Annotated in this window: 49 protein-coding genes; 22 read left to right on the top strand and 27 right to left on the bottom strand. The window is 69.7% G+C overall.

The genetic code is table 11. The features are described from left to right. Positions 1-662 precede the first annotated feature (662 nt). Positions 663-1055 carry a hypothetical protein gene (locus WBA97_RS35875; protein WP_424235462.1) on the bottom strand — a complete coding sequence of 131 codons (393 nt, stop codon included), beginning with the start codon at positions 1053-1055 and terminating at the stop codon, positions 663-665. A gap of 111 nt (positions 1056-1166) precedes the next feature. Here WBA97_RS35875 and WBA97_RS35870 point away from each other — a divergent pair, with 111 nt between their 5' ends. Continuing rightward, positions 1167-2198: an alpha/beta hydrolase gene (locus WBA97_RS35870; protein WP_424235461.1), complete on the top strand. Its 1032-nt coding sequence runs from the start codon at positions 1167-1169 to the stop codon at positions 2196-2198. 7 nt (positions 2199-2205) lie between these two features. Here WBA97_RS35870 and WBA97_RS35865 read toward each other — a convergent pair whose 3' ends face one another. Together WBA97_RS35865 and WBA97_RS35860 are read right to left on the bottom strand one after the other, a co-directional pair. Further along, the gene (locus WBA97_RS35865; RefSeq protein WP_424235460.1) at positions 2206-4164 is read right to left on the bottom strand and encodes a Xaa-Pro dipeptidyl-peptidase; all 1959 of its coding nucleotides are present in this window, start codon (positions 4162-4164) and stop codon (positions 2206-2208) included. Between the two features lie 74 nt (positions 4165-4238). Next, positions 4239-5192, bottom strand: a complete 954-nt coding sequence (locus WBA97_RS35860) for an NAD-dependent epimerase/dehydratase family protein (protein ID WP_424235459.1) — start codon at positions 5190-5192, stop codon at positions 4239-4241. Positions 5193-5279: 87 nt separating this feature from the next. On the opposite strand from WBA97_RS35860, the gene WBA97_RS35855 reads away from it, so the two are divergent. Further along, complete coding sequence (locus tag WBA97_RS35855) at positions 5280-6224, top strand: alpha/beta hydrolase (protein WP_424235458.1); 945 nt, start codon at positions 5280-5282, stop codon at positions 6222-6224. A 92-nt stretch (positions 6225-6316) separates the two neighbouring features. Here WBA97_RS35855 and WBA97_RS35850 read toward each other — a convergent pair whose 3' ends face one another. Then, positions 6317-6868 carry a sigma-70 family RNA polymerase sigma factor gene (locus WBA97_RS35850; protein ID WP_424235464.1) on the bottom strand — a complete coding sequence of 184 codons (552 nt, stop codon included), beginning with the start codon at positions 6866-6868 and terminating at the stop codon, positions 6317-6319. A 199-nt stretch (positions 6869-7067) separates the two neighbouring features. Here WBA97_RS35850 and WBA97_RS35845 point away from each other — a divergent pair, with 199 nt between their 5' ends. The 5 genes from WBA97_RS35845 to WBA97_RS35825 all read left to right on the top strand — a co-directional run bounded on the left by WBA97_RS35845 (position 7068) and on the right by WBA97_RS35825 (position 11416). Next, complete coding sequence (locus WBA97_RS35845; protein ID WP_424235457.1) at positions 7068-7907, top strand: DUF4142 domain-containing protein; 840 nt, start codon at positions 7068-7070, stop codon at positions 7905-7907. Between the two features lie 97 nt (positions 7908-8004). Continuing rightward, entirely contained in the window at positions 8005-9387 is a 1383-nt protein-coding gene (locus tag WBA97_RS35840) for a DUF1996 domain-containing protein (RefSeq protein WP_424235456.1), read from the top strand. Further along, entirely contained in the window at positions 9381-9953 is a 573-nt protein-coding gene (locus WBA97_RS35835) for a ferric reductase-like transmembrane domain-containing protein (RefSeq protein ID WP_424235455.1), read from the top strand. Before WBA97_RS35840 ends, WBA97_RS35835 begins: the two co-directional genes overlap by 7 nt. Then, a complete protein-coding gene (locus tag WBA97_RS35830; protein WP_424235454.1) occupies positions 9950-10156 on the top strand; it encodes a ferredoxin in 207 nt (68 codons plus the stop codon). Before WBA97_RS35835 ends, WBA97_RS35830 begins: the two co-directional genes overlap by 4 nt. Further along, on the top strand, positions 10157-11416 hold the full coding sequence (locus WBA97_RS35825; protein WP_424235453.1) for an NAD(P)/FAD-dependent oxidoreductase: 1260 nt from the start codon (positions 10157-10159) through the stop codon (positions 11414-11416). It abuts the gene before it with no gap. Positions 11417-11615: 199 nt separating this feature from the next. On the opposite strand, the gene WBA97_RS35820 is transcribed toward WBA97_RS35825, so the two are convergent. From WBA97_RS35820 to WBA97_RS35800, 5 genes are all read right to left on the bottom strand, one after another. Then, positions 11616-12599 carry a pentapeptide repeat-containing protein gene (locus WBA97_RS35820; RefSeq protein ID WP_424235452.1) on the bottom strand — a complete coding sequence of 328 codons (984 nt, stop codon included), beginning with the start codon at positions 12597-12599 and terminating at the stop codon, positions 11616-11618. A gap of 4 nt (positions 12600-12603) precedes the next feature. Next, positions 12604-12735, bottom strand: coding sequence for a hypothetical protein (locus WBA97_RS35815; protein ID WP_424235451.1), 132 nt, complete (start codon positions 12733-12735; stop codon positions 12604-12606). Next, positions 12720-13691, bottom strand: a complete 972-nt coding sequence (locus WBA97_RS35810) for a hypothetical protein (protein ID WP_424235450.1) — start codon at positions 13689-13691, stop codon at positions 12720-12722. The genes WBA97_RS35815 and WBA97_RS35810 overlap by 16 nt, the downstream gene beginning before the upstream one ends. Before the next feature lie 134 nt (positions 13692-13825). Continuing rightward, the gene (locus WBA97_RS35805) at positions 13826-14959 is read right to left on the bottom strand and encodes a MalY/PatB family protein (RefSeq protein ID WP_424235449.1); all 1134 of its coding nucleotides are present in this window, start codon (positions 14957-14959) and stop codon (positions 13826-13828) included. Between the two features lie 97 nt (positions 14960-15056). After that, positions 15057-15737, bottom strand: a complete 681-nt coding sequence (locus WBA97_RS35800) for a maleylpyruvate isomerase family mycothiol-dependent enzyme (protein WP_424235448.1) — start codon at positions 15735-15737, stop codon at positions 15057-15059. A 100-nt stretch (positions 15738-15837) separates the two neighbouring features. Here WBA97_RS35800 and WBA97_RS35795 point away from each other — a divergent pair, with 100 nt between their 5' ends. Then, positions 15838-17271: a gamma-aminobutyraldehyde dehydrogenase gene (locus WBA97_RS35795; protein ID WP_424235447.1), complete on the top strand. Its 1434-nt coding sequence runs from the start codon at positions 15838-15840 to the stop codon at positions 17269-17271. Positions 17272-17296: 25 nt separating this feature from the next. Then, positions 17297-17938: a hypothetical protein gene (locus WBA97_RS35790; protein WP_424235446.1), complete on the top strand. Its 642-nt coding sequence runs from the start codon at positions 17297-17299 to the stop codon at positions 17936-17938. A gap of 3 nt (positions 17939-17941) precedes the next feature. Here the strand turns inward: WBA97_RS35790 and WBA97_RS35785 are convergent, their stop codons facing one another. From WBA97_RS35785 to WBA97_RS35765, 5 genes are read right to left on the bottom strand one after another with little or no spacing between them, the layout of a single operon-like run. Further along, a complete protein-coding gene (locus WBA97_RS35785; protein WP_424235445.1) occupies positions 17942-19138 on the bottom strand; it encodes a saccharopine dehydrogenase family protein in 1197 nt (398 codons plus the stop codon). Beyond that, entirely contained in the window at positions 19135-19935 is an 801-nt protein-coding gene (locus WBA97_RS35780) for an ABC transporter permease (RefSeq protein WP_424235444.1), read from the bottom strand. The genes WBA97_RS35785 and WBA97_RS35780 overlap by 4 nt, the downstream gene beginning before the upstream one ends. Continuing rightward, complete coding sequence (locus WBA97_RS35775) at positions 19936-20844, bottom strand: ABC transporter permease (protein ID WP_424235443.1); 909 nt, start codon at positions 20842-20844, stop codon at positions 19936-19938. Continuing rightward, positions 20841-21977 carry an ABC transporter ATP-binding protein gene (locus WBA97_RS35770; RefSeq protein ID WP_424235442.1) on the bottom strand — a complete coding sequence of 379 codons (1137 nt, stop codon included), beginning with the start codon at positions 21975-21977 and terminating at the stop codon, positions 20841-20843. Before WBA97_RS35770 ends, WBA97_RS35775 begins: the two co-directional genes overlap by 4 nt. A 2-nt stretch (positions 21978-21979) precedes the next feature. Next, on the bottom strand, positions 21980-23194 hold the full coding sequence (locus WBA97_RS35765; protein ID WP_424235441.1) for a polyamine ABC transporter substrate-binding protein: 1215 nt from the start codon (positions 23192-23194) through the stop codon (positions 21980-21982). 247 nt (positions 23195-23441) lie between these two features. Here WBA97_RS35765 and WBA97_RS35760 point away from each other — a divergent pair, with 247 nt between their 5' ends. Together WBA97_RS35760 and WBA97_RS35755 are read left to right on the top strand one after the other, a co-directional pair. After that, positions 23442-23888, top strand: a complete 447-nt coding sequence (locus WBA97_RS35760) for an Lrp/AsnC family transcriptional regulator (RefSeq protein ID WP_424235440.1) — start codon at positions 23442-23444, stop codon at positions 23886-23888. Between the two features lie 79 nt (positions 23889-23967). Then, a complete protein-coding gene (locus tag WBA97_RS35755; protein WP_424235439.1) occupies positions 23968-25320 on the top strand; it encodes an aspartate aminotransferase family protein in 1353 nt (450 codons plus the stop codon). Between the two features lie 12 nt (positions 25321-25332). Here the strand turns inward: WBA97_RS35755 and WBA97_RS35750 are convergent, their stop codons facing one another. Further along, on the bottom strand, positions 25333-26196 hold the full coding sequence (locus WBA97_RS35750) for a serine/threonine-protein kinase (protein WP_424235438.1): 864 nt from the start codon (positions 26194-26196) through the stop codon (positions 25333-25335). 82 nt (positions 26197-26278) lie between these two features. Here WBA97_RS35750 and WBA97_RS35745 point away from each other — a divergent pair, with 82 nt between their 5' ends. Then, complete coding sequence (locus WBA97_RS35745; protein ID WP_424235437.1) at positions 26279-27853, top strand: phytoene desaturase family protein; 1575 nt, start codon at positions 26279-26281, stop codon at positions 27851-27853. On the opposite strand, the gene WBA97_RS35740 is transcribed toward WBA97_RS35745, so the two are convergent. Genes WBA97_RS35740 through WBA97_RS35720 form a run of 5 tightly spaced genes read right to left on the bottom strand, consistent with a single transcriptional unit; the run spans position 27850 to position 31936 of the window. Further along, complete coding sequence (locus WBA97_RS35740) at positions 27850-28296, bottom strand: SRPBCC family protein (RefSeq protein WP_424235436.1); 447 nt, start codon at positions 28294-28296, stop codon at positions 27850-27852. The two genes, WBA97_RS35745 and WBA97_RS35740, sit on opposite strands and share 4 nt — an antisense overlap. A gap of 36 nt (positions 28297-28332) precedes the next feature. After that, positions 28333-28758, bottom strand: a complete 426-nt coding sequence (locus WBA97_RS35735; protein WP_424235435.1) for a hydrolase — start codon at positions 28756-28758, stop codon at positions 28333-28335. After that, positions 28755-29198, bottom strand: a complete 444-nt coding sequence (locus WBA97_RS35730) for a response regulator (RefSeq protein ID WP_424235434.1) — start codon at positions 29196-29198, stop codon at positions 28755-28757. The genes WBA97_RS35735 and WBA97_RS35730 overlap by 4 nt, the downstream gene beginning before the upstream one ends. After that, positions 29191-30768: a sensor histidine kinase gene (locus WBA97_RS35725; protein WP_424235433.1), complete on the bottom strand. Its 1578-nt coding sequence runs from the start codon at positions 30766-30768 to the stop codon at positions 29191-29193. Before WBA97_RS35725 ends, WBA97_RS35730 begins: the two co-directional genes overlap by 8 nt. Continuing rightward, complete coding sequence (locus WBA97_RS35720; RefSeq protein WP_424235432.1) at positions 30761-31936, bottom strand: PP2C family protein-serine/threonine phosphatase; 1176 nt, start codon at positions 31934-31936, stop codon at positions 30761-30763. The genes WBA97_RS35725 and WBA97_RS35720 overlap by 8 nt, the downstream gene beginning before the upstream one ends. A gap of 416 nt (positions 31937-32352) precedes the next feature. Between WBA97_RS35720 and WBA97_RS35715 the strand changes: the two genes are divergently transcribed. From WBA97_RS35715 to WBA97_RS35705, 3 genes are all read left to right on the top strand, one after another. Beyond that, positions 32353-33189, top strand: coding sequence for a radical SAM protein (locus WBA97_RS35715; protein ID WP_424235431.1), 837 nt, complete (start codon positions 32353-32355; stop codon positions 33187-33189). Further along, entirely contained in the window at positions 33182-34132 is a 951-nt protein-coding gene (locus tag WBA97_RS35710; protein ID WP_424235430.1) for a hypothetical protein, read from the top strand. The genes WBA97_RS35715 and WBA97_RS35710 overlap by 8 nt, the downstream gene beginning before the upstream one ends. 177 nt (positions 34133-34309) lie before the next feature. Beyond that, entirely contained in the window at positions 34310-36496 is a 2187-nt protein-coding gene (locus tag WBA97_RS35705; RefSeq protein WP_424235429.1) for an ATP-binding protein, read from the top strand. A 102-nt stretch (positions 36497-36598) separates the two neighbouring features. On the opposite strand, the gene WBA97_RS35700 is transcribed toward WBA97_RS35705, so the two are convergent. Next, positions 36599-37378 (bottom strand): alpha/beta fold hydrolase, encoded by a 780-nt coding sequence (locus tag WBA97_RS35700; RefSeq protein ID WP_424235428.1) that lies wholly within the window; start codon positions 37376-37378, stop codon positions 36599-36601. A gap of 84 nt (positions 37379-37462) precedes the next feature. Here WBA97_RS35700 and WBA97_RS35695 point away from each other — a divergent pair, with 84 nt between their 5' ends. Next, positions 37463-37819 (top strand): VOC family protein, encoded by a 357-nt coding sequence (locus WBA97_RS35695; protein WP_424235427.1) that lies wholly within the window; start codon positions 37463-37465, stop codon positions 37817-37819. A gap of 209 nt (positions 37820-38028) precedes the next feature. Here WBA97_RS35695 and WBA97_RS35690 read toward each other — a convergent pair whose 3' ends face one another. Further along, complete coding sequence (locus WBA97_RS35690) at positions 38029-39192, bottom strand: ThuA domain-containing protein (protein WP_424235426.1); 1164 nt, start codon at positions 39190-39192, stop codon at positions 38029-38031. Positions 39193-39607: 415 nt separating this feature from the next. Between WBA97_RS35690 and WBA97_RS35685 the strand changes: the two genes are divergently transcribed. The 5 genes from WBA97_RS35685 to WBA97_RS35665 all read left to right on the top strand — a co-directional run bounded on the left by WBA97_RS35685 (position 39608) and on the right by WBA97_RS35665 (position 48017). Next, complete coding sequence (locus WBA97_RS35685) at positions 39608-43960, top strand: ExeM/NucH family extracellular endonuclease (RefSeq protein WP_424235425.1); 4353 nt, start codon at positions 39608-39610, stop codon at positions 43958-43960. Positions 43961-44064: 104 nt separating this feature from the next. Beyond that, positions 44065-44946: a TIGR03619 family F420-dependent LLM class oxidoreductase gene (locus WBA97_RS35680; protein WP_424235424.1), complete on the top strand. Its 882-nt coding sequence runs from the start codon at positions 44065-44067 to the stop codon at positions 44944-44946. A gap of 58 nt (positions 44947-45004) precedes the next feature. Then, positions 45005-46057: an alpha/beta hydrolase gene (locus tag WBA97_RS35675; RefSeq protein WP_424235423.1), complete on the top strand. Its 1053-nt coding sequence runs from the start codon at positions 45005-45007 to the stop codon at positions 46055-46057. Next, positions 46057-46782 carry an esterase family protein gene (locus WBA97_RS35670; protein WP_424235422.1) on the top strand — a complete coding sequence of 242 codons (726 nt, stop codon included), beginning with the start codon at positions 46057-46059 and terminating at the stop codon, positions 46780-46782. Before WBA97_RS35675 ends, WBA97_RS35670 begins: the two co-directional genes overlap by 1 nt. A gap of 11 nt (positions 46783-46793) precedes the next feature. Continuing rightward, entirely contained in the window at positions 46794-48017 is a 1224-nt protein-coding gene (locus WBA97_RS35665; RefSeq protein ID WP_424235421.1) for an ATP-grasp domain-containing protein, read from the top strand. A 44-nt stretch (positions 48018-48061) separates the two neighbouring features. Here the strand turns inward: WBA97_RS35665 and WBA97_RS35660 are convergent, their stop codons facing one another. After that, positions 48062-49336 carry an immunoglobulin domain-containing protein gene (locus WBA97_RS35660; protein ID WP_424235420.1) on the bottom strand — a complete coding sequence of 425 codons (1275 nt, stop codon included), beginning with the start codon at positions 49334-49336 and terminating at the stop codon, positions 48062-48064. Positions 49337-49705: 369 nt separating this feature from the next. On the opposite strand from WBA97_RS35660, the gene WBA97_RS35655 reads away from it, so the two are divergent. Continuing rightward, the gene (locus WBA97_RS35655; RefSeq protein ID WP_424235419.1) at positions 49706-50338 is read left to right on the top strand and encodes a dienelactone hydrolase family protein; all 633 of its coding nucleotides are present in this window, start codon (positions 49706-49708) and stop codon (positions 50336-50338) included. A gap of 73 nt (positions 50339-50411) precedes the next feature. Here the strand turns inward: WBA97_RS35655 and htpG are convergent, their stop codons facing one another. From htpG to WBA97_RS35635, 4 genes are all read right to left on the bottom strand, one after another. Further along, positions 50412-52232: a molecular chaperone HtpG gene (gene htpG, locus WBA97_RS35650; RefSeq protein ID WP_424235418.1), complete on the bottom strand. Its 1821-nt coding sequence runs from the start codon at positions 52230-52232 to the stop codon at positions 50412-50414. Positions 52233-52365: 133 nt separating this feature from the next. Continuing rightward, positions 52366-52527, bottom strand: coding sequence for an NPCBM/NEW2 domain-containing protein (locus tag WBA97_RS35645; RefSeq protein WP_424235463.1), 162 nt, complete (start codon positions 52525-52527; stop codon positions 52366-52368). Positions 52528-52536: 9 nt separating this feature from the next. Further along, positions 52537-53346 (bottom strand): class I SAM-dependent methyltransferase, encoded by an 810-nt coding sequence (locus WBA97_RS35640; protein ID WP_424235417.1) that lies wholly within the window; start codon positions 53344-53346, stop codon positions 52537-52539. Between the two features lie 157 nt (positions 53347-53503). Next, the gene (locus tag WBA97_RS35635) at positions 53504-54274 is read right to left on the bottom strand and encodes a putative protein N(5)-glutamine methyltransferase (protein ID WP_424235416.1); all 771 of its coding nucleotides are present in this window, start codon (positions 54272-54274) and stop codon (positions 53504-53506) included. Positions 54275-54436: the final 162 nt, after the last annotated feature.

Below are 54436 nucleotides of genomic sequence, written 5' to 3'. Positions count from 1 at the left end.
TCAACGCCCTGAAAGCGCCTTTCGGGACATCGCGCCAGTCCGCCACCTCTGACAGAACACCGCAGGGGCGGGCGCTACGCGCCCGGGCCCGCGAAGCGGGCTTGACCAGACCGACGCCCATCGCACGACCAGATAACCAAGAAGAACACCGGTGGATCCAGGTTGAACGCCCCGAAAGCGCCTTTCGGGGCATCGGTCCGAGCGGCGCAAGCCCGCCACCAAGGGGCTCCCTGCCATCCCGTCGACCTGGCGAAGCCCGATCACGCCGTGTCAAGGGGGCAAAAATGCAAGAAACACAGCAATGCCAAGCCCTGGCCCCCTTGACGCGGCGTGATAGCCCCTGGGAGGTCGACGGGATGGCAGGCAGAACCGAACCCAACGCAACCAACCCACCAAACCCCAGGCCATCCTGGAGACCTGCCCCTCCGGCGAGGAGCCGCCGGAGGCAAGGCCCGCCGGAGGCAAACCCCAGCCGCCGGAGGCAAACCCCAGCCGCCGGAGGCAAAGAGCCGCCGAGGCAAACGCAACAGGCTCAACGACCCGAAAGACGGGACACTGGCATCGCACCCCTGCGGGGGTGAGGCCGGGGCGGGGAAACCCACGACTCGCGCATCGGTGGATTCGGGTTACCGTGTTGCCGACCGCACCCGATCACGCCGTGCTCACAGGCCGAGCCGGTCCGGGTCGTGCTGTTCCGCCACCACCCGCACGTCGGACTGCTCGACCTCGAGGTGGGTGCCCTGCCGCGTGAGCAGTTCGGCGTCGGGCCCGGTGGTCACGCCCTCGCGGGCGGCGAAGCCCGGGCCGTGTGGCACGAGGACACCGGTGACGTCGACGCGTTCGCCCCGTTGCACCGGCATCGGGGAGCGGCCTGCCAGGTTCAGCTTCACCCAGAGGCGTTCGCCGCCGGTGGTCGCCCAGAAGCCGGTGTCGGCCGGGACGGACTCGACGGTCAGGCCGTGGAGGACGACCGGGTGCGGGGCGGACGGCTCGGAAGCCGCCGGGGTGCCGCACCCGGCGGTCAGCAACGCCATCAGGACCACGAACCACCGCATGCGCACACGGTTCCCGGTGCGGGTGCGCGCCGCCACCGCAAGCGGCGGAATGCACCGGGTCGGGTGGAATATCGTTCGGCGACGCCGCTGACGCTGATCTACGCTCCGGCCATGCTGCCCTGGTCCTCGCCGCTCGCCGGCCGTGTCGAGCACGACGTCGTCAACAGCGAACTGTTGCGGGACAACCCGCTCGGCGACCCGCACGAGCGACCGGTGTACGTGTACCTGCCACCCGGCTACGACGACTCCGGCCGCCGGTACCCGGTGGTGTACGTGATCCAGGGCTACACCGGGCACGTCGGCATGTGGTTCAACCGGATGCCGTTCCGCCGCCCGTTCCCGGAACTCGCCGACGACGTGTTCGCGGCGGGCGACACCCCACCCGCGATCGTGGTGTACGTGGACGCGTGGACCGCGCTGGGCGGCAGTCAGTACCTGGACTCCCCGGCCACCGGCCGGTACCACTCGTACCTGTGCGACGAGGTGGTCCCGTGGGTCGACGCCCGTTACCGCACACTCGCCGACCGCGCGCACCGGGCGATCGCGGGCAAGTCGAGCGGCGGCTACGGCGCGATGATCACCCCGATGCTGCGCCCCGACCTGTTCGGGGCACTGGCCACCCACGCGGGTGACGCCCTGTTCGACGTGTGTTACTCGCCCGACTTCCCGCGCGTGGCACGCACACTGCGCGACACCTACGAGGGTGACTTCCAGAAGTTCTTCGCCGACCGCGCGGAGCGGGTGCACGGCACGAAGGACTCGGACATGGACCTCATCGAGATCTACGGCTACGCGGCGGCGTACTCCGGCAACGAGGACGGCACGGTGTCACTGCCGTTCGACGACACCGGCGCACTGGTGCCGGACGTGTGGGCGCGCTGGCTGCGCCGGGACCCGGTCCGCATGGCCGCGCAGGAGGAGTACGCACAGGCCCTGCGCTCGATGAAGGCGATCTGGATCGACGCGGGCCGGGGCGACGAGTACTTCCTCGACTTCGGCGCCACCGCGTTCCACCGGGCCATCAGCACCGAGGGCGTGCCGGACGACCGCGTTCGTTTCGAACTGTTCGACGGCCGCCACGGCGCGATCGAGTACCGCTATCCGCTGTCACTGAAGTGGCTCTGCGACCGCATCGCCGAGTAGCCAGGGGTCAGCCCATCGGGATCAGGCGCGCATCGCGGTCCGGCTCCTCCGCGTACACCCGGGGCTCCGGGGCCGAGACCCTCGGCGCCACGGTCACGTCGGCGAGTGCGGTCGCGCCCGGTGCGAGCGACACCGGCAGCCCGAGCCTGCTGCGGCCGAGGTCGATCCGCACGGTCGCGCCGGTCGACGTCGGCACCGTGTACTGCGTGTCGGACAGCGTCAGCACCAGCCCCAGCACGCGGCCTGCCGGGAGGACGACGTCGTGCGCGTTGAGGTCGAAGTTCACCGTGTACCAGCGGTCCGGCAGCAGCGGCGTCGGCGACGTGAGCGAGTCGCGGTGCGCGGCGTCCACCCAGCCGCGGGTCATCACCGCGGCGTCGGCGGTCACGACGTCCTTGGCCGTGTCGAGGTAGCAGGCGTCGTCGGCCGGGGTCGAGGCGCCGTAGCAGGACTCCGTGGTGAGGTTCACGATGCCCTCCTTCGCGCCCTGGTAGTTGATCCTGGTCGCGGTGCCGTAGTCCACGAGCCGCGCGGAGATCTCGGTGTTCGGTCTGTCGACCTTGACCCGCAGCGAGACCGTGGCGGTACCGCTGATCCGCAGGTCCCTCGGCAGCGGCGCCGACAGGAACACGGCACGGCCCGCGACCGCGGTGTTCGGGTTCGCGACCGCGGTCCGCTCCCGCAGCGCCGGGTTGTCCACGGTCGACACCTCGGCGCCCGGCCTGCCCGGCGTCAGCCCGAGCGTGCCCGTGGTGCCGTCACCGGCGCCGAGCGACACGGGCAGCGTGAACGCACCGCGTGCGGGCCACGTCCGCTCGTCGACCCACACGTCCGGCGCCCGCTCGATGGTCGCCATCGGCTCACGCATGATGCCGTTGTCCAGGTCCTGCAGCCAGTAGTCGAACCAGCGGTGCAGTGTCCGCGCCCATTCGGCGCGGCGGAAGTCGAACGGGTCGACGTGGCCCTCCTGCCCGAGCCAGATCTTGCGCGGCACGTGGTGACGGGCGAGCGCGTCCCACCACTGGGCGAAGTGCTTGGTCTCCACGTTCTGGTCGTTGATGCCGTGCGCGATGAACACGCTCGCCTTGACCTTGCCGGCGTCCGGCACGAAGTTCCGTTCGGCCCAGAACGAGTTGTAGTCGCCGGTGGCGTTCGCCGAGCCCTCGTACAGCGCCTCGCGTACCGGCCTGCACACCTCTTCCGGTCGCCCGTTGACGTACCCGGACAGCCACGCCGGGCCGCCGTCGATGGTGTAGAGGGCGCCGTTGTCGCGGTAGTAGTCGTACCAGCTGGAGATCGCGGAGATCGGCACGATGGTCTCGAGGCCATCGACGCCGGTGGCGGCGACCCCGTTCGCGACCGAGCCGTCCCACGACTTGCCGATCATGCCGACCTTGCCGGTGCTCCAGGTGGCGCGGGCCGGGGTGCCGTCGGCGTAGGCAGCCTTCGCGCGGCCGTTCAGCCAGTCGATGACGGCCTTGGCGCCCTCGATCTCCTCGCGGCCGCCGACGTCGCCGCAGCCGGTGGACCGGCTGGTGCCGTTGAAGTCGACCGCGGCGAACGCGTAGCCGCGCGGCACGAAGTAGTTGTCGTAGAACAGCGGGAACTTCGTGACCGTGCCGTCGGCGGCGTACTCCTTGAGCTCGCTCTCGTTGCCGCGCCCGCAGCACTGGTAGTACGGCGAGGCGTCCATGACCACGGGCACCCGGCCCGCGGCCGCCTCACGTGGCCGGACGATGTCGACGACGACCTTGTCGGGCGCGCCGTCGCCGTCGTTGTCGAGCCTCGTGGTGACCCAGACGCTCTCCCGGACCGCGTCGGCGTAGTCGTAGACGGGCACCGTTTCGGTGCCCTTGACGTGCGGCGGCCTTGGCGCGGCCACCGCGGCGGAAGGCGAGATCACCACACCGGCGAGACCGATCACCGCCGCGACCAGAACGGCCAGGCGGGAGGAGGGGAGGCCCATGACCCGAACCTACCGGCGGCGCCGACCAGGAGGAAGTGTCACCGTTTGCCGACAACACCGGTCCCTTGCGGCGGTCAGCGCACCGTGTACACACCCGTTGGCTCGTCGTGGTAGCCCTTGGCGCCCACCGCGAGCGGACTGCGGAAGTCCTCCCCCGCACGCACCGCCGCGAGCACGTGCGCGAAGTCGTACCGGGGCCGCCATCCGAGCACCGACCGGGCGTGGTCGTTCACATAGACACGGTCGACCTCGTCGAACATCCGCCAGCCGCGGCGTGCGTACACGTCCGGCTGCTCCGGGAACAGCTCCGCCACCACCGATGGCGCCTCGGTACGCAGGCGGGCGAGGTGCTCATGGCGGAACGGGGTCGTCGCGCTCACGATCATGCGGTCGAAGCCGATCTCGGGTGCCTGCTCCATGGCGAGCACGTGCGCGTCGACGATGTCCTGGAGGTCGGCCCTGCGGTACAGGTACTCGTTCGCCTTCAGGTTCGCGTCCTCGTACGCGGTGCGGACCTCGTCGCGGTCGTCGGCCTCCGGGAAGAACCGGGACGTCCGCAGCACCACGACCGGCAGCCCGTGGTCGCGGTGCACCAGTTCGCACAGGTTCTCCGCGGCCGTCTTCGTGACGCCGTAGATGTTCCTCGGCAGCGGCACGACGTCCTCGGTGACCCAGCCCGACAGTGCGCGGCCGAACGCGCTGGTGGTGCTCGTGAACACGAAGCTGCCCACCCCGGCGGCCACCGACTCCTCCAGCAACGTGAGTGTGCAGGTGACGTTGGTGTCGACGAAGTCCTGCCGGGTGTGGGAGCCGACGTGCGGCTTGTGCAGCGTCGCGGGGTGGAGGACCGCGGTGACGCCACGCAGCGCGGACCGCACCACGTCCCGGTCCGCGACCGAGCCGACCACCGAGGTGAACGGGGACGCCGCGACGTCCAGTCCGAGCACGTCACGGCCCTGCGCGGACAGCACGCGCACCAGCGCTTCTCCGAGGTGCCCAGCGCTTCCCGTGACCAGAATCCGCTCCACGCCGATCACCGTACGGACCGCCGCAACCGGTTTGTTGCCCCCCGGAGCCGCCCCCGGTTGACTGCTCGTGACGACAAGGAGGTCATCGTGCGTCTCAAGGGATTCCTGCTGGCGCTGGTGCTGGTGTTCAGCACCGTGCTCACCCTGCCCGCCACCGCTGAACGTGCGGGCGCGTACATCGTCTCGACCCAACAGCTCGACGACCGGCTGGTGGAGCTGACCGTGCACTCACCGGCCGTCGGCCGCGACGTCGGCGTTCGGCTGCTGCTGCCACCCGACTACGACCGCTCCCCACACAGGAAGTGGCCGACGCTCTACCTGCTGCACGGCTGCTGCGACGGCGACACCGGCTACCAGAGCTGGACGAACAAGACCGACGTCGAGGAACTGTCGGCACGCACGAACGTGCTGATCGTGATGCCGGAGGCCGGTCCGGCCGGCTTCTACTCGGACTGGCTCGACGGACCGGCCTGGGAGACCTTCCACCTCACCGAGCTGGCGCGGATCGTCGAACGCGAGTACCGGTCCGGCAGCCACCGCGCGGTCGCGGGCCTGTCGATGGGTGGCTTCGGCGCGCTGTCCTACGCGGCACGCCACCCCGGCTTCTTCCGCGCCGCGGCGTCCTACAGCGGGGTCGCGCACCCGACCTACGAGGGACCGCGCAGCACGGACCTGGTCCTGCGCATCGTCGGGTCCTACGGCGACGACCCGCTCGCGCTGTGGGGTGACCCGGGGGCCGACGCGGACGTCTGGGCCGCGCACAACCCCTATGACCTGGCACGGAAGCTGCGCGGGGTGAAGGTGTACCTGTCGACCGGCAACGGCGTGCCTGGCCCGCTCGACCCACCGGGTGCCACCCACGACACCCTCGAGGAGCTGCTCGGCGAGCAGACCGTCGCGGTCGCGGACCGGCTGCGGGCCAATGGGGTGTCGCTCAGGACGGACTTCTACGGGCCGGGCAGGCACGCGTGGCCCTACTGGGAGCGGGCACTGCACCGCTCGTTCCCGATGTTGGTGAATTCGATCAAGTAAGAGGTGTTACCGAAAGGAATAGCCCATTCGGCCTGAAATGGAACCAGTGCCGAATGGGCTATTCGCGTTGGGCTGAATGGACAAATAGTTGGTCATTCCTTCTCGAGGGCGTGCCGTAACGCCCTCAGCGCGTAGTAGACGCGGGACTTGACGGTCCCCTGCGGCACGCCGAGCACCGCGGCCGCCTCCTCGATGGTGCGATCCCGCAGGTAGGTCTCGGCAAGTGCCTCGCGATGCTTCGGGCTCAGTGCCTGCAACGCGTCGGCGATCACCATGGCGGACAAGGAGTTCTCCGAATCATCAGGGATGGTCATGGTCTCCAGCGGCGTGGGGTCGACCTCGTGCGGGCGCGCGTTCGAACTGCGCCTGCCGTCGATGACCAGGTTGCGCGCCACGGTGTACAGCCACGCGCGCACGCCGATGGACTCGCGGTCCAATCGATCCGCGTTGCGCCAGGCGCGGACCAGGGTCTCTTGCACTACGTCTTCGGCCCATTGCCGATCGTTGCCGGTCAGGTACAGTACGTGACCGAACAACGCTCCGCCGAACTCTCGATAGAGCATCCTGACCAACGCCTCGTGTCTGTCCGAGGCGTCGTCCGCGCCGACGAGTTCCAATCTTGGACGCCGGCTCACGGCGGACATCTTTGCCTCATCGGGCACCAGAAGTCGAGTGACCCAGGTCACACTTGTTTCCCGGCTGTGATTGAACCGTGATTCTCGCGTGTCCGTATTTGCTGGTGACCGCACGTGCTGGTGTTCCCAAGGGAAGTCCTTGCGCAGAAAGGAAAACTCATGAGCACCCGATGCGACCGGCCAGTGGCGGTCGCGGAGATCGCCCCTCTTGATCACCGCGACGCCTCCGGCGACGCCTGAGCCCATTATGGAGGGAGAAAGGCTCGGTCGTGTCGTGGCGGTGACGCTGTCGGTGTTGCTCGCCCCGTTGGCCTGCGCGGCTTTCGGGCTGGGTACGCCGATCGCGTCCGGCCTCCCGTCGTTGCCTGGCAGCGCACCCCCCGCCGCGCAGCCGGGCGACGACGCGGAGGCCACCGCGGGCCCCGTCACTGACGAGGCGTTTCTCACCACCGTGCGGCAGACCGGCCTGTGGGCGATACCGGCCGGTGAACTGGCAGAACAACAGGCGGACAACGCGGATCTGAAGGACATCGGCCGGGGGCTGGCCGAGGACCTCCAGACGCTCGACGACGAGGCCGGGGCGATAGCGACCCGTCTCGAGCTGACCTTGCCCGACCAGGCGAACGAAGAGCAGCAGGGCTGGCTCGCCCAGCTGAGTGGTATGTCCGGCGCGGACTACGACATCGCCTTCGTGAACCGGTTGCGTGGCGCGCTCGGCGAGTTGTTTCTCGTCGCGGCGCACACCCGCGCCGGGTCCTGGGACGACGAGGTGGCTGCGTTCGCATCCCTAGTCAACGACGTGGTCGACCGGCACATGACCGACCTGGACAACACCGGGCTGGTCACGGACAACGCGCCAGCGGAGCCGGCGCGCGACGCGTCGACCACCGAACCAGCAGTGGGACCGGCGACCTCGATACCCGAGGTGGCGCCTGTCGCGAGCACGAGCACCGCGGGCGGCGGCGTCAGCATCTGGCTGATCGCCATCGTCTGTTTGGCGGAGGCCGGCCTGACCGTCGGCCTGGTGCGCTTCGCGCGCTCGCGATAAGTCCTGAGCACACACGAAATGAGGCAGACGAACGATGGGTCGACACAAGAACCCGCGCTATAACAGGAAACGCCTGCTAGTCGCGGGTACCGCCGCCGTGACGGTGTTCGGTGCCATGGTCGGCATCGGCATCTACGGCAGCGCCCTGGCCGACCAGGACCAGAGGAGGGCGGCCGACGCGAGCCAAGCGTGTCTGCCGCAGCCCCCGACGGCCACGGCGCCCCCGAGCTCGACGACCACGGCGCCACCGCCCTCTGAATCGGCTCCGCCGGAGACCGCACCAACCGAGACCGCCCCCACCGACACCGGGACCGACACCGCGACGGAGGCCCCGACCGACACGGCCACCGACACCGCAACGGACACCGCCACCGAGACCGCGCCGCCCGAGACCGGGACCGAGACCTCGGAGGAGGGCGAGCCCATGCCGGGCGAGGAGCCGATGGGCCTCGCGGGCGATGAGCTGGTGGCCCTGAACGGCGACCGCAACGGCCGTGACGGCCAGCCGTCCACGCCGGCCGACTACGGCGGCCCGGCACCTGACGAGCAGGCACCCGAGGCACCCGCCGACGGGACCATGCGCAAGTTCGGTGGCGAGAACTGCCAGGACCCGCTCGGCCCGTCCCCCCAGGACTTCGTGGACATCCGCAAGGTCCGGCCGTCGAACGTGAACTCGCAGCCCAGGGTCCGCCGAGGCGGCTCGGCAGGCACGTTCACGGTCAACTGCGGCCGCAACGAGAACGGTCACGGCAACTCGGCGAACATGATCGCCGCGCCGGGCAACGTGAACGGTGCACAGCACACGCACGACTACGTCGGCAACCTGACGACCGACGGCTTCTCCAGCAACGACAGCCTGGCCGCGGGTGGCACCACCTGCACCAACGGTGACAAGTCGGCGTACTTCTGGCCGATCATCCGGGTCCGCAACGCTGGCTCGACGGCCGTCGACCCGCTGAACGCGCACAACGTCGGCGACCCGGTCCTGCCGGCGTCGGTGAAGATCCAGTTCCGAGGCAACCCGGGCCAGCAGGTGACGGCGGCGCCGCAGTTCCTCCGGATCCTCACCGGTGACGCGAAGTCGTCGACCAACGGCGGGGCCAACGCCAACGCGAAGTGGACGTGCACCGGGTTCGAGAACCGGATCACCACGAAGTACCCGCTGTGCCCGCGCGGCAGCCAGACCGTCCGCATCGCGGACTTCCCCGGCTGCAACGACGGGAACACCGACAGCGCGAACCACCGCACGCACCTCGCGTTCGCGGACCGTCGCGGCAACTGCCCGGAGGGCTTCAAGGCGATCCCGCAGCTGCGGATCACGCTGAAGTACAACCTGCCGAGGGGCAAGGTGTTCGCACTGGACGCGTTCCCGGATGAGAAGCACAATCCGATCACTGACCACAACGACTTCGTGAACGTGATGGGTGAGCAACTGATGAACCAGGTCGTGGACTGCGTCAACCGCGGACGGCGATGCTAGTTCTTGCTGCGGCAAGCCATGATGATGGCGTACGCGAGCTGTCCGTGCTCTCGGCACGGCTCGCGTACGCCCTCATGTGCCTGTCCCTCACGTGGGGCGTGGTGGTCTCGACGGGCTGGTTCGACCGGCTCACCGGACAGCACGCCCTGCGTGGTACCCACCAGTTGTTCGCGACGCTGACCCTCGCGTTCGCGTTCGTCCACGGCGTGTCGTTCCTGCTGCTCACGACGCCGACCCCGGCCGCGGACCTGATCATCCCGTTCCGCGGGGTGCTGCGGGACACGTTCGGGATCCTCGCGTTCGAGGGCATGCTGACGGCCGCGATCGCGGTGGGGCTGAAACGGTGGACGAGCTACTGGCGCTGGCTGTGGCTGCACCGCCTCGCGTACCCGGCGTTCGCCCTCGGTGTGCTGCACGCGTTCTTCCAGGCACTCGCGAAGGGCACGCTCTCCTCGGTATACCTGGGCGGGCTGACTTTGCTGGTGCCGGCGGTGACCGTGATCCTCCTGCGGCTCGTACCGGCGAAGACACTCGAAGCAGCCGGACTGGCGGAGGACGGGCCATGAAGTCCAGATTTAAGGTCAGTGTCGACAACGACCGCTGCCGCCGATTCGGCATCTGTGCCGATGAGGCGGCTCAGCTGTTCCGGTTGACCCCAAGAGGCGGGCTGCACTACCAGCGAGCGGTGCCCGCCGACGCGCTCGAGGCCGTGAAGGCGGCCGTGCGCAGTTGCCCGACCCTCGCGATCTCGTTGGAAGAGAGGCGTTAGATGGCCGAGCGAATCGTCATCGTCGGCGCGGGCCCCGCCGGCCTGCGCGCGGCGGAGCGGCTGCGGGAGCTGAAGTACAACGGCGAGCTGATCGTCGTCGGCGAGGAGCCCTACCGCCCCTACCATCGGCCGGGCCTCATCAAGCCGTTGCTGACCGGCCGCCTGCGGCCCCGTGACCTGCGGCTTCCGGTGCTCACCACACTCGACGCGACGTGGCGGTACAACACCCGCGCGTCGCACCTCGAACCGGACGAGCACCTCCTGCACCTGCCGGGCGGCGAGGAGATCCGCTACGACGGCCTGATCATCGCCACCGGCGCGCAGGCACGGCACCTGCCGGGCTCGCCGCGCCACGACCCGCGCGTCCACGTGCTGCGGACCGTCGCCGACGCCGTGGCGCTGCAGAAGACCATGACCCGCTTCCGCGGCCCGGTCGCCGTCATCGGCGGCGGCTTCGTGGCGTGCGAGGTGGCGTCGGCGGCCCGTTCGATGGGCCGCGACGCGACGATCATCGTGCGCGGCTCGTCGCTGCTGCGGCACGTGCCCGGTGAGGACTTCAGCTCGACGGTCCACGCGCTGCACGAGGCCAACGGTGTCCAGGTGGTGACGGACGCCGCGGTGCACCACTGGGTGCCGCAGCCGGACGGGATCGCGATGCACCTGACCACCGGCCAGGTGGTGTTCGCGGGCTGTGTGGTGCTCGCGGTGGGCAGCGTGCCCGCGGTCAGCTGGCTGCGCGGCTCCGGCCTGATCATCGACGACGGCGTGATGTGCGGCCCGACCTGCCACGCGATCGGCGCACAGGACATCGTGGTCGCGGGCGACGCGGCCCGGTGGCCGAACCTGCGCTTCGACACCGCGCCCCGCCGCGTCGAGCACTGGCTCAACGCGGTCGAGATGGGCCGTGCCGCCGCCGCGAACCTGCTCGCCGGGCAGGACAGCGCCAAGCCGTACACACCGCTGCCCCGGTTCTGGACCGACCAGCACGGCATGCGGATCCAGGGCGCCGGCACACCGGCGCTCGCGAAAGACCGCGTGCAGTTGGCCAGCCCCGCGATGGTGGGCCGCCGGGTGACCGGCTACGTCACGAACGGCAGCCTGGTCGGCATCATCGGCTGGGACACCCCGCCCGCGATGCTCAAGTGGACCAAGGAACTCGACAAGCAGACCACGAAGGCCATGCGCCAGCGCCTCACCCGCCGCAAGCCGGTCCACACCCCCGCCAGCGAGCGCACGCTCCCCGGTATCCGCATGCCCTGACGGTGCCCGCCGGGACATGACGGGCTCCTGGGATGTCCTCGCTGGGCTTTGCCTGAGCTGGGCAATGCGCCTGTCCGCCAGCTCTGGCGGGACGCCGCCGGGGGCTTTGTCAGGCCGACGCCCACCGCGCGACCAGGCAACCGACAACGCATCGGTGGATTCGGGCTCAACGCCCCGAAAGACCGCGTCTTTCAGGGCGTCACGTCTGTCCTCCATCTGGGGCGCCGCCGGGGCGGGCCTCGTCCGGGACGACGTGGACGCGGGTTCTGTCGTCCGGGGATGGCTCCTCGTGCCAGCCGGTGGGCCACTCGCGCTTCTTCGCGGTGGCGCCGGCGGTGGTGTCGGTGAGGTCGAGTGTTCTGCCTGCCTGGGGTTCTTCGCCGAACTCGACGTCGCCGTCGAAGATGGCGGATCGGAAGTTGGCTCGGCGCGGGCCGAAGGCGGTGCGGCGGAGGTCGGCGGTGCCGGTGAAGTGGACTCGGTGGAAGTCGGCGCCGTCGGTGAACTCCGAGTCGCGGAAGGCGGCGATCTTGAGGAAGGTCGTGTGGCGGAAGGTCGCGTTTCGGACCCGGCAGTGGCGGAACCAGAAGAACTCGAGCGTCGCGCCGGTGATCCGCAGGTCGATGTCGGGCCAGAAACTGTCCGGTGCCGCTGGGCGCAGGTGTGTCTCCAGCACGTCCTGCACCGTCGTGCGGACCAGCTGTTCCTGTGCCGCCTCCTTGTCCGTCTCGTCCTTCGGCGGGGTGTAGGGCATCCGCAGGTACGCGCACAGCAGGTTCACCACCGTCTGCCGGTGCTGTGCCTGGTCCTGCGCGAGCCGCTCCAGCGCGTACACCCCCGCCATCCGCACCGGGGCCTTGTCGCTGCCCAGCTGGTCGGCCGCCTTGCCGTACAGCTCGGTGACACGGCGCTCGTTCGCGTCGTGTTCCTTCTGCTCCAGGTCCAGCTCGACGTACCGCTGCCGCCGCGCCGCCAGCAGCAGCGCCGCGGCGCCACCCGCGCCGATCACGATGCTCGCCGCGGTGCGCAGCGCGTCCAGCCTGCGTGCCGACACCTGGTCACCGCCGCCGAGGAACAGCCACAGCAACGTGACCGCCGCGGCGGCGGTGGCCGCGAGGCCCGCCGCCCACCAGACGATCGTCCTGCTCGACAACGCCTTCGACGTCTTCGACACGGCACGCATGATGTCAGGTACGCCTGCCCCGACCGGGTGCGGCCGGTCGGGTCCAGGATCCCGGCAGCGTCACCGGCACCATCACCCGCAGCGTCACCCGCAGCGTCACCCGCAGCGCCACCGGCAGATTCAACGGCAGCGCCACCGGACCGGCATGGCGCCGACGTCGCCGTCCGCCGGGTAGGCGGAGCCTCCTGCCTCTTCGGTGTTCAGCGCCGCGACCGTGCCCCTGGTGTGCCCTGGTGGCGTGGGCAGCGGCGTGGGCAGGGCGCCGTCCCACAGCAGCGGTTCGCCGTTCTCGCCCGCACCGGCCACGACGCCCTCGTCGTTCACCGCGACCGCCGTGGTGCCGCCGAGGAACAGCCGTGGAACGCGGTCAGCACGCCAGCCCGCCGCCCGCGTCACACCGTCCGGCTCGCCGGTCGCGCCGACGACCTGCCCGCGCCACAGGTCCTGGACGTCGCCCGCGATCAGCGAAACCCGCGTTCCGGCCGGTGTCCAGGCATGGCCACGCCACCGCAGCGCGCCCGCCGCGACGCGCCCGGTCCTGGCCGCGACCATGCCGTCGTCGTCGATCGCCGCCCGGCCGTACGGGGCCTCCGCCGCAGGCAGGTCCAGGAACCTGGGCGGGCCGGCGGCCGGCCACACGACCAGGCGACCGTCGACCTGCCCCACGACTTCGCCGCGTGCGTTGACGTCCAGCGCCGTCGACGAACCGCCGGACCCTGGCAGTCGTTCGTACCGGCCACCTCGGTGGCGGAACGCGTGCTGTGTCCCGTCCGGGCTCGTGGCGGTGCCGACCACCACGCCTTCCCGGTTCACCGCGGCCACCGCCGTGTCCACACCGAACGCCGGTCCCAGCGGCTCGACCTCGCCGTCGTGCCACCGCACCGCCTGGTTCGGGCCGTCGGCACCCGCCACGCCGGCCAGCCACTCACCAGCACCCGCGGTCACCCGGCCATGGAAGGCACCGTCCGGCAACGGAAGCACGTCCGGTGTCCACTCGCATGCGCCACGAGCCGGTCCCACTGCCGCCGCAGGCGCGACGACGGCCGGTGCGGACACCCCGGCCACCACCGCCAGCGAGGCCACCGACGCCACTACCGTGGCTCCTCGGCTGAGCCGACGACCAGTCATCGGCACATCCAGTTGTTTTCGCTCATGTGTTCGAATCTACCGGGATCCTCCTTCCCATGGGGGTGGTTTCGTCAAGATCAGGCCGCCGGAGCGGCCGCTCACCTCGTGGCCACCGCGGTGGCCATGCGGTTCAGCAGCTCCTCGACCAGCGGACCCGACGTCGCGAAGTTCAGGCGCACGTAACCCGTCGAGCCGTAGTCCGGACCGGGGCTCAACAGGACGTCCGCGCGTTCCAGGAAGAACGCGGCCGGGTCCACGTCCAGTCGCAGTTCGCGGCAGTCCAGCCACGCCAGGTACGTCGCCTCCGGACTGTGGTGGCGCACGCCCTCGGGTAAGCCGCCCGCCACCAGCGCCCGGTTGCGGGCAAGCGTCGCCTTCGCCTCGAAGAGCCAGTCGTCGCACTCCTGCCACGCGGCGAGCGTCGCCAGCACACTCAGGACACTCACCTCGCCGAGCAGCAGCGGCGGCAGCTTCGCGAGCCCGGACCGCACCCGCGCGTCGCCGACGTGCGCGACGGCACACCGCAGCCCTGCCAGGTTGTACGACTTGCTCGCCGAGTACAGGGTGACCGTCCGATGTGGGCACAGCGACGCGAACGGGATGTGGGTGAAGCCGTCGTAGGTCAGGTCGGAGTGGACCTCGTCGGCGATCACCACCAGGTCGTGCTCCTCGGCCACCGCCGCGATCGCCGTCAGCTCGGCCCGCGTGAACACCCGGCCCGTCGGGTTGTGCGGGTTCACGAGCACCAGCGCACGCACGCCGTGCCGCACGACGTCCGCCGCCAGCCTGTCCGCGTCGAAGGTCCAGCCTGCTCCGCTGTCCGTCAACGGGATCGGCACCAGCCGCCTGCCCATCCCGTGCACGGACTCGAGGAACGGCGGGTACGTCGGCGTGTGGACAGCGACCGCGTCGCCCGGCTCCGTCGCGACGTGCAGCACGACCTGCAACGCCTGGTTCAGCTCCGTGAACAGCCGCACGTGCCCGGCGTCCAAGGCCACCCCGTGCCGCGCCGCCATGCGCGCCACGAACGCCCCGCGTAACGGGTTCTGCTCCGGCCGCTCGTCCCACAGCGGGTAACCGAAGTCGGCGTGCCGCGCGACGGCGGCACGCACCGCCTTCGGCGCGGTGAAGTCCATGTCGGCCACCCACGCGGGCAGGACGCCGGGGTCGGCCAGCGCCCACTTGGCGCCGGGACGCTGACGGAGGTCGTCGGGATCGAGCTGATCGAACATGTGAACGAGACTAGACGCCCGCACCGACAATTCCGGTGCGCAGGTCAGGCCGGGCGGTAGACCACGCGGCGACCAGGGTGGCCGGGCGCTGACGCCGTCAGCGGTCGGGAACCGGATGCGGTGGCCATGGCCCAAGCTCGACGCCCGGCCCGGCAGGCGCGTTCGCCGGTTCCCGGCCTGCGGCCCAGGCGGCCAGGTCCCGCACGCTGCCGGACACCTCCTGGCCGCCCTCGGGCCCCCATCGCTCTCCCGTGTCGGTCGCGACCAGCGCCACCCCGGGCGGCAGCCGTGACCGCAGGAAGTCGATGGTGTGCGCGGCCAGCGGTTCCGGCCAGTCGGCGGGCGTCACGCCGACGGCACAGTCGGCCAGGTGGATCCACGTCTCACGCCACCGCGCGAACACGGTTCCTGCGAGGTCGCCGTTGCGGAAGCGGACCGGCATGGCCCAGTCCTCGGGCCGGGCCCGCGCCCACGCGGCTTCGAGCCTGCCGATGCCGTCCTGGAGGTACGCGATCAGGTCCGGTGCCACCGCGTAGTCCTCGATGCGCTCGCTCCACTCCTGCGTGCCGCCGGGGAACAGGGCGACGAGCTCACCGCGCAGCGCTGCCTCGGTGAGGTCCGCGAAGGCCCGGCCGGCGTCCGCGACGTGTGCGATCACGTGGCCCCTGGTCCAGCCGGGTAGGGCGGTCGGCAACGCGAGATCGGCCGGGGTCAACCCGGACACGCCCTCGACGAAACGCCGGTGCGCGGTCTGCACGTCGTGCACTGGAGGAGCCATGTCTTTGATCGTAGAGACAAGGACCGACGAGCACGTTTTCCTGCTGAAATAGTCGTCGAACGACTTGTCTGCTGCGGATTCAGTCGCGAAGATGGCAGACATGACCGAGAAGCGTGTTCTGCGGAACTTCGTCGACGGCACCTGGGCCGATCCCGCCGATGGCGGGTACACCGACGTCGTCGACCCCAGCACCGGGGAGGTGTTCGCATCCGCGCCGCGGTCCGGTGTGGCCGATGTGGACCAGGCCATGCTGGCCGCGGCGCGGGCGTTCGACGGCTGGCGGACGACGACTCCCAAGGACCGCCAGCTCGCGATGCTGAGGTTCGCGGACGCGCTGGAGGCACGGACCGACGACCTGCTCGACGCGGAGTGCCAGAACACGGGTAAGCCTCGGCAGCTGACGCTAGAGGAGGAGATGCCGCCCGCGGTCGACCACTTCCGGTTCTTCGCGGGGGCGGCAAGGGTCCTGGAGGGCAAGTCGGCGGGCGAGTACATGGCGGGGCACACCAGCTACGTCCGCCGCGAGCCGATCGGGGTGTGTGCGCAGGTCACGCCGTGGAACTACCCGCTGATGATGGCGGTGTGGAAGATCGCGCCCGCGCTGGCGGCGGGGAACACGGTGGTGCTGAAGCCGTCCGACACGACACCGCTGTCGACGCTGCTGCTCGCGGAGATCGCGGCGGAGTTCTTCCCGGCGGGCGTGTTCAACGTGCTGTGCGGCGACCGGGACACGGGACGTGCGCTGGTCGCGCACCCGACGCCGGCGCTGGTGTCGATCACGGGCTCGGTGCGTGCTGGCCGCGAGGTGGCGACGGCCGCGGCCGCTGACCTCAAGCGCGTGCACCTCGAACTGGGCGGCAAGGCCCCGGTCGTCGTGTTCGACGACGCCGACCTGGCCGCGGCCGCCGAGGCGATCGCGGTCGGCGGGTACTTCAACGCGGGCCAGGACTGCACGGCGGCGACCCGGGTGCTGGCCGGGCCGGGAGTGCACGACGAACTGGTGGCCGAGCTGACCGCACAGGCAAGGGACACGCGCACGGGACCACCGTCCGACCCTGACGTGCTGTACGGGCCGTTGAACAACGCGAACCAGCTGGCCCGCGTGCGCGGGTTCGTCGACCGGCTGCCCGACCACGCGTCGCTGGAGGCGGGCGGCGAGCAGGTCGGCGACCGCGGCTACTTCTACTCCCCCACCGTGGTCTCCGGACTGCGCCAGGACGACGAGATCGTCCAGGACGAGGTGTTCGGCCCGGTGATCACGGTGCAGCGCTTCACCTCCGAGGACGAGGCCGTGGCGTGGGCGAACGGTGTCGAGTACGGGCTGGCGTCGTCGGTGTGGACCAAGGACCACGGCCGTGCCATGCGGATGACCGCCGCGCTGGACTTCGGATGCGTGTGGGTGAACACGCACATCCCGTTCATCTCGGAGATGCCACACGGCGGCTTCAAGCACTCCGGATACGGCAAGGACCTGTCGATGTACGGCTTCGAGGACTACACCCGGATAAAGCACGTGATGCACAACATCGGGTAGCCGGGTTGCGGCACAAATAGCGGATGTGACCACCGCGCGCGAGGCCGCCGTCAGCTCGGGATTGCTCTACCTGACGATCGACCTCGGTCCGCGACCGTCAATGCGCTCATTTGGCCGCGAGGTTAATGCCATCAACACACTGTGGTGGCATTGCCTCCAACTGGCCGGTCACCGCACCCGGGGCGCGCTACCGCCCCAGCAAGGCGAGAACCCCGTCGGCCGCAGTATGAAGTACTTCATCATCGTTGATCCGCCGTCTGCATGGGATGCGGAGTCGGGGGCCCAGTTGCTGCTGGCACGAACCAAACTTGCGAGTCCGTGGACCTCCGTGTTGACAACGATTGCTGACAGAACGGCGCCGATCGGCTACGGCGTTGCAGGGTTGTGGGTACTTCAGCGGCTGCTCAACATGGTCATGGGCTGGCAGCGGCACCGCTTGGAACTGGAGTTGGACAGACAGCGATTGGCTGCCACTCACATCCCTACCGCCGAGGAACTGGTGGTCAACCACGCATCGGCTGAACTCGCAGCGCATGCCGACGAATCCGACTTAGCCGGCGACATGGTCGCTGTCGACGGCAAAGCAGTCGCCTACGCTGTTCAGGGACTGCGGCCCATTCTGGATGCGAGGATCCTCGATGAGGACGACCCGGACACGAACCTCTGAAGGTCACTGTTCGCGCATGCCCCAGGGGGAGCCGTATTCGGTCAGCAGGTCGAGGAACGGCGTCGCGTCGAAGGCCTCCGGGCCGAGCACGCCCGTGCCCGTCCACGCGCCCGACGCCAGCAACTCCAGTGCCACCACGGGGTTGATCGCCGTCTGCCACGAGACCGCCTGGTGGCCGTACTCGCGCATGGACCACTCGTTGTCCACCACGTGGTACAGGTACACCTCCTTCGGCGCGCCATCGGTGTCGAGGCCGCGCACCCAGGTGCCCGCGCACGTCTTGCCCCGCATCCGGGGACCGAGGCCCGCCGGGTCTGGCAGGCACGCGGCCACCACGTCGCGGGGCGACACCGACTCGGTGCCCACCTGTATCGGTGACACCGAGTCGAGGCCCAGTTTGTGCAGTGTCCGCAGGATCTCGATGAACTCGTTGCCAAGGCCGTACTTGAACGTCACCCGCCGGGCGGGGACCCAGCGCGGAATCAGCAGCACCTCCTCGTGCTCCACGTTCACGCACTCGACCGGGCCGATGCCCTCCGGGAAGTCGAAAACCTCCGGCTCCGAGAAGGGTTCCGTCGTGTACCAGCCACGGTCGCGTTCCCAGATCACCGGCGGGTTCAGGCATTCCTCGATCGTCGTCCAGATCGAGAACGTCGGGGCGAACGGGTAGCCGTCGACCACCAGGTTCGCGCCGTCGCGGACGCCGATCTCGTCGATCTCCGAGAACAGGTGGTCCGCCGCGTACCGCGCGAACACGTCCGAAAGGCCCGGTTCCACGCCGATGCCGACCAGCGCGAGCCTGCCGCGGTCGGCCCACGTCGAGGCCACCGCGAACTGTTCGTCGCCCAGTTTCACGCCCGGCCGCGAGTACGGCTCCGACGGGTCCGGTGTGGACAGTGACATCGCCATGTCGAGGTAGTCGGCGGACGCGGCAAGCGCTCCTTCGAAGATGGGCATCACGAAGCGTGGGTCGACCGCGTTGAACACGTGCGTGATGCCGTGTGCGCGGCACAGGTCGGCGACCGCGGCCGACGACGACGCGTCCACGGTGGCCGACAGGAACCGGGCGTCCGGCACGCACGCGTCCGCGCGGGCCGTCGAGTAGTCGGCGACCACGTAGGACTCGAAGAACGAGCGCCTGGCGGCGATCGCCACCGCGGCCGCGCCGACCGAACCGGCACCGATCTGCAGGACCCTCATACGTACCGCGCCCTTCGCCGTGACCGTACCTGCATGATCACCACCAGCACGAACGCCAGCAGGAACACCGCGGTGCCGATCACGTTGACCTGCCGAGGGATTCCCCGCTGCGCCGCACCCCACACGTACATCGGGAAGGTGACCGTCGTGCCCGAGTTGAAGTTCGTGATGATGAAGTCGTCGAACGACAGCGACAGCGACAGCAGCGCCGCCGCCGCGATGCCGGGCAGTACCAACGGAAGCGTGACGCGCCGGAACGTCTGCCACTCGTTCGCGTACAGGTCCATCGACGCTTCCCGCAGCCGGGGGTCGAGCCCGGCAAGGCGGGCCTTCACCGTGACGACCACGAAGGACAGACAGAACAGGATGTGGGCGATCACGACGGTCGAGAACCCGAGCGGCACCCGCATCGTCACGAACAACGCGAGCAGCGACGAGCCCATCACGACCTCTGGCGTCGCCATCGGCAGGAAGATCAGCACGTTCGTGGTCGAGCGGCCACGGAACCGGTGCCGTGCCAGCGCGAACGCCATCAGCGTGCCGAGGACCGTCGCCACCAGGGTCGCCACCAATGCGATGCCGACGCTGACCCGCAGCGCGGCACCGATCCCCGCCGCACCGAAGGGGTCCAGCCAGTAGTCGAGTGTCCATTGTGGAGAGAGATCGTAGGACAGCCTGCTCGGGGGCCGGTTGAGCGACAACAGGAACACGACGACGATCGGCAGGAACAGGTAGGCCAGCACGAGCAGACCCACGGCCATCACCCAGTGGTCCGCGACCCAGCGCCAGACCCGCACTCAGACCACCTCATCCGTCCCCGCGGCGCGGACATAGCTGAACACCATCACGAGGATCGTCGCCATCAGCAGGAACGACAGCGCCGCCGCCTGCGGGTAGTCCAGCCGCACCAGGAACGCCGAGTCGATCACGTTGCCGATCATGTACTCGTTGGGCGTGCCGAGCAGCTCCGCGTTGATGTAGTCACCGGCCGCCGGGATGAACGTCAGCAGCGTCCCGGCGACCACCCCCGGCATCGACAGCGGCAGCGTGACACGCCGGAACACGGTGGCAGGCTTGGCATACAGGTCACCGGCGGCCTCCACCAGCCTGCCGTCCAGCCGTTCGAGGCTCGCGTACAGGGGCAGCACCATGAACGGCAGGAAGTTGTACACGAGCCCGCACACCACGGCAGCCGGTGTCGCCAGCAGCCGGAAGTCGGCGGGGAAGAACGGCAGCGACCGGAAGAACTCGGTGACCGGGCCGTTGTCCGAGAGGATCGACTTCCACGCGAGCGTGCGCACGAGGAACGTGGTGAAGAACGGCGCGATCACGCACACCAGCATCAGGTTCCGCCACCGGCCCGCCTTCTGCGCGATGGCGTAGGCGAGCGGATAGCCGAGCACCAGGCAGATGATGGTCGCGATGCCCGCGTAGACCGCGGACCGCACGAGGTGCGGCCAGTACGTGGCGATCGCGTCGACGTAGTTGCCGAACGCGAAGGCCTGTGAGTAGCCGAGTTCGAGGCTGCCGTCCCGGTCGTACAGGCTGGTGCCCGCGAGCTGTATCGAGGGCACCACGAAGAACAGCAGCAGCCACAACCCGCCCGGCAGCAACAGGAGGTACGGCGTGATGCGGCGACGGCGCGGCGGCGGGGGTGGTGGTGCTTCCGTGCCGGTGCCGACCGTGGTGCCGACGAAGGCGGTCACGGGGCGACTCCGAGCGGGTCGGCCGAGTACTGCGTGACCTCGTCGCCGTGGCCCTCCGCCCGGTCCAGCACGAACGAGTGCGGCGGGTACCAGTGGGCGACGACCTCGGTGCCGGGCTGGAGGGGCTCACCGGCCGCCGCGTTGGCGGAGAACACCGACATCTCCTGTCCCCACGGGGTTTTCAGGAGGTACTCGGTGCTCACGCCCGCGTAGCAGGTGTCGGTGAGCACGCCGCGGATCTGGTTGTGTGCCGATGGCGCGTCCTCGCCGGGCAACGCGAGCCGCACCTTCTCCGGCCGCACCCCGAGCCACACGCGGCCGTCGGCGGAGTGCGCGCGGGACGTCGGCGCCGCGAACCGTTCGCCGTGCGCGGTCAGCAGCAGGTCGTCGCCCTCGGTGCCGGACACCTCGGCGGCGAACAGGTTGGACTGGCCGAGGAAGTTCGCCACGAACGGTGTCGTCGGGAACTCGTAGATGTCGGTCGGCGCCCCCAGCTGGGCGATGCGGCCCTCGGTCATCACCGCGACCGTGTCGGCCATCCACATGGCCTCGTCCTGGTCGTGGGTGACGTGGAGGAACGTGATGCCGACCTCGGTCTGGATGCGCTTCAGCTCGATCTGCATCTGCCTGCGCAGCTTGAGGTCCAGCGCGCCGAGCGGCTCGTCGAGCAGCAGTACCTTGGGCTCGTTGACGAGTGCGCGGGCGAGCGCGACCCGCTGCTGCTGGCCGCCGGAGAGCTGCGCGGGTTTGCGCCTGCCGAACGCTGGCAGCTGCACCAGTTCGAGCATGTCGGCGACCTTGCGCTTGACGTCCTTCACGCCGCGCTGCCGCAGCCCGAACGCGATGTTGTCCTCGACGGTCAGGTGCGGGAACAACGCGTAGCTCTGGAACACGGTGTTGACGGGCCGCTTGTACGGGCGTAAGCCGGTGATGTCGCGCTCGCCGAGGCGGACCGTGCCCGAGGTCAGCTCCTCGAGACCGGCGACCATGCGCAGCGTGGTGGTCTTGCCACACCCGGAAGCACCCAGGAGAGCGAAGAAACTCCCCTGTGGCACCGTGAGGGAGAGGTCGTCGACCGCCGTCATCGACCCAAACTGCTTCGTGACGTTTTCCAGCACCAGGTTATCTGCCATAGCTATGCTCCGATCACCTGCTGGAAGCCCTGTTCGAAGATGCGTTCCTGCGCCTCGTTCAGCGCCATGAACACCTTGGCGGAGTCCAGGGTGGACTCGCTGGGGAAGATCAGCTCGTTCTCGGCCAGCTCAGGGTCGATGTCGGCCATCGCGTCCTGTGCGCCCTTGACCGGGCAGATGTAGTTGACGTACGCGGCCAGCTCTGCGGCGACCTCGGGCTCGTAGTAGTAGTTCATGAGCGCCTCGGCGTTGGCCTGGTGCGTGGCACGGTTGGGCACCTGCATGTTGTCCGACCACAGCATCACGCCCGACTCCGGCGCCACGAACTTGATGTTCTCGTCCTCGAAGTTCAGCTGGATCACGTCGCCGGACCAGCCGACGCACGCCGCGATGTCGCCCTTCGCGAGGTCCTGGGCGTAGTCGTTGCCGGTGAAGCGGCGGATCTGACCCGCGTCGACCGCTCGCTGGAGCTTGTTCAGCGCCTCGTTGAACTGCTCCTCGGTGAAGTTCGACGGGTCGTGGCCCATCTCCAGGAGGATCAGCCCGACGGTGTCCCGCATCTCCGACAGCATCGTGACCTTGCCCTTGAGGTCCGGGCGGGTCAGCAGCTCGTCCATGGTGCGGACCTCGCCGGTGACGTTGCCGTTGTAGGCGATGCCCGCGAGACCGGTCTGCCACGGCACCGCGTACTCGGTGTCCTTGTCCCACGACCGGCCGCGCAGCGAGGGCAGTAGGTTGGCCTCGACATTCGGGAGCTTCGCCTTGTCGAGCGGCTGCACCCAGCCGAGCCGGATCATCCGCGCCGCCATCCAGTCGGTGAGGACGATGATGTCCCGGTCGATGGTCTGGCACGTGGAGAGCTGGTTGCGAACCTTGCCGAAGAACTCGTTGTTGTCGTTGACGTCCTCCTGGTACGTCACCTCGATGCCGGCCCGCGCGGCGAACGCGTCCAGGGTGGGCCGCACCGACTCGTCGTCCTCGGCGACGTCGATGTAGAGGGGCCAGTTGGAGATGACGAGGCTCTTGTCGGCCGCCGACTGGTCCGCGCTGCGGCAGGCCGAGGGGTCCTGGCGGGTGCCCGGCATGCCGCAGCCGGTGGCCGCGAGGGCGGTGGCGGCCACCAGACCACGCAGGACTGTCCTACGGGACGTCCGATGGTGTCCCGTCAGCAGTGCCGTCGCCTCCGGGGAGAGCGAGGTGGGCGCCCTGGTTCGCATGGCGACTGATATTGACATGCCGACCATCCATGGACAAGGGATTCCGTTGTCACGTTCGCGTTGCGCGACGGATTACGTAAGACTTGTGGTTGTAACCCAGGAGCGGGAGCGACGGAGCGGGCGCTGTCTGGACTGAGGAGTGCGCGCAGGCGCGCCAGCGCCGAGCACGCGACGAGGGAAGACGGCGCGTTAGCGGAGGAGCGGAGCGACCAGTGATACAGAGCGACCGGTGATACAGGAGGGCTGAATGGCCGAGCTTGACGATGTCGCCAAGGCGATCATCGAGCAGTTGCAGGAGGACGGTCGCAGGCCCTACGCCACGATCGGGCGTGCGGTCGGCCTGTCGGAGGCGGCTGTGCGGCAGCGGGTGCAGCGGCTGCTGGACGCCGGCGTGATGCAGATCGTGGCGGTGACCGACCCGTTGCAGCTCGGCTTCCCGCGCCAGGCGATGGTGGGGGTGCGCACGACCGGGGACCTGGAGGAGACCGCGGACCTGCTGGCCGGGATCGCCGAGGTGGACTACGTGGTGATCACCGCGGGGTCGTTCGACCTGCTCGCCGAGGTCGTCGCCCGCAACGACGACCACCTGCTGGAGATTCTCAAGCACATCCGCGCGGTCGACGGCGTCATCGCGACCGAGGCGTTCATGTACCTGAAACTGCGGAAGCAGACCTACTCGTGGGGCACCACCTGAGTGCGGATTCCGTCGCTTATTGCTCACCTAACAGTGGCAATCCCTTGCCGAAGGCCCGTTGATATGCGGTAATCGAAGCATGGCCGACCACCTCTGGATGCACTTCACCCGCATGTCGTCCTACGTCGACTCGCCGGTGCCGACGATCGCGCGAGGCGAGGGCCCCTACGTCTGGGACACGAACGGCAAGCGGTACCTCGACGGGCTGTCCGGACTGTTCGTCGTCCAGGTGGGCCACGGCCGGGAGGAGCTGGCGGAGGCCGCGGCCAAGCAGGCCAGGGAGCTGGCCTACTTCCCCATCTGGTCCTACGCCCACCCGAAGGCGATCGAGCTGGCGGAACGGCTCGCGACGCTGACGCCGGGCGACCTCAACCAGGTCTTCTTCACCACCGGCGGCTCGGAGGCCGTCGAGACCGCGTGGAAGCTCGCGCGTGCCTACTTCAAGCTGGTCGGCAAGCCCACCAAGCACAAGGTCATCTCCCGCGCCATCGCCTACCACGGCACGTCGATGGGCGCGCTGTCGATCACCGGCCTGCCCGGCCTGAAGGCGGACTTCGAACCCCTTGTCCCGTCGACGATCCGGGTGCCGAACACGAACCTGTACCGGGCGCCGGAGGGCACGGCGGGCCAGGACGGGACCGACGCCGAGGCGTTCGGCCGGTGGGCGGCCGACCGTATCGAGGAGGCGATCCTGTTCGAGGGCGCGGACACCATCGCCGCCGTCTACCTCGAACCGGTGCAGAACGCGGGCGGCTGTTTCCCTCCGCCGCCCGGTTACTTCCAGCGGGTGCGCGAGATCTGCGACCGGCACGACGTGCTGATGGTGTCCGACGAGGTCATCTGCGCGTTCGGGCGGCTCGGCGAGTACTTCGGCGCCACCCGGTACGGCTACCAGCCCGACATCATCACCTGCGCGAAGGGCATGACGAGCGGCTACGTGCCGCTCGGCGCGGCACTGGTGAGCGACCGGCTCGCCGAACCGTTCCGGCACGGCGCGAACACGTTCGCCCACGGCGTCACCTTCGGCGGGCACCCGGTGGCGAGCGCGGTGGCGCTCGCGAACCTGGACCTGTTCGTCCGCGAGGACCTCAACGCGCACGTGCGCCGCAACTCCGGCCTGTTCCGGTCCTATCTGGAACGCCTGACCGACCTGCCGATCGTCGGTGACGTCCGAGGCGACGGCTACTTCTTCGGCATCGAACTGGTGAAGGACAAGGCCACGAAGGAGACCTTCAACGAGGACGAGTCGGAGCGGCTGCTGCGCGGCTTCCTGTCCAAGGCATTGTTCGACGCGGGCCTGTACTGCCGCGCCGATGACCGGGGCGACCCGGTCGTGCAGCTCGCACCGCCGCTGACCTGCGAGGAACCGCAGTTCGCCGAGATCGAGGAGATCCTGCGCGCGGTGCTGACGGAGGCGTCGAACCGGCTGTAGCCACTCGGCCGGTCAGAACGTGGCGGCACACGCGGCGGCGGCCAGCTTGACGAGCCACGACCGGGGGCGGGGCTCCGAGGAGATCGGCATCGGCCCGCCGTCGGCGAGCGCACGCAGCGTCGCGGCGCAGGTCGCCGCGTCCGGCCGCCTGCCGGGTTCGGTCGCGGTCATCGCGGTCAGGACCGCACGCCACGGCCTGCCCCAGGTGCCGGGCACCTTCGGCGGGTGGGCGAGCCTGGCCATGGCCGCCTCCGCGCCGGTGCCCGGGTACTCGACCTGCCCGGTCATGCACTCCAGCAGCACCAGCCCGAGCGAGTACACGTCGGCCGCCGGGCCGACTTCGCCGCAACCCACCTGCTCCGGCGCGAGGTAGCCCGCGGTACCGAAGAGGTCCGGGGTGGCCTGGTCCTCGGTGCGCGCGATGCCGAAGTCGGCGAGGTAGCACTCGCTCTGGTCGTCGAAGAGGATGTTGTCCGGCTTCACGTCGCGGTGCACGATGCCCCGGCCGTGTACATAGGACAGCACGCCCGCGATCGCGGCGCCGATCTCCGCCACCCTGGCCGAGGTCATCCGCCCGCAGTCGAGCCGGTCCCGCAGGGTGCCCCCGGCCGCGAACTGCAGCACGAGGAACGGCCGACGACCCTCGTAGCCGACGTCGTAGAGCCGCAACAGTCCTGGGTGGGACAGTCCAGCGAGGAGCTCGGCCTCTGCGAGAAGTCCCTGTGCCGCCGTGTCACGCTGGGACGAGCGGCAGCGTTTCACGGCCACCTGCCGCCGCAGGCGCAGGTCACGGGCCTCGAACACGTCGGCCATGCCGCCCCCGCCGAGCCGGGGGCCCAGCCGGTAGCGGTGGTCGATGATCGTGTTCGTGGACACGATCAACGAATACCCGGAGTCGCCACGTGGAAACCTTCGGTGTACGGGGTAGCCACCGGGGCAAGGCGAGGGAGGCGGACTGGTGGAGTTCGATGCGGTCGTGATCGGCGCCGGGCACAACGGGCTGGTCGCGGCGAACCTGCTGGCGGACGCGGGCTGGTCGGTGCTGGTGTGCGAGGCGACCGACACGCCGGGCGGCGCCGTGGCGTCGGCCGAGCTGGTCGCGCCCGGGTACGTGTCCGACCTGTGCAGTGCGTTCTACCCGCTCGCCGCGGCCTCGCCCGCGCTCCTGTCGCTCGGGCTGGCCGAGCACGGGCTGCGGTGGCGGCACGCGCCCGCCGTGCTCGCGCACGTCTTCCCCGACGGCAGGCACGTGGTGATGTCGCGGGAGGCCGAGACGACCGCGAAGGCGGTCGCGGAGTTCGCGGCCGCCGACGCCGAGGCGTGGCACGCGGAGTTCGCGTACTGGCAACGGATCCGGGACGACGTGCTCGACGCGATCCTGTCGCCGTTCCCGCCGGTTCGCGCGGGGGCACGGCTGGCGCGGCGGCTCGGGCCCGCCGGGCTGCTGCGGTTCGCGCGCCGCGCCGTACTGCCGGTGCGGGCGCTGGCCGGCGAGCGGTTCGCGGGCGAGGGCGCAAGGGCGTTGTTCGCGGGCAACGCTATGCACACCGACCTCGGGCCGGACGACGCCGGGTCCGGGATCTTCGGGTGGCTGCTCACGATGCTCGGCCAGGAGGTCGGGTTCCCGGTGCCCGAGGGCGGCGCGGGCGAGCTCACGGCGGCGCTCGTGCGCAGGCTGTCCACACGGGACGTCCGGGTGGACTGCGGGCGGCCGATCACGTCGGTGATAGTCGGGAACGGCCAGGCGCTCGGGGTGCGGGACGCTGCCGGGGAGCTGGTGCGGGCGCGGCGCGCGGTGCTCGCGGACGTGCCGGCGCCGGTGTTGTACCGGGAGCTGGTCGGCGAGACGCACCTGCCCGCGCGGCTCGTCGCGGACCTCGCGAACTTCCGGTGGGACGACGGAACGGTCAAAGTGGACTGGGCGCTGTCCGGGCCGATCCCGTGGTCGGCGCCGGGGGTCGGCGGTGCGGGCACCGTGCACCTCGGCGCGGACGTCGACGGGCTCGCCGGGGTGGCGAACGACCTCGCGTGCGGCCGGGTGCCACGCAACCCGTTCCTGCTGCTCGGCCAGATGACGACGGCCGACCCGTCCCGCTCACCGTCGGGCACCGAGTCGGTGTGGGCGTACACGCACGTGCCGCGCGGGGAGACGTGGTCGGCGTCGCGGCTGAAGAAGCGCGCGGACCGGATCGAGCAGGTCGTCGAGGCCCAGGCGCCCGGCTTCCGGTCACTCATCGCCGGCCGCTCGATCTCGGGACCGGCCGAGCTGGCGGCGCACGACCCGAGTCTGGTCGGGGGTGCGATCAACGCGGGCACGTCCGCCATCCACCAGCAGCTGGTGTTCCGCCCGGTCCCCGGCCTCGGCCGCGCGGACACGGTGATCGACCGGCTGTACCTGGCCGGCGCGTCGGCCCACCCTGGCGGCGGCGTGCACGGCGCGGCCGGCGCGAACGCGGCTAAGGCGGCGCTGGCCAGGGAACGGATCCCCGGCTACCCCGGCGTCATCTCAGCAGCGCACAAGTTGCTCTACTAGGGCGTTCCCGCCCCGGCCGTCACGATGTCGGCCAGGCGGGACAGGGACTCGCGGTTGCGTGGGATCAGCAGTGCCGCCTGCAGCGGCCCCGGCAGGAGCCTGGCCGGGCCCCGTACCACCTGTTCGGACATGAGGACCGCCGTACCGCCCTCGTCCGTCCGCGACAGCTCCATGCGGACCCTGGCCGCGCCCAACGGCCACGAACGGGCGTCCAGCTCCAGCAACCGGCCGGGCTCGACGTCGACGACCTCGGTGGTGTCGTGCACCACCAGCGGCCACGGGCCGACGCTGTGGTGAATGCGGGCGCCGATCTCCGGCCAGCCTGCGTCGACGGCCCGCACATGCGATGCGCCGACGACCCAGCCCGCGTACGTCCAGCCGTCGGCCAGCACCGCCCACACTCGCTCCGGCGGTGCGGCGATCACGGCGGTCACGTCGGTCATGCGGCCTGGTACCCGCCCCGGGACCAGGGCAAACCGTCAGGCCAGGGTGGTCACCCGTTTGTAGCCCACCAGCTCCCGGTAGCTGGGCCGGACCGCGAACATCGCGAGGCTCCACAGCGCAGGCCGCCCGGTCTCCGCGCACAGGTGCAGCACCTTGTCGTCCCCCGCGTCCTTGCCCGCCCACACCCCGACGTGCGCACCCCACGCGTCGTTCGACGAGTTCACCAGAACGAGGTCCAGCTGGCGCGGCACCGTGACCCGCTGTGTCGACCCGGTGTCGGCCCACAGCTCGCTCGACCGCAGGTCCGGCGGGTCGTACCCGAAGTGCCGAAGCACCTCGTACGCGAACAGCTGACAGTTCGCGCCGTCCACGAGCCCGGGCCGCGCCAGCACGGCAGGCGCACCCGGATAGCGGGCGCCGACATACCGGACCTCCCAGTAGGAGTCCGGCAGCTCGATCATCCCGGCAGTTTCACCACCGTCACGAAGAAGTCGTCGATCTGACGGATGATCTTGATGAAGCTGTCGAAGTCGACCGGCTTGCTCACGTAGGCGTTGGCGTGCAGCGTGTAGCTGCGGAGGATGTCCTCCTCCGCCTCGGAGGTCGTCAGCACCACCACGGGGATCACCCGCAGTTCGGGGTCGGACTTCAGCTCGGCGAGGACCTCCCGCCCGTCGCGGCGCGGCAGGTTCAGGTCGAGCAGGATCAGGCCGGGCCGGGGCGCGTCCGCGTACTCGCCCTCGCGCCGCAGGAACTGCAGCGCCTCCTCGCCGTCCCGCACCACGTGCAGGTGGTTACGGATCTTGTGGTGCTCGAACGCCTCCCGCGTCATGAGCACGTCGCCGTCGTCGTCCTCGACGAGCAGCACGTCGATCACGTCAAGAGGGGTCGATTCAACCATCGGAGTCCTTACTCTCGTCGATCACCGGGAGAGTGAAGCAGAAGCGGGAGCCGGATTCCACACTGGAGTCCAGCCAAATCGTGCCGCCGTGGTATTCGACGATCTTTCTGCACATCGCCAGCCCGATGCCGGTGCCAGGGTAGTCGGCCTTGTTGTGCAGCCGTTGGAAGATCACGAAGATCCGTTCCGCGTACTCGGGGTCGATGCCGATGCCGTTGTCGGCGATGCCGAACTCCCAGAAGCCGCCGTCGCGCCGGACGGTGACCCGCACCTTCGGCGGGTCCTCGCCTCGGAACTTGAGCGCGTTGCTGATGAGGTTCTGGAACACCGCCGTGAGCAGCGGCACCTCGGCCGACACGGTCGGCAGCTCGTCGGCCTCGATGGTGGCGCCGGTCCGCTCGATCGCGTCCGCCAGGTTCGCGGTCGCCTGTTCGAGCACGGCGTCGCAGGACACCGTGACCGGCTCGCGCACGATCCGGCCGACCCGGCTGAACGCGAGCAGGTCGTTGATCAGGATCTGCATGCGCTTCGCGCCGTCGACCGCGAACGAGATGTACTGGTCGGCGCGCTCGTCGAGCTTGCCCTTGTACCTGCGTTCGAGCAGCTGGCAGAAGCTCGCGACCTTGCGCAGCGGCTCCTGCAGGTCGTGGGATGCGATGTAGGCGAACTGCTCCAGCTCGGCGTTGGACCGCTCCAGGTCCGTCGTCCGCGAGTCGAGGTCGGTGTTCGTCCGCTCCAGTTCCCTCGTCCGCGAGTCCAGCTCGGCGTGTGCGACCCGCACCGCCGACAGGTCGGACAGGATCCGCTCCCGCATCACGTTCACGTCGGCGCCAAGCTCCCGCAGCTCGCGCGGGCCGCTCTGCCGGACCGGATGGCCGAAGTCGCCGCGCGAGACCACGCGGACCTCCTCGGCAAGCTTCGACACCGGCCGGATCGCCGCGAACCGCAACCCCACCGCGAGCCCGGTGAGGACCAGCGCGAAGGCGACCGCGATGCCGATCAGCACCCCGTTCACCGAGCTCGCCGCGGCGTCGAGCGCGTCGGTGGCCTCGACCCTGGCGGCGTTGAGGGTGTCGTCGAGCCCCTCGAGCGCCACGCGGACGGCGTCGAACAGGTCCTTGCCCATGTCCACCGGCAGGGTCGGCGTCGTGTCGGGACCGCTCGCGATCTCGGCGATCGTGGGCTGTGCGTAACCGGTGCGCCACTGGTCGGCGTTCTCGACGACCCGCGCGAGGTCGGCCTCGGCCTCCGGCATGCCCGCGAGCAGCCCCTCTAGCTGCCGGACCGCGGCGTTCTGGTCCCGCACGCCCCCCGTGTACGGGGTGAGCACGTCCTCGTCCGCGCCAAGCACGTAGCCGCGCAGGCCGGTCTCCTGGTCGACCAGCGCCGACTCGAGCCGCAACGCCTGCTGCAGCGCGGGGTCGATGCGCCCGACGACGGTGGCCCTGGCATCGCTGAGGTTGCTGAGCGCCATCCCGCCGACGATCACCGCGGCCAGCAGGAACACGGCCAGCGCGGCGACGCTGACGTTGATGATCCGGCGCAGCGGCCAGCGCTTCACCTCAGCCATTGCTCAACGCCACGACGGCCATGTCATCGTCGAGGTCACCACCGTTGAGCTCGCGCACCTCGCTGATCACGTGGTCAAGCAACCCTTCGTCCTGTAATCCCGCGGCGATGCCGTCCTGGACCAGTTCGATCAACCCGTCGACGTCGAGCCTCCTGCGTTCGTCCCGGACCCGGCCCTCGATGAGCCCGTCGGTGTACATCAGAACCGTCCACCGATCGCCGAGCTCGACGTCGCAGCTGGGCCAGCGGCTGCCGTCACCGACGCCGACCGGGGTGCGGACGGGTGCCTTCAGCTCGCGCACGTCCGAGCCGGTGATCAGCAGCGGCGGCGGGTGGCCGACGAGGTGCAGCGTGCCGGCCGTGCGGGACGGGTCGATGGAGAGCATGCAGAGCGTGGTGAACAGGTTGGACTTGTATCTCTCGTGGGTGAACACCTGGTTCACGACCGAGAGCACCTCCGTGGACGGGCGGGTGGAGAGCACCATCGTCCGCCACGCGACGCGCATCGACACGCCAAGGGCGGCCTCGTCGGGGCCGTGCCCGCAGACGTCGCCGACGACCGCGTGCACGTAGCCGTCGGCGGTCTGGACCACGTCGTAGAAGTCACCGCCGAGCAGAAGCCGCTGACCACCCGGCGAATAACGCGTGGTGACCCGCAGTCCCTCGTCGGCCACGAGCGGTGTCGGCAGCAGGCCACGCTCCAGGCGGCCGTTCTCCTCGGCATAGATCTGGGCGGCCCGCAGCTGACGCTGCAGCGAGTCGGACCGCTCCCGCTCGACGGCGTAGCGGATCACGCGGTCGAGCAGATGCCCGTCGACCTGACCCTTGACGAGGTAGTCCTGCGCACCGAGCCGGACCGCCTCCTCACCGAGATGCTCGTCGGCGAGCCCGGTGAGCACCACCACGGCGACCGAGGGCACGTTCTCCTGCAGCCAGCGCAGCCCGGCGAGCTCGTGGGTGTCCGGGAGCCCGAGGTCGAGCAGCACACACGCGACGTCCGGCACGGCCGCCTTCGCCTCGGTGAGCGAACGGACCCGGTGCAGGTCGACCGCCGCGCCGGACTCGAGCAGCAGTTCTTCCACGAGGAACGCGTCGCCGTCGTCGTCTTCGATCAGCAGCACCCGCGTCGGAGCGGGTTTCTCACGTACCCCGCTGAGCGCACCAACCATGGTCTGGCCTGCTTGTCCCTCGCTCCCCGGGTGCCGACCACGGACGGTCGATACGGTCTGCCCATCCTAGTCAGACCTCCGACGGCGCCGGCAGCGTGAGCCCGCCTGGGGCGGCGCCCCACCGTTCGCAGCAGTCGCTTGCTACAAGTGGGTCCATCCAGGTCCGGGAAGCCAACGCCGCTGTGCGGTCAGCACGAACGGGAACACGCACCGGCGGCCGAGACCCACGGCGACTGAACGAGATCGTCCGGTGACCGCGCGGCGTGAGCGCGACTCGTGTGGACACACGTCGGATGCGTACGCGATGTGGTGCGGTAGCACTACGGAGTGACCGCGCGAGCCAGCCTCGACCAGTCCGTCTACCGTGTGCCGATAATCTACGCGACACCGAGTTCTTGGCCCCAATGGAGTAACGGTTGAGCCCGATCGACGCAGGTATCGGACAACGCCAGGAACTCCCTTACGTCCTGTCGGTGCGCGAACGCAGGGTCCTGGTCCCGATCGCCCGCAGCTGCCCGTTCGGCTGCCGTTACTGCTACGCGGACGACGGTGTCATCGCACCGAACGACGACGTGGACATCGAGCGCGTCGCGGCCGAGGTGGACCGGCTTCCAGACGACAGTTACGACGTCATCCAGCTGGGGTATGACGGCGATCCGATCGCGAGCGCGAAAGCACTCCGGAGGCTGCTCCCCCGGCTCGTCGCCACCGGCAAGCACGTGAACATCTCAACGAAAGGCACCGCCTCGCCGAGCCTGAGGTCGTTCCTCGGGGAGATGCACCGCAGTACGCCGTTGGGAATCTCGCTGAACGTCTCTGTCACCTGCTGGGATTCCGCACCGGAAATCGAGCCGAGAACGCCGACACCCGCTCGTCGCCTCCGCACCGCGTCGACCCTGAACGCCGAACATGGCATACCGTTCGTCCTGTCATTGCGCCCGCTCCTGCCATCGGTGCATGATTCCGAACTGTTCACGCTCCTCGATCACGCCAGCGACAACGGGGCGGCCGCGGCCGTAACCGGTCCGCTGTACGTCCTGCCGGACGGCAGCAACATGGCCTGGACGAAGGAAAAGTTCGACAACGTCCCGCCCACTCGCGTGACCTGGTCACCCGCTCCGGTGCACTACCGTCGCATCGAAGACTCAGCTAGGATCGACCGACTGAGGGTCTACGCTGAATCTCTGGGATTCCCGTTCCATCGCACAAACGAGGCCGCACTGCAGCAACTGATGGCGAGAACACATGGATGAACCGCAGAGAAGGCTGTCCGCCGGACTGGCGAGCCTTCGACGCGGTCTCGGTCGTTATCGCATCCTTCTGGCAGTCCTCGTTCTTCTGTTGCTGTCACTGTTGTACGTCCTCGTCTTCGACAAGTCCGTCCCCCAACTCATCGAAGCGGCCCTGCCGAATGCCGTCGCGGCCCTGTTCGTCTTTCTCGCCCTGTACGCCCTGTACCAATTCATCGGGATCGCGCCGACCGACGAAGTGGCCCGCCTCCTGGACAGACATCAGGAACAACTCGCCGACCATCTCAAGGTCGAACTCCAGGGCATCCAGCGCGAAGTCAGCCAACTGAGTATTCCGCGTCCCAGAGGGATACTCGACTTCTTCCCGCATTGGAGCGAGATGACCGGGCAGGACTGGGAAAGGATCCTGTCCGACGCGACGCATGTCGACATCGTGATGAACTGGTGCGATTCCTGGCTCGAGGCGAACGCGCGACTTTTCCGCGAACTTCTCGAAGAGGACACCACGGTCTCGCTATATCTTCCTCATCCCGGATTCGACAACAACAACGCGCATCGCGATCGCATCCACCGGTTGGCGACCACCTACGACGTCCCACGGCACGTCGTACGTTTTCGCATCGCGGAAAGTGCGGCCAAGTTCGTCGATCTCGGCGCGGATCCAGACCGGTTGACTGTTCGTCTCGTCGACGGACTCACGTTCGCGGCTGTACGTGTCAACGAATATCGGCTATTGGTCTCGCACTACGACCAGTTCCGTGTCGGCCACCCGAAAGCGTACGCACTGTTGGTTGACCTGCACGAGAGCAGCGAACTCTTCGGCTACTGGACCGAGCAGTTCGACTACTTCAACAACATCGCGCCGACGCCCGTGGAAAGACTGATCGAACTCCGCAAAACCCTCAACACCAGCAAGATCCGGCATGGCTCGACCGGCGACCACTGAGCAGCCGCGAACCCACGCCCGTGGTCTCGTCGGCGACGCACCGCTCACCCCGTGGACGCGCAGTTCCACGAACATGTACTGATGTCGTCACGGACGGTTGAGTCCGTTACGGGACGGCGCGGAACCCGCCGTCCGATATGCTCGGAATCCGAGCCACCAGCCGAGGGTTGCGACCTGATGGACAGTTCGTTCCCGGACCTGCTCCGGGATTACCGGGTGGCGGCGGGTCTGACGCAGGAGGCGCTCGCCGAGCGGGCGTTGCTGTCGAGCCAGGCGGTCGGCGCGCTCGAACGGGGCGACCGGCGATTTCCCCGCCGTGACACCGTGGTCCGGATCGCGGACGCTCTGGGTCTGCGCGACGAGGCCAGAGCGGCGTTCGTCGCGTCCGCGCCAAGCCGCGGCGGCCACCCGAAGCACGCGACGACCCGGCACCGCCCCCAGGAGCTGCCCGCGGACACGTTCGGCTTCATCGGCCGCACCGGCGAGCTCGCCGAGCTGGACCACGGGTTCACCACCGCGGTCGTCGCGGTGTGCGGCACCGCCGGGGTCGGCAAGACCGCGCTCGCCGTGCACTGGGCGCACTGGGTCGCGTCCGCGTTCCCCGACGGGCAGCTGTACGTGGACCTGCGTGGCTATGGCCCGGACCAGCCGCTCGCCCCCGCGGCCGCGCTGACCGCGCTCCTGCGCAGCCTCGGGTTCGCGAGTGCCGACATCCCGCACGAGCAGGCCGAGCGCGCGAACCGCTACCGCTCGGTGCTCGCCGATCGGAAGATGCTGGTACTGCTGGACAACGCGCGTGACTTCGAGCAGATCCGCGACCTGCTGCCCGGTGCGCCGGGCAGCCTCGCGGTGGTGACGAGCCGGGACGCGCTCGGTGAGCTGACCGTGCGGCACGGCGCGCACCGCGTGACGCTGGACGCGCTGACCTCGGCCGACGCGCTCGAGTTGTTGCGTGTCCACATCGGACCCCGCGTGGACGCAGAGCCCTCGGCCGCGGCGGCACTGGTCGAGCAGTGCGCGCGCCTGCCGCTCGCGCTGCGGATCGCGGCGCAGCTCGCCACCACCCGCCCGGCCACCACGATGGCGACGCTCGTCGGTGAGCTGCACGACGAGCAGGACCGGCTGGCGCTGCTGGACACCGGCGGCCCGCACGGCTCCGCGGGCGCGGTGCTGTCGTGGTCCTACCGCCACCTGCCCTCGGCCGCGGCCCGGCTGTTCCGCCTGCTCGCCGTGCACCCCGGCAGGCACGTCGACGGGTACGCGGCGGCGGCGCTGCTCGACGCGCCGCTCGGCGAGACCCGCGCGGTGATCGCGACGCTGGCCCGCGCGCACCTGCTGCGTGAGGTCCGGCCGGGCCGGTACGACATGCACGACCTGCTCCGTGCGTACGCCGCGTCGCTGCTCCACGACGAGCCGGACGCGGCGGCCCGCCTTTCTGACTACTACGTGCGCGCGGCGTCGGCGGCGATGGACGAGTTCGCGCCGTTCGACCACGCGCTGCGCCCGGTGGTGCCCGCGGGCCGGGCGATCCTGCCCACGTTTCCCGACCGGGCGGCGGCCCTGGCGTGGCTGGACGACGAGCGCACGAACCTCGTCGCGGTCGGCATGGTCGCGCACAGCGGGCTGTTCTCCCGGGTCCTGTACCGGTACCTGAGCATCGGCGCGCACTACCAGGAGGCGGACGCGCTGCACTCCTCCGCGCTGGCGGCGGCGACGAAGGACGAACGCGGCGGCGCGCTGGTCACCTACGGGGTGGTGTTGTGGCGGCTCGGCCGGTCCGAGGAGGCACTCGCGCACTACGAGGAGGCGCTGGCACTGATGCGTGCCGAGGGCGACCGGGCGGGCGAGGCGCGGGCACTGGTGAACCAGGGCGTCGCCTACCGGTGGCTCGGCCGCCACCACGAGGCCCTCGCGTGCCACCGCAAGGCCGTCGAGTACATGGCCACGACGAACGACGCCTGGCGCGAGGCGCGGGCCCGCGACAACCTGGGGCTCGTGCACCACTCACTTGGCCAGTACGAGGAGGCGCTGGAGCAGCAGGAGCGGGCGCAGGCGCTGTACCGCGCGGCGGACGATCCCTACGGCGAGGCCGGGGTGCGCAGCAACCTCGGCGTGACGTGCGCGCGGCTGGGCAGGCACGCGGAGGCGCTCGACCATCTCGAACAGGCGCTCGCCAGCCTGCGCGCGGTCGGCGACCGGCGCGGTGAGGCGGAGACGCTCAACGACCTTGGCACCACGCTGCTCGCGCTCGGTCAGCGTGCGGAGGCGGCCGAACGGCACCGGCAGGCACTGGCCCGCGCGGACGCGATCGGCGACCACCACGAGCACGGCCGCGCGCTGGAAGGCCTGCGGCTGACGCGGTGACTGTGTAGGTGAACTGTAGAGCTTGTCGGTGGTGTGACCGTTGCCCCGCACGGAGGATGGAACTCCGCGTTCGGCGCCACGGGGAGGGAGCGCCGAACGCGGTCAACCACCGAGGTGCGCGAGCACGAGCGGGCTCGCGACCTCGCGGAACTCCTCGAAGTAGGCGTGCCGCGCGCCAGGGATGAGGTGCAGGCGCGCGCCGGGGACCCGGTCGGCGATCAGCGGTGCGTTGGCGGCGGGGTTGAAGATGTCGTCGGCGCCGTGGACCACCAGCGTCGGCGCGGTGATCCTGGCGAGGGCGTCCCAGCCGTCGTGTTCCTTGCTCGCGGTGAAGTGCCCGCGCCGCGCGTGCGGCGGCATGCCGGGGTCACCCGTCGTGTCGAACGGGCCGTGGTGGGTGGCGAGCCAGTCCGGGGTGTACAGGAGGTCCAGCAGCGCCTGCCTGGCCTTGGCGGCGTCGCGCTGGGCGAGGGAGCGCCGGACCTCGGCACTGCGCTCGATCCCGTGCACGCCACCGGGTGAGGTGCAGCCGAGCACGAGCCGCCGCACCCGGCCGGGGTGGTCGGCGGCGAGCCACTGGGCGATCCGGCCGCCCATCGACGTGCCGTACACGTGCGCCCGCTCGACCCCCATGTCGTCGAGGATCGCGCGTACGTCGGCCGCGAAGCCGCGCGTGCGGTAGCCGGTTTCGGGTTTGTCGCTGTCCCCGGTCCCGCGGTGGTCGAACACGACGGTGCGGAAGCGGCCGTCGAAGTCCTGGCGCGCGACGTCCCACCAGTGGTGGTTGTTGGCCTGCCCGGCGATGAGCACGAGCACGTCGTCCCCGGTGCCGTTGACCTCGTAGTACAGGGACACACCGTCATCCGCCCTGGCGAAGCTCACGGCCTTGACCCTAATTGGCTCTACCGTTGTCCGGGTGGCGGGCCTTCGCCGCCGCGCTGAGGCATGGAGGCCACGATGGATGCGGTGTCGCCCTTCTTTGTCGTACGCGACCTGCCGAAGGCACTGGAGTTCTACCGCGACGCCCTCGGGTTCGAGGTCACCTTCACCGGCGACGGCGACTTCTTCGCGATCGTGCGGCGCGACGGCGTGCAGTTCCTGCTGAAGTCGGTGGGCGTCGAGGCGGTGCCGAACCGGAAGCTGCACGCCGACGCCCGCTGGGACGCGTTCGTCCACGTATCGGACCCAGACGGGCTTGCCGCCGAACTGAGCACGCGCAGCGTGCCGTTCGAAGCCCCGCTCGCCGACACCGACGACGGTCTGCGCGGGTTCGAAGTGGCCGACCGTGACGGCTACGTGCTCTTCTTCGGCCGTCCTCGCTAGGGTCCCTTGCTTTCCGAGGACTCCTTGCCGGTTTTGCCTCTGGAGCTTCTCGCCGGAGGCAGACCGGTGAGGCAAGGAGCCGCCGGAGGCAAACCGGGGAGGTAAAGCGCAACCGGTGGATCCAGGTTGAACGTCCCAAAAGCGGCTTTCGCAACACCAACTATGCCCCGCAGGGTGCGGTGCCGGGCGCTGCGCGCCCGGCACCGGTCCTACGAGCCGAGGACGGCGAGTTCCCAGAGTGAGTAGCCCCACTGGGTGGCGCGTTGTGTGCCGAGTACCCGCACATAGCGGCCGGTCGAGCTGACGGTCGCCTCGTCGGTGCCACCGTCCGAAGTGGTCGTCGAGTACACCGTCTGCCAGGTGGAGTTGTTGTCCGACAACTGGATCTGGTACGCGCGGCCGTACGCGGTCTCCCACACGAGCCGCACCTGCCGGAGGTCGCGGGTCGAACCGAGGTCGACGGTGATCGACTGGGGGTCGGCGAAGGCGCTGCTCCACCTTGTGCCCGCGTTGCCGTCCACCGCGTTGGCGCCGTTGTGGGACGTGCCGGACTCGACGCTCGTGACCGTCACCGGCCTGCCGCGTGCCAAGTCCGTGACGCCGCTCGGCGCCGAGCAGTCCGCGGTGACGGCACCACCCGCCCACTGGATGCCGCCGAGCAGCATGCGGGTGAAGTTCGACTCCGTGTACGACTCCTCGGTGTGACCGAGACCGGTGTACCAGGCGCGGCCGCCCTGGTAGTTCTGGCACCAGGTGATGGGGTGGTCGCCCATCCCGCCGCCGCTGTAGGTGGACTCGTCGAGGTTCGCGAGCACCTTCACCGCCGCGCGTGGGTTGGTGCGGTAGCTGTACCACTCGTCGGTCCGCGTCCATGTCGACGGCAGGTGCGCGGTCGAGGGGTGTGCGTGGGTCTCGACGCGCACGTTCGCCTGCTGGATCGCGGGGTGGGAGGCGAACCAGGCGCCGACGAGCCCGCCGTACCAGGCCCAGCCGTACTCGGTGTCGGCGGCGGCGTGCACGCCGACGTACCCGCCGCCGCCCCGGACGTAGGACTCGAAGGCGGCCTGTTGTGTGTCGTTCAGGACGTCGCCGGTGGTCGAGAGCCACACGACGGCCTGGTACTGGGCCAGGTTGGCGGTGGTGAACTGGTTCGCGTCCTCGGTGGCGGTGACGGAGAACCCGTTCTGTGAGCCCAGCGTGGTGATCGCGGCAATGCCCTCGTCGATCGAGGAATGGCGGAAGCCGGCGGTCTTGGAGAACACGAGGATCTTCGACAGTGGTGCCGCGTCCGCCGGTGGCGGGGCGGCCATTGGGGTCGCGACGACGGCGACGGCCGCGGACGCGACAAGGAGAGCCTTGGCAACGGTGCGCACGACTCGGTCCTCTCTCGGTGCAGGGGTGGATCCGAAAGAGACAGCAGGGTGTTTCACAAGCAGTTAACATCCGAGGTCTCGAGAACGTCAAGCGGCCATTCGGACGTCATGAACGAGAAAGTTCCACCAAGACATCTGATGTCTGCCCGGAGGGGCGACAAGATCGTCTGCCGCCGAAAAAACGAGTGCATTACGCCGTTCGGCATATTCGAAAACGCTGCCCGAACAATGCCGCGACTCCTTACCGTGGCGATGGACACATACCGAGGTAACCAGCCGTATCCAGGCGACTCCGTTGTGTGCCAACAAATTCCGGCACCCGCCTAACAATCGCGCAACGTACATCTGCGCGCATTTTTCCGGACACCATTCACCCCTAGGCTCCGGCAGGTTCTTTCCGCCTGATGGAGGCCCGATGCCCAGTAGTAGACGTGTCCGTTCGCTCCAAGTCGTCGGAGCGCTGACCGCGATCGCGACGGTCGCCGCCGTCAGTGCCTCGACCGCACAGGCGGCCGAACCGACCGCCCCGGCCCTCAGTGAGATCCACTACGACAACGTCGGAGCGGACACCGGCGAGGCGCTGGAGATCGAGGCACCCGTCGGCTTCGACCTCACCGGCTGGCAGCTCGCCCCGTACAACGGCAACGGCGGCGCGGTGTACAACACCCGCACGCTCGCGGGCGCCGTCCCCGAAGCGGGTGTGGTCGTCGCGACCTACCCGGTCGACGGCCTCCAGAACGGCTCCCCCGACGCCGTCGCGCTCGTCCGCCCGGACGGCACGGTCGCGGAGTTCCTCTCCTACGAGGGCCCGCTGACCGCCACCGGTGGCCCAGCGAACGGCACGGCCGCCACCGACATCGGCGTCGCCGAGGGCTCTGCCACCCCGGTCGGCCACTCGCTGCAGAAGATCGACGGCACGTGGCGCGACGCGGCCCCGAACACGTTCGGCACCCGTAACTCCGGCGGCGGCGACCCCGACCCGGACCCGGTCGGCTGCGACATCACGCCAACCAACTCCATCGCGGAAGTCCAGGGCACCACCGACGTCTCGCCGCTGTCCGGCAGCCAGGTCGTCATCTCCGGTGTCGTCACCGCGGACCACGGCACCGGCGGCTACAACGGCGTCTACGTCCAGACCGAGGGCTCCGGCGACCGCGCCCCCTCGGCGGGTACCGCGTCGGACGGCGTGTTCGTCTACCTGACCACCAACGCGGCCAACCACCCGGACGTCGCCGTCGGCGACGAGGTGCGGGTCCGTGGCGTGGTCAGCGAGTTCAACGGCCTGACCGAGGTCACGATCGGCGCCAGGACGGACTTCCAGGTGTGCGCGCACGACGCGACCCTGCCGACGCCCGCCGCGCTGACCCTGCCGCTCGACCCGGCCGCCCGCGAGTCCGTCGAGTCGATGCTCGTCGCGCCGGTCGGCGCGTACACGGTCTCCGAGGTCTACAACACCAACCGCTTCGGCGAGGTCGTCCTCGCCGCCGGTGACGAGGCCGCGACGATCCCGACCGACCTGTTCCGCCCCGGCACGCCGGAGGCACAGGCGAAGGCCGCCGACAACAAGCTGCGGCGCCTGCTGCTCGACGACGGCTCGTCGGTGAACCTGTCGAGCGCGGGCCAGCTGCCGCCCTACGTGTACCCGGGCGCGCCGCTGCGCGTCGGTGACCAGGTGGAGGCGTTCGCGCCGGGCGTGCTGTCGTACGGGTTCAACGAGTGGCGGCTGCAACCGGCCAACCCGGTGACCGCGACGACCCCGGAGCTGCAGCGGACCACGTTCAAGACGACCAACCCGCGCACCCCGGCGCCGGAGGACGTCGGTGGCGACCTCCGCGTCGCGAGCTTCAACGTGCTCAACTACTTCGTGCACTTCGGCGGCGACGCCCGCGGCGCGGACGACGAGGCGGGGCTCGCCAAGCAGGAAGCCAAGATCGTCTCCGCGATCTCCGCGCTGGACGCCGACGTGATCGCCCTCGAGGAGATCGAGAACTCGGTCCGCTTCGAGGCGAACGACCCGCAGATGGCGCTGAAGCGGCTCGTGAACGCGCTCAACGCCAAGGACGGCGCTGGCACGTGGGACTACGTGCGCTCGCCCGCGAACCTGCCTGCCGCCGCGCAGCAGGACTTCATCACGACCGCGATCATCTTCAAGCCCGCCACCGTGACCCAGGATGGCGACGCGCAGACGATCAACGACGAGACGGTGTGGTTCAACGCGCGTGAGCCGATCGCGCAGACGTTCACCTCGGGTGATGCCACGTTCACCGTGGTCGCCAACCACCTGAAGTCCAAGTCCCCATCGGACTCCGCGACCGGCGACAACGCCGACATCGGGGACGGTCAGGGCGCGTTCAACGGCGACCGGATCCGGCAGGCGCGGTCGACGATCGCGTTCGTCGACGCGCTCAAGGCGTCCTCGGGCAGCGACGACGTGCTGCTGCTCGGCGACTTCAACGCCTACACGCAAGAAGACCCGATGAAGGCCTTCTACGCCGCCTCGTTCCAGGACCTGTCCAACGGTGAGGCGAGCTACGTGTTCGGCGGTGAGTCCGGTTCGCTCGACCACGGGATCGCGACGCCGTCGCTGGCGAGCCGGGTGACCGGGGTGGACGTGTGGCAGATCAACTCGCACGAGTCGTTCGCGTTCGAGTACGACGGTCACCCGGACTTCTACGCACCGGACCCGTACCGGGCGAGTGACCACAACCCGAAGGTGATCGGTCTCAACACCGGCGCCGTCGGTCCGGTGGACCTGCAGATCCTGGGCATCAACGACTTCCACGGCAGGCTCGAGCCGCCGTCGGCGGGCGTCGGTGGGGCCGCGCAGCTCGCGGGGCTGGTGAACCAGCTGCGGGACGAGAACCCGAACACGCTGTTCCTGTCGGCCGGTGACAACATCGGCGCGTCGACGTTCATCTCGGCCATCGACCAGGACAACCCGACGCTCGACGCGCTGAACCTGATGGGGCTCGACGCCGCGGCGGTCGGCAACCACGAGTTCGACAAGGGCTTCGCGGACCTGTCCGGCCGGGTGACCGACCGGGCGGACTTCCCGTACCTCGGCGCGAACGTGTACCGGGGCGACGAGCGGGTGCTGCCCGCGTACGACGTGCGGACCGTGGCCGGTGTGCGGGTCGGCGTCGTCGGTGTGGTGACCGAGCAGACGGCGTCGCTGGTGAGTCCCGACGGCATCGCGGGCCTGACGTTCCGCGACCCGGTGGCCGAGGCGGAAGGCGTCGCCGCACAGCTCAAGGACGGCGACGAGGCCAACGGTGAGGCCGACGTGGTCGTGCTGCTCGCGCACGAGGGCGCGGCGACCGAGAACATCGGTTCCGTCGAGGATCTGCGAAACGACCCGGTCTTCGGTGACTTCACGCGGGTCAGCGCGGACATCGACGCGATCCTGTCCGGGCACACGCACCAGCCCTACGCCTTCCAGATCCCGGTGCCGGGCACGGACAGGACCCGCCCGGTCATCCAGGCCGAGGACTACGGCGTGAAGCTGGGCAGGGCCACGCTGTCGATCGACCCGGCGACCAGGACGGTCATCTCGTCGACCGCCGAGTTGATCGACGTGACCGGCGCGCCGAGTGACCCCGAGGTCGCGGCACTGGTCGCGCAGGCCAAGACGAACGCCGAGGAGCTGGGCAAGGAGCCGCTCGGCTCGATCGCCGGCGACATCAAGCGCGCGTTCACCTCGGCGGGTGCCGAGGACCGGGGTGCGGAGTCGGTGCTCGGCAACTTCGTCGCCGACGTGCAGCTGGCCGGCACCAAGGACCCGGGCCGGGGCGGGGCGCAGATCGCGTTCATGAACCCGGGCGGGCTGCGGGCCGACCTGCTGTACGCGCCGGACGGTGTCGTCACCTACGCCGAGGCGTTCTCGGTGCAGCCGTTCTCGAACGACGTGGTGACGAAGTCGTACACGGGTGCGGAGATCAAGCAGGTGCTGGAGGAGCAGTGGCAGCCAGCCGGTGCTTCGCGGCCGAAGCTGCACCTCGGAGTGTCCGCCGGGTTCACCTACACCTACCTGCCGGACAACCCGGCGGGACAGCGCATCACGTCGATGTCGCTGAACGGTCAGCCGATCGATCCGGCGGCGACCTACCGGGTGACGGTGAACTCGTTCCTGGCCTCGGGTGGCGACAACTTCACCACGCTGGGCGGCGGCACGAACCCGGCCACGACGGGCGACAACGACCTGACGATGCTGACCGCGTACATCGGCGCCAACTCGCCGATCACCGCGGACCCGGCACCGAGGTCGTCGATCGGCCAGCCTGGCCCGTCGTGCGACACGACGATCACCGGCATGCGGTTCGGCGGGGTCACCGTCTCGACCGGACTGACCTGTGTGGACGGTGCCACGATCTTCGGCCCGGTGACGGTGAAGCCGGGTGCGTCGCTGATCGTGGACGGCGGCCTGATCGCCGGTTCCGTGACGGCCACCCGGCCCGACGTGTTCGAGGTGCACGGCACGCAGGTCTTCGGCCTGGTGACGGTCACCGGTGCCACCGGTCCGGCCGTGCTCGACCAGGCCAAGATCACCGGCACGGCAACGCTCGTCACCAACAGGGCGGGCGTGCGGGTCGACACCTCGACGATCACCGGCCCGGTGTCGCTGATCGGCAACACGGGTGGTCCGGCGGTCGTCGCGGGCAACCGGATGACCGGCCTGCTCGCGTGTGCGGCCAACAACCCGGCCCCGGGCAACGACGGAAGGAAGAACACCGTGCGCGGCCTGGCAACGGGTCAGTGCGCGAAGCTCTGAGTTGAGCAAGGGAAGGCCCGCCCGGAGATCGTTCCGGGCGGGCCTTCCCGTTTTCGTCACGCGGCGCACCGGCGGTCAGGGCGGACTTCCCTTACGTTGGGGAGATGAAGATCGGACTTGGCGCGCCGGTGGCCGGCGCGTGGGCATCGCCGGACACGCTGACCAGGGTGGCGGTCCTGGCCGAGGAACTCGGCTACGACTCGCTGTGGACGTTCCAGCGGCTACTCGTCGGCGTCGGCGACCGGCTCGACCCCGTCTACCAGAGCGTCATGGACCCGTTGCTGCCACTGGGTTTCGTGGCCGCGCACACCTCGCGCATCCGCCTGGGCGTCGCGCTCGTGAACCTGCCGTTCGTGTCGCCGGTGTACCTGGCCAAGCAGGCCGCGACCCTCGACGTGCTGTCCGGGGGCCGCTTCGACCTCGGTCTGGGCACCGGGTGGTCGGATGTCGAGTTCGCGGCCACCGGCGCCTCCCACGCCCGCCGGGGTGCCCGCGCCGAGGAGTACGTCCGGGTGCTGCGCACGCTGTGGAACGACGACCCGGCGAGCTTCGACGGCGAGTTCTACCAGGTCCCGCCCAGCCGGATGCGTCCAAGGCCCGTGCAACAGGGCGGCCCGCCGATCCTCCTTGGCGGGGTCGCGCGGCCCGCACTGGCACGCGCGGGCCGGCTGGCGGCGGGCTGGATGAGCCGCAGCGCCACCGACCTCGACCGCATCGCCGAGGACATCGCGGTCGTGCGGGGTGCCGCGCCCGACCCGGCGAAGGTCAGGGTGGTCGTGCGGGGCGTGGTCCGGCCAGGGCCGAGGGAGGGCAGGCTCAGCGGCTCCTGGGACGAGATCCGCGCGGACGCCGCGTGGCTCGGCGATCAGGGGGTCACGGAACTGTTCTACGACCTGAACTGGCACGAGCATGTCGGCGGTCCCGACGAGGCACCGGAAAGGGCCGCCGACCTGGCGATGGAGATCATCGAGGCCCTGGCACCGTGACGGCACGTCCGGACCGGCGGCCTTGACTTCACGTGTGGACGGTGGCTTCGATGGGTGAATGATCGCCACGTCGGAGCCGCTCGTCACCGACGACTCCGTCGTGTTCCGGCTGCCGGACGCCGACTCGGCGCTGAACGCCACCCGGCTGCTGCCCGCGATGTCACTCCCCGGCGCGGACGTCGACTTCGAGTTCGCCGACGGGTTGTGGCGCCTCGAACTTCCCCGCCCGCCTGCCCATCGCATGGAGTACCGGTTCCGCCTGCACCACCGCGACGGGCACGACGAGGAGATCTGCGACCCCGCCAACCCGCGGCGCGCACCGGGCGCGTTCGGCGACAAGTCGGTGGTCGAGTTCCCCGGCTACGCGCCGCCGAAGTGGCTGGCCGAGGACCGTGCGCCCGGCGAGGTGACCGACCTGGCCGTGCCCGCTCCGCTGCTCGGCCGGGACGTCCACGTCCGGATCTGGTCCCCCGCGGCCGCCGACGAGCCGTTGCCCCTGCTCGTCGCGCACGACGGCCCCGAGTACGACCGGCTCGCCGGCCTGATCGGCTACGCGGCCGCGATGACCGCTTCCGGGGAGCTGCCGCCCTTTCGGGTCGCGCTGCTCGCCCCGGGGGACCGCGACGACGAGTACGCGGCCAACCCCCGGTACGCGGCGACGCTGCACCAGCGCGTCCTGCCCCTGCTGCGTGCGATGTTCGCGATCACCGGGCCGGTGGCCGGCATGGGCGCGAGCCTCGGCGGGCTCGCCATGCTGCACGCGCAGCGGGTGCTGCCCGGCCTGTTCGGCGCGCTGTTCCTGCAGTCGGCGTCGTTCCTCACCGTGGACCTCGACCCGCAGGAGCAACACCGGTTCGGCCGGTTCGGGCAGGTCAGCGTGTACGTGGCGGACGTGCTGCGGACGGTGCCGTACGAGACCGTCCCGGTGATCATGACGTGCGGCACGGCAGAGGAGAACCTCGCGAACAACCGGCAGATGGCCACCACCCTCACCAAGCAGGGCTACGACGCGCGGCTCGTCGAGGTCCCCGACGCGCACAACTACGTCGCGTGGCGCGACGCGTTCGACCCGGCGCTCACTGGCCTCCTCCGCGCGGTGTGGTGCGACTGATGCGCCGCGACCAGTACGACATCGGCGGCGGCACCGTCATCGCGTACGGGCACTACGGCAGACCCTTCCTCGTGTTCCCCTCCGAGCAGGGCCGGGCATGGGACTTCGAGGCGAACGGCATGCTCGACGGGATCCGCCCGCTGATCGAGGACGGCCGGGTCAAGCTGTACAGCGTCGACTCGCACGACGCGGCGTCGTGGTCGAACCAGTCGATCCCGCTCGAGGAACGCGCGCACCACCACGGCGTGTACGAGTCGTGGATCCTGGACGACGTCGTGCCCGCGATCCACCGCGACTGCGGCGGGTTCACCGAGATCGCCACCGTGGGCTGCTCGCTCGGCGCGTTCCACGCGGTGCTGTTCGCGCTGCGGCGCGCGGACCTGTTCCCGCTGGCCATCGGCATGTCCGGCAACTACGACCCGTCGACGTGGCGGGCGTGGGGCGAGCGCGGCGACGCCGCCTACTTCACCAACCCCTTCGACTTCGTGCCGAACCTGAACGGCGGCCACCTCGACTGGCTGCGGTCGCGGCTGTCTCTCATGCTGGTCGTCGGCCAGGGCCAGTGGGAGGACACGACCGGCTCCCTGCCGTCCACCAAGGCGTTCGCGCACCTGGTGCAGGACAAGGGTTTGCGTTGCGAGCTGGACGTGTGGGGCCACGACGTGCCCCACGACTGGCCGTCATGGCGGGCTCAGCTCGCCCACCACCTCCCCCGGTTCTGTTGAGGAGCATCCCCGTGGACCGTACGGAACACCTACTCGGCCTCCTGCTGGGCACCGAGGAGGACTGGCCGCGTGCGTTCGAGGAGCTGGTGCGCAGGCTCGGCCCGGTGCGGGCGAACGGCGCCGAGCACACCCTGCACACCGAGCGGATCACGATCGAGCCGTTCGACCTGCGTGCCAGGCCCAGGTACGACCTGGTGATCGACCGGCTCGCGTACTGGTACTACGTGCCGCGCGAGTGGTTGAAGAAGATCGCGCTGATGGACGGCGTGTACCTGCTGAACAGCCCGTTCACGTTCCAGTCCATGGAGAAGCACGCCGCGTACTGCGCGATGATCCGGCTGGGGCTCAAGGTGCCGGACACGTGGCTGGTGCCGTACAAGAACCCCGTCGACAACGCCAGGTACGCCTACACCGCGCAGAAGTACAACCAGCAGTTCGACCTGGACGAGATCGCGGAGCGGATCGGCTATCCGCTGTACATGAAGCCCTACGACGGCGGCGCGTGGCGGGGCGTGTCCCGCGTCAAGGACCCGCGCACGCTGCACAGGGCCTACGACGAGTCCGGCGAGATGCTGATGCACCTGCAGGCGTCGGTCGAGGGCTACGACGTGTTCGCGCGGTCGCTGACCATCGGGCCGGACAGCATGGTGATGAAGTTCCAGCCCGATGAGCCGATGCACAACCGGTACGCGGTGGACCACGCGTTCCTCTCCCCAGAGGCGGGCGAGGAGGTGCTGACGATCTCACGGCTGATCAACGCGTTCTTCCGCTGGGAGTTCAACTCGTGCGAGAGCCTCGTCGTGGACGGCGCCGTGCACCCGATCGACTACGCGAACGCGTGCCCGGACATCTCGATCACGTCGCTGCACTACTACTTCCCGTGGGCGATCGGCTCCCTGCTGAAGTGGTCGGTGTTCTGCGCGGTGTCGGGCCGCGCGGCGAAGCTGGACCTGGACACCCGCAACTACTTCGAGGTGGCCGACTCGGACCGGACCTACGCCGAGAAACTGGCCGAGTACCGGAACCTGGCCGACGACTACTTCGAAACCGAGCGCTACCACGAGTTCTGCGCGACCGCGCTGTCGCATGTGGACGACCTGGTGCGGGACTGGGTGACCTCGCCCGCGTTCGACGAACTACTGGTGGCCACGGTGCGTTCGACCTACCCGGTGTCCGAGCACGACCGGTTCGTCGCGCACTTCCGCGGCCTACTGGCCCTGTGGGTCAGCGACTAGTGCCCAGCGCTCGAGCAACTGGTGTGTCTGTCTTGGCGGTGGGGTCAGCTCGGATCACGACGAGTCCGCGGCCGTGATCGCATTGCTGTGCCGGCGATGAGGAGTGTGATGGCGAGGGCGAGCAGGGTGTGCAGGGGGGTGCCGGTGGCGGCGAGTTCGGGTCCGCTGGTGGCGGCGGGTTCGGTTCCGCCGCCACCCGCGTCACCGTTGCCGGTTGGGGTGACGGTCAGGGTGGCGGGGGTGGTGTTGACGGTGCCGCCTGTGTTGCTGAACGCGGCCCGGTACTGGGTGCCGTTGTCGGTGGTGGTGACCGCGGTGAGGGTGAGGGTGGTCGTGGTCGCGCCGGGGATGTCGGTCCAGGTGGCGCCGTTGTCGGTGGAGCGTTGCCATTGGACGGTGGTGTAGCCGGTGGCGTCGGCGGTGAAGGTGACGTTGTCGCCGGGTGCGGCGGTCTGGTTGGCGGGGTTGGTGGTGATCACCGGCGGGGCGACCCTCGTGATCGCCAGGTTATGGGAGTCGCCGGCGTCGAACGCCAGGGTGGTACGGCCGGCCAGCGCGGCAGGCACGACGCCCTGCCCGTTGTTGTTGTAGCCCCAGGCGGTGACCTGGCCATCGGAGGTCAACGCCAGGCTGTGAAAGGCGCCGCCGGAGATGGCGGTCACGGTCCTGCCGATCAGCGAGTCCGGCACAGCTGTCTGACCGTCGTCGTTGTCACCCCAGGCGGTGACCTGGCCATCGGAGGTCAACGCCAGGCTGTGAATGGCGCCGGCGGAGATGGCGGTGACGGTCCTGCCGATCAGCGAGGGCGGCACAGCTGTCTGACCGTCGGTGTTGTAACCCCAGGCGGTGACCTGGCCATCGGAGGTCAACGCCAGGCTGTGAAAGCCGCCGCCGGAGACGGCGGTGACGGTCCTACCGATCAGCGAGTCCGGCACAGCTGTCTGACCGTCGGTGTTGTCACCCCAGGCGGTGACCTGGCCATCGGAGGTCAACGCCAGGCTGTGATAGCGCCCGGCGGAGATGGCGGTGACGGTCCTGCCGATCAGCGAGGGCGGCACATCGATCTGGCCGTTGTTGTTGTAGCCCCAGGCGGTGACCTGGCCATCGGACGTCAACGCCAGGCTGTGATAGCCGCCGGCGGAGATGGCGGTGACGGTCCTGCCGATCAGCGAGGGCGGCACATCGGTCTGCCCGTCGCGGTCGTCACCCCAGGCGAAGACCTCGTCACCCGGGGTGGGCTGGGCGGCGGCCAGGGAGCCGCCCCCGACGGCGAGGCCGGCCAGCAGGCCGCACAGCACGCTCGCTGACCATCGAATCATGCCGACTCGCCTACCTGGCATTTCCCGAAATCCTCTCACTAACCGTCACGGCTGTCGCTCGTTCGGTCGCGGACCGTAACAGGCGGTCGAGAGGGGGGCCAGCCCTGTGCCGTCCCCGTGCGGGTGAGAGCGGCGTGCGGCGACACTTGCGCGGTGGGCGCACGGCGAGGAGCAGCAGCGGCGGGCCTCGTTGGCGATGACAAGCAGTGCTATCCCCGTGGACCGGGGCGGGTACCGATCACGGTGACTGCCTCCCTCTTATGAGGCGCTAGTGCTGTCCGCGTTGCGGGCGTTGCTGCGGGACGTGTCACCCGTTTAGCGACCATCCCCACGGGTAGGCCGACCGGTGACCCGGAGGAGGACGCAGTCATGACGCAGGTGGTGCTGGACACCGCGGGCGCGCACCTGGACGCCGACGTGGTCGTGCCCCACGGGGCGGTCGGGATGGTGCTGTTCGCGCACGGCAGCGGCAGCTCGCGGCACAGCCCGCGCAACCGCGCCGTCGCGGAGGAGCTGAACCGCCACGGCCTCGCGACCGTGCTGATGGACCTGCTGACCAGCGCCGAGGACCGCGCCGACGGTGGCCCGAGGTTCGACATCGGGCTGCTGGCCGAACGGCTGGTCGGCGCGATCGACCGCATGACCACGGATCCCGCGACGGCCGAACTGCCACTTGGCCTGTTCGGCGCGAGCACCGGCGGCGCGGCGGCACTCGTGGCCGCGGCGACCCGGCCCGGCGCCGTGCGAGCCGTCGTGTCGCGCGGCGGGCGACCGGACCTGGCTGGCCCGGCGCTGACCCAGGTGCGGGCCCCGACACTGTTGATCGTTGGCGAGCTGGACCCGATGGTCGCCGACCTGAACGAGCGGGCCCGCAGGGTGCTGGCCGCACCGTCGGAGCTGCGCGTCGTGCCGGGTGCGGCGCACCTGTTCGAGGAACCGGGCACGCTGGAGGAAGTGGCCGTTCAGGCGGCGAACTGGTTCACGGGCACTCTTCGCCGGTAGCGCCCATGTGGCGTTTCACCCCGGCGTCGCCATGCACGCGGCTCGACGTCCGCCGGGGTGAAACGCCGTAGTATCACAGGGTTTTCGACAGCCTCGTGGCCATCAGCTTCGTGAAGCGCGACGGGTCGGCCAGGTCGCCGCCCTCCGCGAGCAGGGCCATGCCGTAGAGCAGTTCGGCGACCTCCGCCAGGTCCTGCTTTTCCGCCGCCTGCGCGTCCCGGAGTGCGATCACGAACTCGTGCTTCGGGTTCAGTTCCAGGATCCGCTTGATCGGCGGCAGCGCCTGCCCCATCGACCGGTACATCTTCTCCAGCGTCGGCGTCAGGTCGAAGGTGTCCCCGACGATGCACGCGGGCGAGGTGGTGAGCCGCGACGAGAGCCGCACCTCCTTCACCTGCTCGTCCAAAGTGGACTTCAGCCAGGTGAGGAGGCCGTCGAACTCCTCCTTGACCGCGGGATCCTGCTCGTCCTCCAGGTCGACCTGGCCCTTGGCGATCGACTGGAACTTCTTGCCGCCGAACTCGCCGACGGCGTCGACCCACATCTCGTCGATGGGGTCGGTGAGGATCAGCACCTCGTAACCCTTGGCCAGGAACGCTTCCAGGTGCGGCGAGTTCTCGACCGCCGTGCGCGACTCACCGGTCAGGAAGTAGATCTCCTCCTGACCGTCCTTCATCCGCTCGACGTACTCCGCGATCCTGGTCTGCTCCTCGGCCGAGTGCGTGGAGTCGAACGAGCAGATCTCCAGGATCGCCTGGCGGTTCTCCGTGTCGTCCAGCAGGCCTTCCTTGATCGCCTTGCCGAACTCCTCCCAGAACGTCCGGTACTTCTCCTCCGGCAGTGCCTTGACCGTCTGCAGCACCTTCTTCACCAGCCGCCGCCGGATGCGCTCGATCTGGCGGTCCTGCTGGAGGATCTCCCGCGACACGTTCAGTGACAGGTCCTGCGCGTCGACGACACCCTTGACGAACCGCAGGTACTCGGGCATCAGCGCTTCGCAGTCGTCCATGATGAACACGCGCTTGACGTACAGCTGCACGCCGCGCTTGCGCTCCCGCATGAACAGGTCGAACGGCGCCTTGGCGGGCAGGAACAGCAGGGCCTGGTACTCGAAGGTGCCCTCGGCCTGCAGCCGGAACGTCTCGAGCGGCGCCTGCCAGTCGTGGCTGATGTGCTTGTAGAACTCGGTGTACTCCTCCTCGGTCGCGTCAGAGCGCGCCCAGAGGGCCTTCATCGAGTTCAGCGTGTCCTCGCCGATGCGGACGGGCCAGGTGATGAAGTCCGAGTACCGCTTGACGATCTCGGTCAGCTTGGCCGTGGCCGTGTAGTCGTACAGCCGGTCCTCGGTGTCCTCCGGCTTGAGGTGCAGCGTGACGGTGGTGCCCTGCGGGGCGTCCTCGACCGGCTCGACCGTGTAGGTGCCCGCGCCCTCCGACTCCCAGCGCACGCCCTCGCTCGTGCCCGCCTTGCGGGTGGTGAGCGTGACCTTGTCGGCGACCATGAAGCTCGAGTAGAAACCGACGCCGAACTGCCCGATGAGGTCCTCGGACTGCTTGGACTCCTTCAGCTTCTCCAGGAACTCCGCGGTACCGGACTTGGCGATGGTGCCGATGAGGCTGATCACCTCGTCGCGGCTCATGCCGATGCCGTTGTCGCGCACGGTGAGCGTGCGGGCGACGGGATCCGCCGAGAGCTCGATGTGCAGATCCGACGTGTCGACGTCGAGATCCTTGTTCTGGTAGGCCTCCAGCCGGAGCTTGTCGAGCGCGTCAGAGGCGTTCGAGATCAGCTCACGCAGGAAGGTGTCCTTGTTCGAGTACACCGAGTGGATCATCAGCTGGAGCAGCTGGCGTGCCTCTGACTGGAACTCGAGCGTCTCGACCTGCGCGGTCACGGGCATCCCCCTTCTCGTTGGTTGACCGGTCGATTTTACGAGGTCCGATTCGCCGGCCGACGACGACCGCCACCACGGCTATCGCGACCATCATGACCGCGGAACCGGCACACGGGAGAGCCGGGCCCCTCCGTCACCCCTGGCAGGTCAGGCGGGCGTTCGCCCAGTCGGCGTGGTCGAAGTTCTTGCCGTCGCCGCCGTCCGTGACGACGAGCGTCAGCATCCTGGCGCCCGACACGTCCGCCGTCACCGCCGTCGCGGGGTCCCGGAGGAAGCAATAAGAACGGCAGCGGATGCCCTGCGCTCAGTGGTAGCCCTCACCCGCCGCTGACCCCGGGGGTAAGCGGCGGGTGGTGGTGTGGAGGGTGGCGGCGAATTCCAGGGTTATGCCGCCGGTGTTGTGCATTTCCTCCGCGCCTCGGAAGAAACGCTCGCGGAAGGTGACCGCTTCTCCTGTCGGCAGTGCGTCCAGGGCTTCCGGGACGCCCTGGATGGCCAGCCAGTCCCACAGTGCGCCAGGGTCCGCCAGGTGTTTCGGGATCTTCACCAGGGTTCGTTCCGGGGTCGCGAAACCAGCCGAGGTCAGCAGTTCGTCCAACCGGTCCGGGGACAGCGGTTCGTCGGCGCTGCCGTTGCCGCCGCCGAAGTACTCGCGGTTCAGGTCGTGGAGCCAGCCGAGGCGGCCGACCGTCTGCCGTTCGAGCGACAGCGCCACCATGCCGCCGGGCGCGAGCACGCGGTGGAACTCCGCCAGCGCGGTCTCCGGCTCCGTGAGCACCTGGACCAGGAACCCCGCGGTCACCACGCCGAACGAACCGTCGGGAAAGTCGAGCATGCCCGCGTCCTGCTGACGCACCACCATCTCCGGGTGGTCGTCGGCGAGCCGGGCCACCATGCCCGCCGACGCGTCGACGGCCGTCACCACGCACTCGCGCGCGAGTGCCGCCCTGGCCACCGCGCCCCGCCCGGCGCCGACGTCCAGCACTCGCGCACCCGGTGGCGGCGCGGCGTACGACACCAGATCTCGCCCCAGGTCAGCGACGTAGAAGTAGATCTCCTCGTAGCGGTCGGCGAGCGCGTCGTACTTGCGCCGCCCATGTTCGGTACTGGTCAACGGGCAACCTCCAGCAAGCAAGGGTAGGAGGAACCCGCCGGCGGCTGTACCGCCGAAACGGGGGACGCTTCACACGATTGGTGTTGGCGCGCGGACACGATGTGACACCCATAGTTGATCGAACGCTGATCGCGTGCCGAGCAGGGGATCAGTCGGCTCATCCGGCACACCTCCCGATCACCACGGTCGCCGCGAGGTCGTCGTCGGTGGTCACCTCGGGCATGAGTCCGGCGGCGCTCAGCACGTCCCCGGCGGCGGAAGCCTGGCGCGTGCTCGTCTCGGACAGCAGGTGACCGCCAGGCGCGAGCCACTCCCCGGCGCCCTGCGCCACCCTGCGCAGCACGTCAAGCCCGTCGGCGCCGCCGTCGAGGGCCACCAGCGGCTCGTACATCCGCGCCTCCGGCGGCAGCAGTGCCACCTCGTTCGACGGCACGTACGGCACGTTCGCGACCAGCACGTCGATCCGTCCCCGCAGCCTGATGGGCAGCGCGTCGTACAGATCGCCCTCATACACCGCGCCGTGCACGTTGCGCCGGGCGCACCGGACCGCGGCGGGCTCGATGTCGGCGGCGGACAGGTCGACACCCGGCACCGCGACGGCGACCGCCGCCGCCACCGCGCCGGTGCCGCAACACAGGTCCACGACGACCGCACCGCGGCCGGCGCGACGGATCGCTTGCCGGGCAAGGAACTCCGTGCGTCTGCGCGGGACGAACACGTCCGGGTCGACGGCGATGCGCAGGCCGAGGAACGCGGCCCAGCCGAGCACGTGTTCCAACGGCACCCCGGCCGCGCGCCGGTCGACCATGGTGGCGAGCTCGAGTGGGGTGGTGGCCGCTTCGAGGAGCAGCCGTGCCTCGTCCTCCGCGAAGACGCACCCGACGGCACGCAGTCTGGAGACGAGATCGGAGCTGAGATCAGAGGTCATCGAGCGCCTTTCGACGAGGGCGCTCCCCGGCTCTCCTAGTGCCCCGTCAAGGTGAAGTGGGTCGTTTGTCCGTGGATCCAGGTGGTCGCTGGCAAGGCGCGGGAAAGCCGCTCGTACCGGGTTGTACTTGGGCTTTCCCGCAACGCCGCCAGCGGCCGCCTG

Origin of the sequence: Actinophytocola sp. (genome assembly GCF_049647105.1) — a bacterium.
In the GTDB taxonomy this organism is placed as follows: Bacteria; Actinomycetota; Actinomycetes; order Mycobacteriales; family Pseudonocardiaceae; genus Actinophytocola.
The sequence above is the reverse complement of the archived record's forward strand: the minus strand, read 5'-3'. Positions and strand labels throughout refer to the sequence as shown.

Excerpts from the sequence above, each read along its gene's own strand:
- WBA97_RS35875 (WP_424235462.1), bottom strand. The coding sequence starts at position 1,055 with ATGCGGTGGTTCGTGGTCCTGATGGCGTTGCTGACCGCCGGGTGCGGC.
- WBA97_RS35870 (WP_424235461.1), top strand. The coding sequence starts at position 1,167 with ATGCTGCCCTGGTCCTCGCCGCTCGCCGGCCGTGTCGAGCACGACGTC.
- WBA97_RS35865 (WP_424235460.1), bottom strand. The coding sequence starts at position 4,164 with ATGGGCCTCCCCTCCTCCCGCCTGGCCGTTCTGGTCGCGGCGGTGATC.
- WBA97_RS35850 (WP_424235464.1), bottom strand. The coding sequence starts at position 6,868 with ATGTCCGCCGTGAGCCGGCGTCCAAGATTGGAACTCGTCGGCGCGGAC.
- WBA97_RS35835 (WP_424235455.1), top strand. The coding sequence starts at position 9,381 with ATGCTAGTTCTTGCTGCGGCAAGCCATGATGATGGCGTACGCGAGCTG.
- WBA97_RS35830 (WP_424235454.1), top strand. The coding sequence starts at position 9,950 with ATGAAGTCCAGATTTAAGGTCAGTGTCGACAACGACCGCTGCCGCCGA.
- WBA97_RS35825 (WP_424235453.1), top strand. The coding sequence starts at position 10,157 with ATGGCCGAGCGAATCGTCATCGTCGGCGCGGGCCCCGCCGGCCTGCGC.
- WBA97_RS35820 (WP_424235452.1), bottom strand. The coding sequence starts at position 12,599 with ATGCGTGCCGTGTCGAAGACGTCGAAGGCGTTGTCGAGCAGGACGATC.
- WBA97_RS35805 (WP_424235449.1), bottom strand. The coding sequence starts at position 14,959 with ATGTTCGATCAGCTCGATCCCGACGACCTCCGTCAGCGTCCCGGCGCC.
- WBA97_RS35800 (WP_424235448.1), bottom strand. The coding sequence starts at position 15,737 with ATGGCTCCTCCAGTGCACGACGTGCAGACCGCGCACCGGCGTTTCGTC.
- WBA97_RS35795 (WP_424235447.1), top strand. The coding sequence starts at position 15,838 with ATGACCGAGAAGCGTGTTCTGCGGAACTTCGTCGACGGCACCTGGGCC.
- WBA97_RS35785 (WP_424235445.1), bottom strand. The coding sequence starts at position 19,138 with ATGAGGGTCCTGCAGATCGGTGCCGGTTCGGTCGGCGCGGCCGCGGTG.
- WBA97_RS35770 (WP_424235442.1), bottom strand. The coding sequence starts at position 21,977 with ATGGCAGATAACCTGGTGCTGGAAAACGTCACGAAGCAGTTTGGGTCG.
- WBA97_RS35765 (WP_424235441.1), bottom strand. The coding sequence starts at position 23,194 with ATGCGAACCAGGGCGCCCACCTCGCTCTCCCCGGAGGCGACGGCACTG.
- WBA97_RS35760 (WP_424235440.1), top strand. The coding sequence starts at position 23,442 with ATGGCCGAGCTTGACGATGTCGCCAAGGCGATCATCGAGCAGTTGCAG.
- WBA97_RS35755 (WP_424235439.1), top strand. The coding sequence starts at position 23,968 with ATGGCCGACCACCTCTGGATGCACTTCACCCGCATGTCGTCCTACGTC.
- WBA97_RS35740 (WP_424235436.1), bottom strand. The coding sequence starts at position 28,296 with ATGACCGACGTGACCGCCGTGATCGCCGCACCGCCGGAGCGAGTGTGG.
- WBA97_RS35735 (WP_424235435.1), bottom strand. The coding sequence starts at position 28,758 with ATGATCGAGCTGCCGGACTCCTACTGGGAGGTCCGGTATGTCGGCGCC.
- WBA97_RS35730 (WP_424235434.1), bottom strand. The coding sequence starts at position 29,198 with ATGGTTGAATCGACCCCTCTTGACGTGATCGACGTGCTGCTCGTCGAG.
- WBA97_RS35725 (WP_424235433.1), bottom strand. The coding sequence starts at position 30,768 with ATGGCTGAGGTGAAGCGCTGGCCGCTGCGCCGGATCATCAACGTCAGC.
- WBA97_RS35720 (WP_424235432.1), bottom strand. The coding sequence starts at position 31,936 with ATGGTTGGTGCGCTCAGCGGGGTACGTGAGAAACCCGCTCCGACGCGG.
- WBA97_RS35710 (WP_424235430.1), top strand. The coding sequence starts at position 33,182 with ATGGATGAACCGCAGAGAAGGCTGTCCGCCGGACTGGCGAGCCTTCGA.
- WBA97_RS35705 (WP_424235429.1), top strand. The coding sequence starts at position 34,310 with ATGGACAGTTCGTTCCCGGACCTGCTCCGGGATTACCGGGTGGCGGCG.
- WBA97_RS35685 (WP_424235425.1), top strand. The coding sequence starts at position 39,608 with ATGCCCAGTAGTAGACGTGTCCGTTCGCTCCAAGTCGTCGGAGCGCTG.
- WBA97_RS35680 (WP_424235424.1), top strand. The coding sequence starts at position 44,065 with ATGAAGATCGGACTTGGCGCGCCGGTGGCCGGCGCGTGGGCATCGCCG.
- WBA97_RS35675 (WP_424235423.1), top strand. The coding sequence starts at position 45,005 with ATGATCGCCACGTCGGAGCCGCTCGTCACCGACGACTCCGTCGTGTTC.
- WBA97_RS35670 (WP_424235422.1), top strand. The coding sequence starts at position 46,057 with ATGCGCCGCGACCAGTACGACATCGGCGGCGGCACCGTCATCGCGTAC.
- WBA97_RS35660 (WP_424235420.1), bottom strand. The coding sequence starts at position 49,336 with ATGATTCGATGGTCAGCGAGCGTGCTGTGCGGCCTGCTGGCCGGCCTC.
- WBA97_RS35655 (WP_424235419.1), top strand. The coding sequence starts at position 49,706 with ATGACGCAGGTGGTGCTGGACACCGCGGGCGCGCACCTGGACGCCGAC.
- WBA97_RS35635 (WP_424235416.1), bottom strand. The coding sequence starts at position 54,274 with ATGACCTCTGATCTCAGCTCCGATCTCGTCTCCAGACTGCGTGCCGTC.